A 57,671-nucleotide genomic window follows, 5' to 3' on the forward strand; every position below is an offset into this window, starting at 1 on the left:
GTCATCATCCCGGTGGTGCTCGTGGTCGTGCTGGTCATCCTGATCGCACTGCTACGCGCGATCGTCGCACCGCTGATGCTGATCACCGCGACCGCCGTGTCGTTCGGCACGGCGCTGGGGGTATCGGCACTGGTGTTCAACCATGTGCTCGACTTTCCCGGCGCCGACCCCACGGTGCCACTTCTCGGTTTCATCTTCTTGGTCGCGCTCGGCGTCGATTATTCGATCTTCCTGATGACGCGTGCTCGCGAAGAGGTCGGCACACTCGGCCCACGCGACGGCGTCGCTCACGCACTTCGCGTGACCGGTCCGGTGATCACGAACGCCGGGGTCGTGTTGGCCGCGACGTTCGCCGCATTGTCGGTGCTACCGCTGTTGTTCATGGTGCAGATCGCTTTTGTAGTCGCCTTCGGCGTCCTCCTCGACACCCTCGTCGTGCGCTCATTCCTGGTTCCGGCGATGGCGATCGACGCCGGCCGACACACCTGGTGGCCGTCCCGGCTCAGCGCGGATCGAGGAACCGATCGGGCCGCAGGAAAAGAATTCCACCCAACGCACACGTAAACCCTTCCGCATGTGTCCGCGGTCACCTAATGTGACGGGTGGTTGATCCACCTGTCAGGTTGTCTCGCCTCACGCAGCACCATTCCGCGTGGGGCGAGTCGGATCCGCACCGCCTAGGAGGAGCGAGAAAATGAAGGTCAAGGCAGCAATCATGAAGACCCCGGACGCCCGGGAGTGGTCGGTCGAGACCATTGATGTCGGCGACCCGGTAGCCAGCGAGGTCCAGGTCAAATTGACCGTCTCAGGCTTGTGCCACTCGGATGAGCATGTGCTCAACGGCGCCACCCCGATGGCGTTCCATCCGGTTCTTGGCGGGCACGAAGGTGCCGGCGTCGTGACCAAGGTCGGGCCCGGAGTCACCGACTACAAAGAGGGCGACCACGTCGTCCTCGCGTTCATCCCGGCCTGCGGTAAGTGCCGCCCCTGCTCGAAGGGCTTGCAGAATCTCTGCGACCTCGGCGCCGGTCTGCTCACCGGTCAAGCCATCTCCGACGGCACCTTCCGCTACAACACCGAAGGTGGCGATCCCATCGTGCCGATGTGCCTGTTGGGCACCTTCTCGCCGTACGTCACCGTGCACGAGGCATCGGTCGTCAAGATTGAGGACGACATTCCGCTGGACAAGGCCGCGCTGCTCGGCTGCGGCGTGTCCACCGGTTGGGGTTCAGCCACCGAGATCGGCGGCACCAAGGTCGGCGACACGGTCGTCGTCATGGGCTGCGGCGGCGTCGGCATGAACGCCGTCCAGGGCGCGGCCTCCGCGGGCGCGCGCTACGTCGTTGCCGTCGACCCGGTCGAGTCCAAGCGCGAGAAGGCGATGGAACTCGGCGCCACCCACGCGTTCGCCTCCATGGAAGAAGCAATGGAGCCGGTCAACGAACTGACCTGGGGCACGATGGCCGATGTCACCATCGAGACCGTCGGCGACGTTCAGGGTGAGGACATCAAGGCGTGCACCGACATCACCGGCAAGGGCGGCACCATCGTCGTCACCGGCATGGGTGATTACCAGAAAGAGGACGTCAAACTCTCGCTCTTCGAGTTGACGCTGCTACAGAAGCGCGTGCAGGGCGCGATCTTCGGCGGCACCAGCCCGCGCACCCAGATTCCGCACCTGGTCAACATGTACCGCTCGGGTCAGCTCAAGCTCGACGAACTGATCACCAAGGAGTACACCCTGGACCAGATCAACGAGGGCTACCAAGACATGCGTGACGGTAAGAACGTCCGCGGCGTTGTCCGCTACACCGACGCAGACATCGTGAGCGCCTAGACCCACCACCGAAAGGCACCCGCTTTCTATACTGGAGAGTGGGTGCCTTTCGGCGTTTCTGGACAGTTGCCGCGATCCGACTGCAGTACGACGATGCGCGCCTGGCAGGCTGTCTATAGAAAAATGATCCTGAGGAGTGTCATGAAGTTGAACGCAGCCGTCCTGAACGGAGTCGGGCAGGACTGGGAAATCCGTGAGATCGAACTTGGCGACCCAGTCGCCGGCGAGGTCCAGGTCAAACTGACTGCATCTGGCCTGTGCCACTCCGACGAGCACCTGCGCACCGGCGCCAGCCCGGTACCGTTCATGCCGGTCATCGGCGGCCACGAAGGGGCCGGCGTGGTGACGAAGGTCGGACCCGGCGTCAGCGATTTCGAGGAGGGCGACCACGTCGTCCTCGCTTTCATTCCGGCGTGCGGTAAATGCCGGATGTGCGCCAAGGGTCTGCAGAATCTGTGCGATCTCGGCGCTGGGCTGGTCAAGGGGAAGGCCATCGCCGACCGCACGTTCCGTTACACCGTTGACGGCCAGCCGGCGATTCCGATGTGCTTACTGGGCACCTTCTCGCCGTACGTCACCGTGCACGAAGCGTCCGTCGTGAAGATCGAAAAAGACATTCCGCTGGATAAGGCCGCACTGCTCGGCTGCGGCGTGTCCACCGGTTGGGGTTCGGCCACCGAGATCGGCGGGACGAAGGCCGGCGATACGGTCGTCGTGATGGGCTGCGGCGGCGTCGGCATGAACGCCGTCCAGGGCGCGGCGGCCGCTGGGGCGCGCTACGTCGTTGCCGTCGATCCGGTCGAGTCCAAGCGCGAACAGGCCATGCAGTTCGGCGCCACCCACGCATACGCCTCGATCGAAGACGCCATGGGCCCGGTCGCTGACATCAGCTGGGGCACGATGGCCGATGTCAGCATCATCACCGTCGGCGACATCCAGGGCGAAGACGTCCAGGCTGCCGCCGGTATCACGGGGAAGGGCGGCACCATCGTCGTCACCGGCATGGGCGACTTCGCCAAGCAAGACGTGAAGTTGAACCTGTTTGAACTCACCCTGCTGCAGAAGAACCTTCAGGGTGCGATCTTCGGCGGGATCGGTCCGCGTCAGCAGATTCCGCAGTTGCTGGGCATGTACCGCTCGGGTCAGCTCAAGCTCGACGAGCTGATCACCAAGGAGTACAAGCTCTCGGAGATCAACCAGGGCTACCAGGACATGCGCGATGGCAAGAACATCCGCGGCATCATCCGCTACACCGAGGAAGACTGGGCCGGCCGGTAACACGGGCTTCGACACTCCGATTCCAGCAGCACCCGACGCGCGGGTGCGCCCCATCGCCAGGGGCGCACCCGCGCGTTGTCGTCGGATAACCCAGCTCTCGATCCGTTGTACCGATCGAGAAGTCCGAATGTCGGACGGCGGTGGCGTTGTCAGTCTCATAGTGATGTGCTGATCACAGCATTGACCGCGCGAAAGGATGCATATGAAGACCAAGGGTGCTGTATTGCTGAGCCCAGAGGACAAGGAGTGGACGGTCACCGACATTGACGTCGGCGAGCCGGTCGCTGGTGAGGTCATGGTCAAGCTCGCTGCTTCTGGCCTATGCCACTCCGACGAACATCTGCTGACCGGGGCGAGCCCGATCCCGACGTATCCAATGATCGGCGGCCACGAAGGCGCCGGCGAAGTGGTCAAGGTGGGTGAAGGCGTCACCGGTATCGAGGTCGGTGACCACGTCGTACTCGCGTTCATCCCCGCGTGCGGAAAGTGCCGCCCATGCTCCAAAGGACTGCACAACCTGTGCGACGAGGGCGCGCGCTTGCTGACCGGTCAGGCAATCGCCGACGACACGTACCGAGTCACCAAGGACGGTCAGCCCGTACCGCAGATGTGCCTGCTGGGCACGTTCTCGCCGTACGTCACGGTGCACGAGCACTCGGTGGTGAAGATTGAGAAGGACGTCCCGCTGCACAAGGTCGCGCTGATTGGCTGTGGCGTCTCCACTGGCTGGGGCTCGGCTACTGCGATCGGTGAGGTTTCGGTTGGCGACACGGTCGTGGTCATGGGCTGCGGCGGCGTCGGCATGAACGCCGTCCAAGGCGCAGCCGCCGCCGGCGCGCGCTACGTCGTCGCCGTAGACCCGGTCGAACTCAAGCGCGAGAATGCGATGGAACTCGGCGCCACCCACGCGTTCGCCTCCATGGAAGAAGCAATGGAGCCGGTGAACCAACTGACGTGGGGCACGATGGCCGACGTCACCATCGAAACCGTGGGTGACGTGCAGGGCGAAGACCTCAAAGCCTGCACCGACATCACCGGCAAGGGCGGCACCGTTGTCGTCACCGGCATGGGTGACGCTGCCAAGGAGGACGTCAAACTCTCGCTCTTCGAGTTGACGCTGCTACAGAAGCGCGTGCAGGGTGCGATCTTCGGCGGGACGAGCCCGCGTACGACGATCCCGCACCTGGTGAACATGTACCGCTCGGGTCAGCTCAAGCTCGACGAACTGATCACCAAGGAATACAAGCTCTCGGAGATCAACCAGGGCTACCAGGACATGCGCGACGGTAAGAACATCCGCGGCATCATCCGCTACACCGAGGAGGACTGGGCCGTATAGGTCTAGTCTCATCCGGCCGACGCATAGGCGTCGGCATGGGGCACAGACACCCGAGGGGCGGCGGAACATAGCGTTCCGCCGCCCCTCTCTGTGCGGGTATCGGCCGTACCTGTCGTGGGCGCCTACGCGGCGAAGACAGCGCCTCGATTCTCCGGCGTCGTAGCGATGACCACCCTCGGCTCTGGCCGAGCGGGCATGAGCACTCGACGCGCGAGCCGTGAGTACGGCGCCCATGCGGTCGGACGGCGAACCGACGCCCCGGTGGCACGGGCGAGCGCGTCGAACACATCCTCTATATAAGAGTCATAGAGCGGACGCCCGACGCTCATCCACCACAATCTGGCTTTCACGCCCGATCGGAGCTGCACCCGGTGCCGAACCTCGCAAGCGAGTCGGTCTTGGCGGATTTCATACGCATGAGCGCCGACTAACGGTCCCTCGACCGGGTGCTCGCCCTCGGCTAGGTCGAGCGGACCAAACATCGGATGCCCCGGACGCTCCGCCGCATCCAACGTCGCCAGCGCCTTCCGTACGTCGCATGCTCGAACTGGGTATCGGCGGCGTCGAGTTTCGGTAATCACTTCGGTCCTCCCATCGCCTCTGCCGATAAGTCTGGCGGCTCGGCGCGCTGAGCGGATCAGCCCAGCGGATGAATCCATGTCCCCCTCAGGGACGATGCGACCGGCGGCCGCGTTCCACTCGGTCGACCGGGCAGTGCGCGAGAACGAACCGACCTATGTAAGGTTAGGCAAGGCTAATTTACTTTGGGCGAGCGAGGAGGACGGATGGCGAGAACGGTCGTGGTCACCGGGGCCGCGTCGGGCATCGGTCGTGCGCTCGCCCTCAGTCTCGCAGCGGACGGGGCCAACCTCGCATTACTCGACATCGCCGCCGAACCGCTCGCGGACCTCGCCGCCGAATGCGCCCTGCACGCGACGGGCGACCACATCACGCATCGCGCAGTCGATGTCGCCGACTCTGTCGCGGTCGAGCGCGCCTTTGCCGAGATCACCGCTGAGGTCGGCCCGCTGGATGCCCTGGCATGTACCGCCGGAATCCTGCGTCCTGCCGGGCTGAGCGACACCACCGCCGAGAATTGGGACGCGCACTTCGCAGTCAACACGAATGGCGTCCTACATTGCCTACAGTCCGCTACCCCACGCCTGCGTGATCACGGATCGGTCGTCGTCGTCAGCTCTAATGCCGCTCGGGTACCGCGCACCGGGATGCTCGGGTACGCCGCGTCGAAGGCCGCGACCTCTGCGTTGGTGCGGTGCGCTGGGCTAGAGCTCAGTGGCCGCGGAATCCGGTGCAATATCGTAGAACCCGGCACGACCCTGACCCCGATGCTTGACTCGCTGTACAACGGCGCGGAAGGCGTGGCCCACGCGATTAGCGGAGATCCCGCGACGTACCGACTCGGGATCCCGCTTGGCCGGGCCGCTGAGCCCGAGGACGTCGCCGCGGTCATCGGTTTCCTACTTTCGGATGCCGCGCGCCACGTCACCCTGCAACAGTTGTACGTCGATGGAGGTGCGTCGCTGTGACCACGGCGATTCCCACACAGATGTCCACCGGAGCCGCGACCGCTACCTTCCTCGGCGATTGCGGTCGGGTTTCTGCCGACATCACCCATACCTGGGTGACGGAGAGCAGTGATCAGGACTGGGCCGACGTGGTTACCAGCGCATTGGGACCTGAAGAACGCGCGATCGCGTCCCTCGCATTCCGCTCGCAGGGCGCCGCGGTAGCGCACCGCCTGGCTGCGCACGCTTCCGCGCCCATCGGACGTCACCCGAAGAAAGGTGAACGTCAGCACACCGTCGTCGACGTGATCGACGAGGGACGGTACGCGGAGATGGTGGCCGAAGCCGTGCGTCAGATCCGCTCCGGTGACCTGGAGAAGGTGGTGCTCGGGCGCACGGTCGATGTGATTAGCGAACCGCCGCTGCGCGCCGAGGCCCTCGTCGGGCAGCTGCAAGACACCCGACCCGGCAAATACATCTTCAGTGTTCCCCTCGCCGAGGGCCCCAACGCGCCCACGATTCTGGGCGCGAGCCCCGAACTACTGGTGCGCCGCCGCGGCCTCGACATCGCCAGCGTGCCGCTCGCCGGGTCAATCCCCCGCTCGGCCGATCCGCGCGTCGATCGTGAGCGCGCAGAAGCACTCGCGGCATCATCGAAGGACCAGGCGGAACATGCGTTCGTCGTCGATGGAATCCGGGAGGTGCTCGAGCCACTCTGCGAGCGGTACTACGCCGCATCGAGCCCCGAACTCCTCTCCACTGACACCATGTGGCACTTGGCCACGCCGATCCGAGCTCGGCTGCGTGATGACGATTCGCCCTTCAGCGCACTCCACCTGGCCCAGATGCTGCAGCCGACCGCGGCCGTCGGTGGATACCCGGCAGCGTTGGCCGAACGGGTCATCGACGAACTTGAAGGCGACGTCCGCGGTCACCTCGCGGGTGCCGTCGGTTGGGTTGATGGCGGCGGCAACGGGGAGTTTGCGTTAACCATTCGCAGCGGCGTACTGCATGGAAATCGGTTCCGCCTGTTCGCCGGGGCCGGGATAGTCGACGGGTCGGATCCGGCGTCGGAGACGACCGAAGTCGCCTCCAAGTTACGCACGATGATGAAGGCGGTCGGTCTGTGACCGCGCAGCCGACACGATCAGCTCCGCTGCCCATCAGGGGGTGGCCGGAGGCGGACGCCGTCCGCTACCGCGAACTCGGCTTGTGGACTGGTGAAACCTTCGCGGAGTTCCTCATCGAGCGCACCGCCAGGTTTGCCGAGAATCCCGCGCTCGTCGGTCGCGACTCCCGCGGCGCCGAAGCCCGCTGGTCCTACCGCGAACTCGGCGAACAAGCCGACGCGATGGCCCGCCGATTGCGAGCGCTCGGGGTGCAGCCCGGCGATCGCGTCGTACTGACACTGCCGAATATCGTCGAGTACGTCGCCGCTGTACTCGGCACTTTCCGCCTCGGTGCCTTACCCGTCTTCGGTATGCCGAACCATCGAGAGGCCGAACTCACCGAGTTCTGCACGCTCGCCGACGCCGCGGCCATCGTGATCTGCGGTGACGTCGACGGATATGACCACGTCACTCTCGTGGAACGCGTTGCTCAGCGCCTGCGCTCCGCAGGTGTCGCTGAACCAGCCGTTCTGGACGTGCTTGACGGATATGACGTTCAAGCAGCGTCTACACCGCTACCGATGCCGAACTTGACGGCCAGCGATATCGCTTTTCTGCAACTCTCCGGCGGAACGACCGGAGTCTCGAAGCTGATTCCGCGCACTGCCGATGATTACCTCTATTCGGTGCGTGGCTCGGCAGACATCTGCGGCCTGGATGAGAACACCGTGATGCTCGTGGTGCTGCCGGCCGCGCACAACTTTCCGATGAGTTCGCCCGGAATCCTCGGCGCGCTGCACGTCGGCGCGAAGATCGTGCTCGCCCGCACCCCGGATCCACGCACCTCCTTCGGGTTGATCTCCGCCGAGCGGGTCAGCACCGTCGCGTTGGTGCCCCCGCTCGCTCAGGCGTGGGTTTCCTCAGCCCGCCGCAGGTCGCCTGATCTCGCGAGTCTGCAGACGATCCAGGTCGGCGGGGCGCGGCTGAATGACGTTGTGGCGCGCGATATCCGGCCCGTGCTCGGCGCGAGGCTGCAGCAGGTTTTCGGGATGGCCGAGGGTCTCGTGTGTTACACGCGCGACGGTGATTCGGACGAACTCGTGGCCACCACGCAAGGCGTCCCCATCAGTGAGTACGACGAAATCCGGGTCGTGGACGAGCACGACAACGACGTCAATCCCGGCGATGAGGGCAGCTTGCTGGTGCGCGGCCCTTATACGATTCGCAGTTATTACGGGGATATACCCGCGAACACGGATTCGTTTACCGCTGATGGGTATTACCGAACCGGCGATCTAGTCCGTCGCTTACCCAGTGGGCATCTCATCGTGACCGGGCGCGACAAGGACCAAATCAATCGGGCCGGTGAGAAGGTCGCCAGCGCCGAACTTGAAGGCATGCTGCTGCAGCATCCCGACGTCCTCGATGCAGTCGCGATTGGGCTACCCGATCCGCAACTCGGCGAGAAGATCTGTGTCGTGATTCGCACCGAACCTGGCGTCCCTCGCCCGGACAACCTGCGGCAACACTTACGCGATGTGGGATTGGCACGCCATAAGATGCCGGATCAATTCGAGCACGTCGAGTCCTTCCCCGAGACGCACGTCGGAAAGAACAGCCGTCGAGCACTGCGGGCCCAACTGTCCGCAGAGTTGCAGACCGAGACCACCTGATCTACGGCGGTTGAAGCCCGGCAATCTGCCGGTTACCGACATCGACACCACCGCATCCTCGAGACCCAAGGAGCCCGCCATGCCGTTGCCGACGCTGATTGACTACACCGCCCCTGTCCCGCCGATCACCGACCTGCCGGTCAACCGAGCCGGCTGGGCGCTAGAGGCCGAGCGAGCGGCGATCTTGGTACACGATATGCAGGAGTACTTCCTGCGGCCGTTTGCCGCCACCTGCCCAGCGCTGCGCAGCGCACGCGAGGCCATCGCGCGCATCCTGTCAGCGGCTCGCATCGCGGAAGTGCCGGTGTTCTACACCGCACAGCAGGGCGATCAGGATCAGACCAAACGGGGGCTGCAGAAAGATCTGTGGGGCCCGGGGATGTCTGCTGACCCAGCGCACACCGACCTCGTCGCCGACCTCGCCCCGCTCGACCAAGACATCGTGCTGACCAAGCATCGTTACAGCGCGTTTTATCACAGCGATCTTGCCCAGCACCTGAAAGCGCAGGGCCGTCACCAACTGATCATTGTTGGGGTCTACGCGCATATCGGGGTGACCGCGACCGCTCTCGACGCCTTCCAGCAGGAAATTCATCCCTTCCTCGTGGCGGATGGCGTCGCGGATTTTTCCGCTTCCGATCACTCCCGGGCACTGGAGCAGGTGGCGGCGTGCAGCGGAGTCGTCGTACTCAGTGACGAGGTCGTCGCGGCCTTCGGTAGTAGTTCGCGCGCTCAGGGCAGTGCCGACTGGGACGTCGTCCTCAGCGACGCCCTGGCGCGCGCAGTGCCAACTGACGTAGCCAACGCGGCACAGAACGCACCCGACGCGGACATGTTCGAACTAGGCCTCAACTCGTTGCAAGCGTTCGAGTTACTCGACGATATCGCCGACGCCGGGGCAGCCATCGACTTCGGCGACTTTGTTCGCACGCCTACCTTGGCGTTTCTCCGAGCGCGCGGCGAGGTCGCAGCGCCGAGCGCCTAGGGGCGAGGGTGACTTGGTTCGATCTGACCTCTGCGCAACGGGGCCTCTTCTTCGCGCACGCATTAGCGCCGGAGAATCCGGCGTACTCCACCGCCGAGTACGTCGAGTTCGACGGTCCCATCGACGCCACTCGATTGTGTGCCTCCATCGAGGCTGCCTACGCCGAGTTCGAACAGCTGCGGACGACCTTCCGGCTCGGAGCGCACGGGCCCCAGCAGCGGGTGCACGCACCGCCGCTGCGGCCCCTGCAGGTGGTAGCCGTCGCCGGCGAAACCGCCGCGCTTGAGTGGATGCGCACCGACCTGGCGCGGCCGATGAACCCGCTCACTGGGGACGTCACACGCACTGCTCTGCTCGCCGAATCCGAGGGCCCGTGCTGGTGGTATCACGCGGCGCACCACCTGGTACTGGACGGGTACGGCGCTCAGCAGTTGATCACCCGCGTAGCTGAGCTGTATAACGGTGCAGATACAAGAACGCCGATACCACTGCGATCCGTTGTTGCCGCCGACCCTGAACGCGCCGTCGACGCGGCCGCGGCCGCGGCGTTCTGGGATGCGCGGATCACCAAGATGCACGGTGTGACCGCCCTCGCTGGTCGTCAGGCTCCCGCAGCGCCGCGCGCGCTGCGGCGCGTGCTCGATCTCGCCGCGGACGAGCAGCGTACCCTCACCGTTGGGGCACGCCGCCTCGGCAGCACCTGGGCAGATTTACTCACGGTCGCGGTCGGTAGCTATGTGGCGCGGATCGGCGCCGCCTCCGAGGCTCGCCTCGGCACTCCGATGATGAATCGTGTCGCCGCCGGAACCGGCACCTTGATTTCGGCGCGCACGGTGTGCACCGCGATGAATGTCCTGCCGATCACGATTCCAGGCTGCGGCACACTCGCGCATGCCTTACAGAGCGCGCGCGACGAGCAACAGGAGGTCCGCGCGTTCGGGTTCACCCGGCAGGAAGACCTCGCGCGGCGTTTGCATCGGCGCGACCAGTCAGCGCAATTGTTCGGCCTGCAGTTGAACCTGATCCCTTTCACGTTGGAGATCGAGCTGCGGTATGGCGCGTCAGCGGTCCACGGCGTCGTACGCAACCTGACAGCGGGGCCCGTCGAAGATATGACCCTCGGCGTCCGCGGCGCCCCAGGACGCGGCGGGAACGTCCGCCTCGAGTTGGACGCAAACCCTGACTTGTATACGATCGAGGATCTCGAACTCCACCTGGGCAGGCTACGTTCCTGGATCCTCACACTGGCCAGTGCCAGACTTGACGATCAACTCCAAGAGTTAGATCTGCTGAATTCAAGCGAGCGGCACCTGATCGTCGAGGAATTCAACCGAACCGCTCACCCGCGGGTGGAAGCGACGTTGCGGGATCGCTTCCTGGCTCAAGCGCACCGAACGCCGGATGCGGTCGCGCTCATCTGCGACGACCAAGAACGCACCTATAGCGAACTTCTACAGTCGGCGTCCAGCGTGGCTACGCGCCTTCGGGCCGCGGGCGTGCGCGCCGGCGACGTAGTTGGAGTCGCTCGCGAACGCGGGATTGCCCTTTTCGAGGGCATCTACGGCGTGGTGCTGTCCGGGGCGGTTTATCTTCCAGTCGACGTAGATCTTCCGCAACAGCGGATAGCTGACATACTTGCGGATTCGTCAGCGACCGCATTGCTGGGCGACGATGATTGCCCCACCCTTATCGCACACGATGCGGGTGGGGCGCCTACATCCAGCCGGTCGGCAAACGAAGGCGACGATGGCGCCGCAGTGGACGCGGCTGCGTATGTGCTGTTCACGTCGGGCTCCACAGGCCGCCCGAAGGGCGTCGTAATCAGCCATCGCGCGATCGACAACCGGCTTGCGTGGATGCAGCACCATTTGCCCCTGCGGACGGGGGATCGGGTGCTGCACAAGACGCCGATATCGTTCGACGTATCGATCTGGGAACTCTTCTGGCCCCTGCAAGTGGGCGCCGCGATCGTGATCGCGGCACCCGGATCGCATCGCGACCCACGCGCGATCGCCGACCTGATCGCGACCCAGAACGTCACAACTGCACACTTCGTACCGTCGATGCTGCGCGCATTCCTCGCCGATGCGACAAGCCGTAACCGAGTCTCCGATGCCCAGCTGAGACATCTGGTCACCAGCGGTGAAGCGCTCACCGCCGAGCTGGCCCGCGATGCCGCGAGGGCGTTCGGCGTACCGCCGACCAATCTCTACGGTCCGACCGAGGCCGCCATCGATGTCACCGCCTGGGATTGCGCACCCGAGGACGATACCGTCCCGATTGGGCGTCCTATTTGGAACACGACGTGCTACGTCCTGGACGCCCAGCGCGTTCCGGTCCCGATTGGGGTAGCGGGCGAGTTATGGCTCGGCGGCATTCAACTCGCTGACGGGTACGCCGGGCGCGATGACCTCACCGCCGAACGCTTCATCGACAACCCGTTTCACGGCGGACGGCTCTACCGCACCGGCGATGTCGCCGCCTGGCGCAGCGACGGCGCGCTCAGCTACCTCGGCCGAGCCGATGACCAGGTGAAACTCCGCGGCCAACGCCTCGAACTCGGCGAGATCGAGGCGATCGCCAGCGCCGTCGATGACGTAGCGGGCGCAGCGGCAGGACTGGTGAACGACGAACTCGTGGTCTGGTTCGTGCCGAGCCTGATACCGCAGCCGCCGGGCACGACGCCTCGGTGCCGCGCAACCGACGAGGCACAGTCGGCGCTCGCGGCCGCGTTCGCCGCAGCGCTGCCAGCTTCACTGCAGCCGCATCACCTGGTCGCGGTCGAGTCGATCCCGCTCAGCAGCAGCGGTAAGACCGACCGTCGCAGGCTGGCCGAGACTGCTGCGGTGCGCCGCGTACGACGTCAGCAGCGCAGCGGCCCACGCGACCTCATTGAGCAACGGGTGTGCGCGGTGTTCGCCGACGTTCTCGGAACGGCCTCGATCGAGGTTGAAGCGGACTTCTTCTCGCTCGGCGGTGATTCGCTACGGGTGCTGCGGGTGTTGTCCGGCATTGAGCAGGAGTTCGGCACAGTGCTGGACCTCGCGGACATCTTCGCCCATCCAAGCGCCGCAGAACTGGCGAAGTTGATCGCCGGAGATTCCGCGACGGCATCGACGACGGCCGAACTACTGACCCTGCGCTCCGGCTCACCCGATCAGACACCGCTGTTCCTGCTGCCACCAGCCGGCGGTCTCGGGTGGTGTTACGTCAGTCTGTTGCGGTCGTTGCCGCCGGTGTTACCCGTCCACACGATCCAGGCCCCTGGGCTGCTCGACGGAGCTCCCGAACCCGCAGGCGACTTGCGCGAACTCGCGCGCCGTCAACTCAACGTCATCCGTCGCCTCGTCGACGACGGACCGTTCCATATCGGTGGCTGGTCGCTGGGCGGAATGGCCGCGCAGGAGGTTGCCGCGCTGGCCGCCGCGGACGGTCAGCAGGTCGGCGCCGTGGTCTTGCTCGACGCGTACCCGTCGGATCAGTGGCGACACCTCAGCGAACCGACCGAAAGCGAGGCTCTGGTTGGGATTCTGCGACTCGGCGGTGTCGAACCCCCGGAAGGTGAACTCGATCGTGCTCAGACTCTTAGATTGCTGAGAGACAGCGGTAGCGCGATCGGCGCGCTGCCCGAGGTGGCTATCAAGGGCTGCATCGCCTCGGTCGTACAGGCCAGCGCAATCGTGCGCGGCTCCGAACACGATACGTACGATGCGCCGGTAACCCTCGTGCGAGCAGCAGCACCGCGCCCGGAGACTTTCATCGACCCGGACGGGTGGCGCAAGTACGTCGGTAGTCTCGAGCTCGTTGACTTGCCGGTCACGCACGGCGAACTGCTGCGTCCCCCCACCGCCGACCGCGTTGCCCAGCTCGTCGCCGACCGGATCGCAGCCGCCAACTCCCGGAGCACTAGATGACCGACCCCGTGGTCCGCTTCGAACCCGTTGACCGGCACGCCGACGCCGGGCTGCTAACGGCGTACGAACTCGGGCGCCGCGACCGCCTGGTCCGCGCAACCGACCGCGCCGCCTACGTCGCCGCGCACGTCCTGGTACGCCGCTGTGTGGCCGAACTGACCGGTCTCCGGCTCGCAGACATCCGTATTTCACAGGTATGCCCGACCTGCGGCGTCGAGCCCGGGCACGGCGTACCGCTGGTCAGCGGCCACCCAGACCTCCAGATCAGTCTCAGCCACAGCCGGCACCACGTGGCCGCCGCCGCGGCTATGGCGCCAATCGGCATCGACGTGGAGACGATCGACGAGCACGGCAGACAGGACGTGGTTGAGGCGGCACTGAGTGCGGCCGAACAAGCCTGGGTACGAGCGCAACCCGACCCGCATCGCGCGTTCCTGCGGCTATGGGTGCGCAAGGAGGCGTGGATCAAATGCGGGAACGCGTCATTGGACGACCTGGCTGCAATCGACGTACTCTCCGAGGACGCGGCGGCACCCGATCACACGGCATTCCAGGAATGGTCCATACCCGACGCCGTCGGTGCCTGGACGGCCGTCGAGAGGCAACCTCGGGTCGACCTCTGGTCAGTAGACGCGACGAGGCCGAGAATCAGCGCCGACCACCGCGACGCAACGCATCGTCCAGCTCGTCGAACTCGAACTGGGCCGGGCGTACCAAACCTTCGCGGTACGCCGCACGACTGAGCATGTGCGCCGACACCGGTGCCGTCAACGCTTGCGCTATCGCGACCAACACCAGCGTGCCGAACGCCGCCCAACTGCGCAGTGTCAACGCGAGCCCGACCAAGATCAGCAGCAACCCTAGCGTTTGGGGCTTCGTGGCAGCATGCATCCGCATATACAACGCATTGAATCGCATCAAGCCGATTCCCGCGATCAACGTCAACGCGGCGCCGGCCAGGATCGAAATCGCGCCGAGTACGTCGAACAACCCGCTCCAGGACATCTCAGCGCTCCCGTCCGCGCCGGTCGACCAAGAATCGTGCGACCGATACCGCACCGACGAAACCGACCAGGGCGAGCGCTAACAAGATCGGCAGCGCGGAGGATGTGTCCGAGTGCGTGATCGCCAGCGCGACGCCACCGATCAAGGTCACCACCATGACATCGGAGGCGAGAATCCGGTCTACGTTGGACGGCCCGCGCAGCAGCCGCACGATTGCCAGCAGTACCGCGACAAGCAGCATCGCGGCGGCGACGATATGTACGACGGTCATCCGGCATCCCCTTCCACTCGCTCGATCTCCTCGGAAGTCCCGATCGCGAGCACCAGACGTCGTTCCAGATCGAGGATCGCTGCCCGCCGCTGCTCAAGCGTTGTTTCGTCGACGGCATCGACGTCGTGCACATACAGCGTTCCGGCCGAGCGGCGCACCTCGATGACGACCGATCCCGGCACCAGCACTGTCATCACCGCGACCAGAGTCAAGTACAGGTCCGATCGGGTACGCAACTTGACCTCAATGATGGAGCCACGTGGCGGCGGAGTCGGCCGTAGCGCCATCGCCGCGACGTGCAGCGACGCCACGACTATCGACCACATGAAACTGACCACGAGCACGAATACCCGCAGCGGCCTCGGTCTGCCGTAGTACTCGATCGACGGCAACGGGAACACCACAGTGACCAGGACGCCGATCAGCAACCCATTGATCACATTGCCCCAACTGAGCTTGTCCCACATCAGGATCCACACCAGCGCGACCGCGATGACCGTGCGCGGCTGGAACCCCGGTCGCCTACTGAGTCCGACTCGGCTCATGCGCGGGGGTAGTCGCGGCGGGCGCACCATCACTCCACCCCCGGTGGCAGCACGGCATCGATGTACGGCGTCCGCATAATCATGTCGTGAGCGGCGTCATCGGTGTAGCCGAACAAGGGACCGGCGCCGATGGTGATCGCCAGGCTCACCGCAGTCATCGCCGCCGTCGCCATCAGCATCGACACCGGCAACGCTTTACTGCGCGAGGTATCGGTGGCCAGTTCAACATCAAACTCGAGTTCGTGCCCTTCACGCTGGGCGGCCGCTTCCGGGTCGATATCCGGCCGCGCGGCCATCGCGGACGCCGTCGTCTCACTGGGCGAGCGCCAGAACGCAGCACCCCAGACTTTCGCCATCACGTACAGCGTGAGCAGACTGGTCGCGAGCGCGCCCGCGATCAGCACGTAGGCCAGCGGCGTGCCGAGATCGACACCCGCCTGCAGCAGGCCTGTCTTGGCGATGAATCCCGATAACGGCGGGATCCCACCGAGGTTCATCGCGCCGACGAAGAACAAGACCGCCAACACCGGTGAGATTGCCGCCAGCCCACCCAGCGCGCCGAGTGACGTCGAGCCGCTGACCCGATCGATCAGTCCGGTCACCAAGAACAGTGCGGTCTGAATGGTGATGTGGTGGACGACATAGAACACGGCGCCCGACAGTCCCGCCTGATCGGCCAGTGCGATGCCGAACAGCATGTAGCCAATATGGCTGACCAGGGTGAAGGACAAGATTCGCTTGATGCCGGTCTGACTGACCGCGCCCAGGATGCCGATCAGCATCGTCAACAAGGCGACCCACATCAGCACGTCCTGCAGCGGTGAATCCGGGAACAACAGCGTCTGCGTACGGATCATCGCGTACACGCCGACTTTCGTCAGCAGCCCGGCAAACACCGCGGTGACCGGCGCGGGGGCGGTGGGGTAACTGTCCGGCAGCCACGCGGACATGGGGAACACGGCAGCCTTGATCCCGAACACGGTCAACAGCAGTAACTGCAGGACCAGGGCGACCCCGCTGTCGATCTCCGGTAATCGTTTCGCGAGCTGAGCGAGGTTGACCGTCCCGACGGCCGCGTATACCGCGGCGATCGCCACCAGAAACAGGAACGACGAGACCAGACTGACCACGACGTACGTCGTCCCGGCCCGGATCCGCGGACCCAGACCACCCAGGGTCAGCAGCACGTACGAGGCAAACAGCAGGATTTCGAACCCGACGAACAGGTTGAACAGGTCGCCGGCCAGGAAGGCGTACGCGACGCCGGCGCTGAGCACCAGGAACGTCGGGAAGTACACCGTCAGCGGCGTTTCCTCATCGCCGTCCGCGACACCCTGACCGATTGAGAAGATCAGTACCACAAACGTAACGATCGAGGACACCATCAGCATCAACGCCGCTAACCGGTCGGCAACCAGCGAGATACCGAGCGGTTCCTCCCACCCGCCGATCCACAGGGTCAGCGGGCCGGATGTGTCCGCGATGTACATCAGGACGCCTGCGACAACGACGGTCAGCGCCAGCACCGTGAGGCTGATGATGCGTTGCAGTTGCACCGAGCGGCGGAACACCAAGGTGAGCGCGGCTCCGAACAGGGGCAGCAGAACCGGCATCGGCACGAGCCAGGTCATGGTCATCGGCTCGCTCCATCCGTACCAGGCTCGGCGCCGGGGCCGGCATCGTCGCGATCACCGGGCGAATCGTCGCCCTCGGCATCCTTCGGGTACTCACCGCCGACATCGGCCTCTACCGCCGCGTTCAGCGCGGCGGCCTCGGTCCGCGCGCGCTCCTCCGCCTCACGCGCCTCGGCCTCTTCGGGATCTTCCTCCGCCTCGGTCGTCGAGGTCACGTCGGCGTCGTACGACTCGGACGGCTGATCGCGTTCGGCCAGTCGCAAAATCAACGCATCCTCAAGGTCGTCGGGGACGTCGTCGCTGCCGGTCAGTCGCCAGTATCGGTACGCCAGCGCCATCATGAACGCGACCGTCGCTAGCGAAATCACGATCGCGGTCAGTACGAGCGCCTCCGGTAGCGGATCGCTCATTTCTTCCGGCGGACGCTCACCCAGCAGCGGCGCACCGCGGGCTTTGCCCATCACCACCAGGTACAGCCCGGCGACACCGTTGCTCATCAACACGATGCCCAGCAGCACACGGGTCAGCGAGCGCTCCAGTAGTAGGTAAACGCCTGCGGCGACCAGAACGGACCCGACCAGGATCAAGGTGATGTTCGGCTGCAAGTGCGCATCAGCGGCGATAGGTGTCACGAGACCACCTCATGCTGTCGGTCCACGCCGCTGCCGAGGCTGCGCGCGATATCCAAGATCAGCCCGACAACGATCAGATAGACGCCCACATCGAAGAACAACGCCGTCACCAGGTGTACATCGCCCCAGATCGGCAGGTGGAAGTCGATCACGGTCGACTCCAGGACGGCACCCCCGAAGGCAAGTGGCGCGAACGCGGCGCCCGTGACCACCAGCAATCCGAGACCAACCAACAGACCGGCGTCGATCGGCGCGGCCGCGTCGAGTTCGTAGCGCCCACCGGCCAGATACCGCACGAGCAGCGCAAGCCCACACACCAGTCCGCCGGCGAACCCGCCGCCAGGTTGGTTATGTCCCACGAACAGTAGATACAACGAGAAAGCGACGATCGTATGGAACAGCAACCGGGTGATGACCTCGAACATCACTGAGCGACGCTCGGTCTGCCCCGATGTCGCCGATCGGAGCCATCCGGAACTGGTGGATCGGCCCCGCGACTCACTGGAGGGACGAGTGATGAGCGTGTTTCGGGTGCGCACGAACACCAGGCTGGCGACACCGGTGGCGGCCACGACAAGCACCGATACCTCACCGAGGGTGTCCCAGGCTCGAATGTCGACCAGGGTCACGTTCACGACGTTCTTGCCGTGACCGAACTCGTAGGCCGCCTCGGGGAACAGGTTCGAAATTGGGTTATGGATCCGCGCTCCTGTGGCAACGAGCGTCACGATTGCCACCGTTAGCCCCACGCCGATCGCCAGCAGCAGGCGCCAGAACCTGCTCGCCCGCAGCGGGCGGCGACGGAACTCCCGCGGCAGCCGACGCAACACCAGCACGAACACCGCGATCGATACGGTCTCCACCAGCATCTGGGTCAGCGCGACGTCCGGTGCACCGTGCAGCAGGAACAACAGCGACAGTCCGTAACCGGTGATGCCGACGAGGATGACGGTCTTGAGCCGGGTCGAGGACCGCATCGCCAGAATCGCAGCGGCGATCATCACCGCACCGACGCCGGCCTGCGCCGGGGTATCCCACAAGACCGGGTCAAGCGCGGGCATGTTCAGTAGACCCGCCACGCCGGCACCGGCCACAGCCACGCACAAAATGGTGGCCAGGTACGTCGGCAGTGAGCCGCGCTGCGAGATGGCGGTGGTCTCAACCGCGAACCGCTCGAGCGTGCGGATGCCGAAGTTGTAGCTACGTTCGCCGTCCACCAGCGCCGGGACCTTCGCCTGAGCCCGGCCGACTGCCCTCCGTTGCCAGAACAGCACGCCGCCGACCGTCAGCGAAATCAGCGACATGATCAGGGCGGGAGTGATGCCGTGCCACAGCGCAAGCCCGCTTGAAGGTTCACCGATCGGGATCGACGCGGCGTACGGCGTGATGACATCACCGAGCGGTCCGCCCAGGAACCCGACGGCGAGGCTGGCGGTAGCGAGAGTTACCGGGGCCACCAGGAAGGCCGGCGACATCCGCTCGATCTCGTTGGGCTCGACGTCGGCTTTGGGCGCGAACGCCCCCCACAAGAACCGCAGCGTGTAGGCGACGGTCAGCGCGGAACCGGTGACCAACGTGATGATCAGCAGCCATCGCCCGGTGTCGCCGAGCACCTCTCCGCCGTCGTAAACCGCTTCAAACGCAGACTCTTTTGCTACGAAGCCGGCGAGCGGGATGATGCCGGCCATCGACATGCCGGCGAGCGCGGCGGCGCCGAACAGCACAGGCATTCGGCGATGTAGACCGGTGAGCTCACGCAAATCACGGGTACCGCAACGTCGGTCGATGACGCCCACGGTCAGGAATAGGGTCGACTTGAACAGCGCATGACTGACCACCAGCGCGACAGCCGCGAACCCGGCCGCCTGCGTGCCGATTCCGGCCATTGCGGTCAAGAAGCCCAACTGGCTGACGGTGCCGTAGGCAAGCAGCAGTTTGATGTCGTACTGGCGCAGCGCCCGCCAGCCACCGACGAGCATGGTGAACCCGCCGAGGACGACGGTAACCGGCCGCCAGCCCGGTGATTCACCGAAAATCGGCGCGAGCACGGCGACCAGGTAAATCCCGGCCTTGACCATCGCGGCGGCGTGCAGATAAGCGCTCACCGGTGTGGGTGCGGCCATCGCGCCCGGTAGCCAGAAGTGGAACGGGATCTGCGCCGACTTCGAGAGGGCGCCCACCAGCAGCAGCAACGCCGCGACCGTCATTTCGGTGCTCATCGGCGGCGGTGTGGCCAGCAGATCGCTGATCCGATAGCTCGCGCGTTCGCCGATCATGATGATCCCGGCGAGCATGGCTAGGCCACCGAAGGTGGTGACCAACAGAGCCTGCATCGCGGCGCGGCGGTTTGCCGAACGAATCGGGTTGTGCCCGACGAGCAAGTAGGAGAAGACCGTGGTCAACTCCCAGAAGATGTACATCATGATCAGGTCGTCACTGAGGACGAGCCCGAGCATCGCGCCGGCGAACAGCGTGAATACCGCCCCGAACCGCCAGACCGTGGCATCTACTGGGCGGAAGTACCAGCCGCAGTAGAACAGGATCAGCGCGCCGACCCCGGTGACCAGCATCGCGAGAACCCACTGCAGGCTGCCGATTCGCAATGCGAGTTGGATGTCCAGCGCGGGGATCCACTCAACGGTCTGGGTGATTACCCGGCCGTCGGCGACCGTTGCCGCTTTCGTCACCAGCCACCCAAAGGCGTACGCCGGAACGAGGGCGAGTACCAGGAATGCGCGACGGCCAAGCCACGCGGCCAATAGGGGCGCAATCAGACCCGCCACGAGATGCAGCAGCAGCAGGAATGACAAACTGGGACCTCTCGCGCAGGTGGGGTCGGTTACATCACCTTACCTGGTTTCCGATCCGCCTCACACGGTTGTCACACGAGGACATCGCCGTACTCCAGGTATACCGGGGATCGCGAGTTTGAGATTTTTTCGGCGACTACTCCTTAGGGTGCCGCGTGACGACGACCGGGCACGCGGAATGCGAGACGACGTGCTGGCTGACTGATCCGAGCACAAGTCCGGCGAACCCACCGTGCCCGCGCGAGCCGACCACGATCAGATCAGCGCTGTTGGTGGCTTCGGTCAGCACGTACGACGGATGTCCCTGCTCGATGACGCGCTCGACGTTCCCGACGTTCTCGCCGAGAGCTTCGGTCAGTGCCTCGGTCTGCGCCTGTTCAGCGTTGGCGCGCCAATCCACAGCGTCCTCGCCACCGAACGCGACGCCGTACGACGCCGGGATCGACCAGGAGGTGACTGCGATGAGCGCGCTACCGGTCAACTCGGCCTGTTGCGCGGCCCATTTGATCGCGTCGATTGATGCCGGCGACCCATCGACACCCACCAGAATCCGTCCCGTGCGCTCGCTCATGTTCATTCCTCCCAGAGGTTTCGCGTTGGCTTCAGCGTACTCACGCGGACTGCTTCGTTGGGTTGACCACTGCTGCAGGGTCTCGCCTCGCCGCACCGGTTCAGGCAAAGTAATCAGCGTGAGACGTATGGATTGGTTGAACCGGGCCGTCGTAGCGATCCGGCCCAAGGGTCCCGCCGATAACAGCACAGGCGCATTCGATTCGTTCGAGCGCACCTATTCGCGCCGTGTTGTCGATCTGGCAATGCGCGTCGCCGAAACGATGCTGACTGTCGGGGCGTCGGTGGACAGCGGCACGGTCACGGCACTACAGATCGTGAAGGCGTACGGCGTGACTCCGGTGCACGTAGACATCACGTACACCTCCATCACGGTCTCGTATCACCGCGATATCGACGAGGACCCGCTCACCCTCAGCCGTGTCCTGCGAGCGCGCACCACCGACTACACCCGGCTACAGCGGCTAGAGGAACTCACCGAACAGATCGATGCCGGGCTCGACGTCGATGAAGCACGCCGACGGTACAACGAGATCACCAGCGCTCCGCACCCCTACCGTCGCGCCATCGTCACGGTCGCCAACGGCATCCTCGGCGCGGGCGCCAGCCTGCTGCTGGGCGGATCGTGGTTCATCGCGGTGCTGGCCTTGTGCACCGGCGCGATGGTCGTGATCGTGCAGCACGAGTTGAGCAGGCGCCTGCTGCCGGCCTTCTTCATCCAGACAGTCGGCGCATTCGTCGCCACCATGGTCGCGATGGCTGCCATCACGTTGAGCCGCAATGTGGACTGGATAGGCGAAGTGCGTCCCTCGATCATCGTCTCCGCGGCCATCGTCATGCTGTTCGCGGGTATGGCTGTGGTCGGCGCCGCACAGGATGCTATCGACGGTTTTTACCTGACGGCCGGCGCGCGGATCTTCGAGGTCGTTCTGCTCACCCTCGGCATCGTCTTCGGCATCGCCGTCGGACTCACCGTCGCCTCCGCGATCGGCTACGGGTTCGAGCTGCCCACCGGACCGCCTCCGATTCCGCACGCTGGCCAGCAGCTGCTCGGCGCGGCGCTCATCGCGGTCGGCTACACGCTCTCGGCGTACGGCGGAGGGCGCACCCTGCTGTTGGGGACCGGTATCGCGCTGATCGCCTACTTGGCGTTCCTGACCATGCGGTGGTTCGGGCTGGAGATTGCGCCGTCCTGCGCCGTCGGTGCCCTGACCGCTAGCTTCCTCTCGATCTTGGTCGCGCGTAACCTGCACGTTCCATCGCTGGCCTTAACCACCGCCGGGATCGTGCCGTTCGTGCCGGGTTCGGCGGTGTTCCGCGGTTTGCAGCAGCTGTACGGCGCGGACGGCGATGTGACTCGCATGATTAACGGCGCCACCACCCTCAGCGGTGCGATCGGCGTCGGGTTGGCGATCGCTGCCGGCGTCTCGCTGGGTGCCTACTTCGGCCGCCCTACCCGCAACACGATCGCGACCGCAGTGCGACGACTGCGCGGCCCCGCCTGAGCGGCGGGGTCCGCGGGCGGCTGTTTCGCCGCGCGAGGAGCGGCTGCGTAGCATCACTGAGGTGAGCGCACCCGCATCGAGTAACCCCCTCCAGGCCCCACCGAGCGCCACCGACGTGGCGTACGCCGCAGCTCGGCTCCGCACCGTCGTACGCCAGACGCCGTTGGAGACGAGCGATCGGCTGAGCGCGGCGATGGGTGTGCCGGTGCTACTCAAGCGCGAAGACATTCAATTGTGTCGCTCGTACAAGGTGCGCGGTGCCTACAATTTCATCTCGTCATTGAGCACCGCGGACCGCGAGCGCGGCATCGTCTGCGCCAGCGCCGGAAACCACGCCCAAGGCGTCGCGCTCGCGTGCAGCCGGCTCGGTATCCATGGCCAGGTGTTCTTGCCGACCAACACGCCGCGACAAAAACGCCAGCGGATCGAACAGATCGGCGGCGAGTGGATCACCCCGGTGATCGTCGGTCGGTCGTACGACGAGGCGAACTCAGCGGCACGGGCAGAAAGCGAACGGGGCGGAGCACTGTTCGTGCACCCGTTCGACGCCGCGTTGACGATCGCCGGCCAGGGCACCGTAGGCGTCGAGATCCTTGAGGCACTACCGGAAGTCGACACCGTCGTGGTGCCCGTCGGCGGCGCGGGGTTACTGGCCGGGGTGGCGCTGTGGCTACGCGCCAACCGGCCCGGCGTTCGGATCGTGGGCGTCGAGCCGGACGGTGCAGCCTCCTTCCAAGCAGCCTTGGATGCCGGCCAGCCGGTCGAATTACCAGAGGTCGATACGTTCGTGGATGGTGCTGCAGTAGCGCGCGTCGGCGATATGTCGTTCGGCATCGCCTCGGAACTGGTCGACGAAATCGTGTCGGTTCCCGAGGGGGCGGTATGCACCGAGATGTTGGAGCTGTACCAGACCGAGGGCATCATCGCTGAGCCCGCAGGCGCGTTGGCGACGACCGCGTTGCGCGGATATCTGCAGCGCCGGCCGGAGGGCCCCGTGGTGTGCATCGTCTCGGGCGGAAACAACGACGTCTCCCGGTACGCCGACATCCTGGAACGCTCACTGATCCACGAGGGCCTACGCCACTACTTCCTGGTCACCTTCCCCCAAGAACCCGGCGCGTTGCGCGGGTTCCTGACCGACGTACTCGCCGAGGGCGAAGACATCGTGCTGTTCGAGTACGTGAAGAAGAACAACCGGGAGACCGGCCCGGCGCTGGTCGGCATCGAACTCGATCAGGCCGGTCGGCTGCCATCACTGCTGGAGCGGATCGCGGCCAGTCCGTTGAGCATCGAGCGCATCGAACCCGGCACTCCCCTGTCGGGATTCTTGCTGTAGACGCCGTCCTGACGCTTCCGGCGGTTTTCGGACTAGCCTGACTCCATGGCTACCGAGGTACGTAAGAACGAAGCGATGAGCCGCTACGAAGCCGTGCTGGACGACGGTGTCGTCGCCGGATTTGCCGAGTACGTCGAGGAGGCCCACCGGGTCACCTTCACGCATACCGAAGTGGGCGAGCAGTACGCCGGACAAGGTATCGCCGCACAGTTGGCCCGCACCGCACTGGACGCGGCCCGAGCGGCCGGCAAGTCGGTCGTACCGCGGTGCCCGTACTTCAGGGGATACATCGACAAGCACGACGAGTACTCCGACCTCGTCGCCTGAGGTGCCCGCGTCGGGGACGGGCGCGCAGCGACTGCGGCCGATCGATTGGGTCGATGGCCCTGAGGGCTACCTGCGGCTACTGGATCAAACGCGGCTTCCCGGCGAGGAGCACTATCTGCGGATCGACAACGTCGATGCGCTCATCGACGCGATCCGGCGCCTGGCGACGCGCGGCGCTCCGGCGCTCGGCGTCGCGGGTGCGTTCGGGGTGGTCCTCGCCGCACAGCGGCTTCCTGCCGGCGACGTACCCGCCGCGATCGCGAAGATACGCTCGGCTCGCCCCACCGCGGTCAACCTGGCCGTAGGCACCGATCTCGCCGCGCGGGCGCTGGCCGACGGCGGTCTCGATGCGGCGCTCAGTGCGGCGAAAAAGTTACGCGATGACGACATCCTCGCGTGCGCGGCAATGGCTCGGCGGGGAGCCGACGAGATCTACCGCGCCGTCGCGTCCGACATCCGCGCCGATCACCGACCAACTGGCACTGGCCCGCGGCCGGTCAAGTTGATGACGATCTGCAACACCGGCGCGTTGGCAGCCGTCGAGCGCGGCACCGCGTTGGGCGTGCTCTCGGAGGTGTTGCGCGACGGGCGGCTCGCTCACGCGTATGCCTGTGAGACTCGTCCGCTGCTGCAAGGCGCCCGCCTGACCGCGTGGGAGTTACAGCGGATGGGGGCGCCGTACGACCTGATCGTCGATTCTGCCGCCGCGTCGACGATGCGGCGCGGCTATGTTGACGCCGTACTCGCCGGCGCCGATCGGATCGCCGCAAACGGCGACACGGCGAACAAGATCGGCACCTTCGCGCTCGCGTTGGCCGCGCGGTACGCCGGGATCCCGTTCTACATCGTCGCGCCCGAAACGACCGTCGACCTGCACACGGCCAGCGGCGACGATATCGACATCGAAGACCGCGGGTCCTACGAGATCGTCTCGCTGGCGGGTGTCGCGATAGCGCCCGAGGGGACGACGGCGTTGAATCCCGCGTTCGACGTCACGCCGGCGGATCTCATCACCGCGATCATCACCGAGCGCCGCACGATCCGCACGGGCATCGGCCAGCGACCCGACGCGTGAGAATGTTCCGGGCACGACCACACGGCCAGCAATGCCGTCGCGTCACACTCGATCCAGTTGGTTCGTCATGTGAAGTGAAAGCCATTCAAGGTGAACGGGAGCAGCATGATGACCGAAATCGATGCGTTCGAAAGTGAACGCCCCCGGCTAGTCGCCCTGGCCACGCGCGTGCTCGGCGACGCAACCGAAGCGCAGGACGTCGTACAGCAGGCATGGATCCGGATGCACGGTACGGATGCAGAGATCGCAAACCTCGGCGGTTGGCTGACCACGGTCACGACACGCCTATGCCTGGACCGGCTACGTTCTCGTACCCCGATCCCGACCGATGACGTGCCCGAGGAACTTGAGGTCGAAGCGCCCTCGCTAGATCCCGCTGAGCAGGTCGCGCTGGCCGACACCGTCGGCGTCGCTTTGCAGGTCGTGCTGGATCGGCTCACCCCGTCCGAACGGGTTGCGTTCGTCCTGCACGACAGCTTCGGATTCGACTTCAGCACGATCGCTGCCGTGCTGAACACCTCCGGGCCGGCCGCACGCAAACTCGCCTCCCGGGCCCGCGCCAAGATCGCGCAGCCGGCCGCCGAGGACGCGCTCGCCGACTGGGAAGTCGTGGACGCGTTCATGGCTGCCGCCCGCGAGGGAGAGTTCCAGCGACTGCTGAGCCTGTTGGCGCCCGACGCTACGGTGCGCGCCGACGACGCCGCAGTACTCGCCGGGACGCCGCAGCACATCACCGGTCGCGACGAGATCGCGGCGTTCTTCAACGGATCCGCGCATGCAGCCCTCCCGGTATACGTCGGTCAGCGGCCCGGTTCGGCGTGGTTCCACCGCGGCGAAGCGAAGGTCGCCTTCGACTTCGTCGTCTCGGGCGGCGTCGTCTCCTCGATCACGTTCCGCGCTGCGCCCCAGACGCTCGCCGAGGTCGCCCGCCGCGACGGCGCCGTACGCCGCTAATCGAGCAAGTGCCACGCCGTTCACCCGAGCGGGCTTAGCCTCTTCGTCAAGCAGTCGATGCCTAGCGCCGTACGCCACCCCCACCCACACACGGTTGGTCACACTTTGACAGTGGCCACCGTCAGATAAGTAAGACACCAACCTGGAGGAATCATGAAGACCATGACCTGCCGTCAGCTCGGCGGCCCCTGCGATCTAGCGCACCACGGCGAGAGCGCCGACGATGTCATCAACGCGCAGGACAAGCACCTGAAAGAGGCCGAGAAGGCCGGCGATGCCGCCCACCAACCTGCGCGCGATGACATGAAGAGCCGGTGGCGCCATCCGAAGAAGTCGCTCGGCTGGTACCGCGAGATGAAGCAGACCTTCGCCGACCTCCCCGCTGACTAGCGATCGGCTGACAGCGTTCGCCGTGCCTAGTTTGGGATCTGGTCGGCGATCGGCCGGATGAAGTCTCCGGCGAGTGTGACTGCGGGTCCCGAGGACTCGGCACCCACGATCAGTACGGCGAACGCCATGTCCTTGTAATAGCCGACGAACCATCCGTGCGCGTTGTCGGAATCACCGAACTCTGCAGTGCCGGTCTTTCCCGCGATGCCCGTGATATCGGCGACTTCGGTCGCGGTGCCGGAATCGACCGCCTCGGTCATCATCGCTTGTAGCGCTGAGATCGTGTCGGCGGACGGCGCCGCCGGCTCCTGGTCAGCGGTTGTGTCCTCTCCCGGCATCAGGATCGGCAGCGGGGTCGACCCGTTCTGCACGGTCGCGGCCGCGAGCGCCATACCGAATGGCGTGGCGACGACCTTGCCCTGGCCGATCGAGTTCTCAACCTGCTCGGCATCGCTATCGGAGGTCGGCACTGACCCGGTGATCGTCGTCATCCCTGGCGCGACGTAGTCGACGCCTAGTCCGAACTGTAGGGCGGTCTCGTGGAGCGAATCCGCCGGTAGGTCGGCCGTCAGCGCAGCGATGGTGGTGTTGCAGGACTGCGCGAATGCGGTGTGCAGCGGTACCTCACCCAGGTCGAACTCGTCGTCGTTGGGGATGGTCCTGCCGTTGATGGTGGCCTCGCCGGGACACGGCAAGACGGTGTCCGGCGTGGCCGCGTCCGCGTCCAGCGCAGCTGCGGTGCTGATGATTTTGAACGAGGACCCCGGTGGGTACTGCCCAGTGAGTGCTATAGGGCCCTCGGCGTCCGCCGCTTGGTTCTGCGCCACGGCCAGGATGCCACCGGTGGACGGCTGGATGGCGACGACGGCTACTTGCTCATCGAGGGCGTCGACAGCCTGCTGGGCGGAGGCTTGGATGCCGCTATCGAACGTCGTGCTGATCGTGTCGATCGGCGCCGCCTTACGCTCGAGCAAGGTTTTCACGACGTCATGCTGCTGGTCCTGAATCTGCAACTGCCACCCGGTGGAAGCCTTCGCCGCCTCGTCCCACACCTCGTTCAGACCGGCCAGCACCGGCGACTTAAGGCTCTTCGAGGTCGTCAGCAGTCGCTTCTGCTGGTTGTGCACGACGCCGGGGGAATCCGGGATGTCGACCTTCTCGGCATCTTCGGAACGCAACGCGACGACGGTGAAGACATCGTCCGCAGCGTCGATTTCCTTCGTCAACGATTCGGCGGTGATCGAGCCGACGACGTCCTTCAGCGCGCTCGCCAGCGATGTGGCGACCTCATCGGCGTCGGTCACCTCCGCTGGGTCGATATTGATGACCGTGACGAGTTGCTCGCTGAGCACTGGCTGGCCATTGCGGTCGAGCACGGTCGGCGTGTTGCCGTCGTTCTGCACGATCTCCACGTGCTGGTTGGCGGCGAGGTCCGGATGGATCAGCCCCGTCGACCATTGCACCTTCCAGTCGTTCTCGTCGTCGGTGACCAGCAGTGTGTCGATCGTGAAGGTCAGCGGTTCACCGAGCACCTCCCAGGAGACGTCGTACGTTCCGTGGGCCTCTGCGGAGGACGCCGTGACGTCGCCGGCGTTATACGTGATCGTCGGGTCCTGCAGCACTTTGACGACCGAGTTAATTGCGGCCGTGGCGTCGTCGGGCGATGTCGTGAGCGAGCCGGCCTTCTCGAAGTCGCCGTCGTTGATCGCGGAAGCGAACTGCTCGGCGACCTCCTGCGCGCCATCTCTCTTCTCCGGACCGTCGGTGCACGCCGAAAGCACCAGCAGGATCGCCGCGAGAAGTGCGGTGAGCAACCGGCGGCGGCGTCCACTCGATTCGACGGGTCTGCGCAGGGATCGACTCATGTCCTTGATGCTATTGGTCGTATTGCGCGCGAACGCGCGACGGTGGAACGTGGTGTGCAACCGTTACCGCGAGAACGGCAACATCCATCGAGGGGGCCCTGTGCGCGCCGTACGAATCACACCGAACCTGCCGGTTGCTGACATCGGCGAAGCTAACGGCTTTTACCAGGAGTTTCTTGGGTTGCAGACCGAGGAGTTCAACTTGGGCTGGGTCGCGCGCTACACCTCGCCCGAGTCCGGCGCGAATGTTCAGTTGGTCACCGCCGATGCGACGGCTGCCGCCGACTCGGTGATGTCTGTGCACGCCGATGACGTCGATGCGGCGTACGCCGAGGCGCAGCGTCGCGGGTACGTGATCGTGCATCCGTTGACGACGGAGACCTGGGGAGTACGCCGATTCCTGGTCCGCGCTCCGGACGGCAACGTCATCAATATCGTGCAGCACCGCGACTGACGCATTCTCCCGCGCCAGCGCGGCCCGCGCCCACCTACCGCATCGCGTCAGTCGATCCCGCCTGCGTTGGCGAACCGGCTGTACTTGCCCTGGAAAATCGTCAGTGCGTCACCGGTCGGCCCGTTGCGGTGCTTGGCGACGATCAGGTCTGCCTCACCGATCCGGTCCGTGTCGTTGTCGTACACCTCAGGTCGGTTGATCAGGATCGCGACGTCACAGTCCTGCTCGATAGCGCCGGACTCGCGCAAGTCAGAGAGCATCGGTTTCTTGTCGGTACGCGTCTCCGGTCCACGGTTCAACTGAGAGATCGCGATGACCGGTACCTCTAATTCTTTGGCCAGGAGTTTCAGCGCGCGGGAGAACTCCGAGACTTCCTGTTGCCGGGATTCAACGCGCTTCCCGGAGGTCATCAACTGGAGGTAGTCGACGACGACGAGGCTCAGATCGTGCCGTTGTTTGAGCCGGCGGGCCTTCGCGCGGATCTCCATCATCGACAGGTTCGGCGAGTCATCGATGAACAACGGCTTATCGGCGATCTCCGCGCTGGTGCGGACTAGTTTGCTCCACTCGGCGTCCGTCAGGTCCCCGGACCGGACGCGGCCGAGCGCGATCGACGCCTCCGCGGAGAACATGCGCATCGCGATCTCGGACTTGCTCATTTCGAGCGAGAAGATCACCGATGCCTTGCCGTGGCGCAACGAGCAGGAGCGCGCGAAGTCCAGGGCGAGCGTCGACTTGCCCATACCTGGGCGGGCCGCCACCACGATCATTTGCCCGGGGAACAACCCATTGATGATCTCGTCCAGTTGCTGGAAACCAGTGGGAACCCCGGCCTGTTCACCGTGCGCGCCGATCATCTCGATCTCGCTGATCACCGGTTCAACGAGATCGCCGAGCACGACGTAGTCCTCGCTCGTACGTCGTTCCGTGACGTCGTAGATAGCCGCCTGGGCGCGGTCCACGACATCGTCGACATCTCCGATGTCATCGCCGGTGCCACTCGCGGCCCCGTACCCCATCTGCACGATGCGGGTGCCGGCGTCCACCAGCCGCCTCAGGACCGCCTTTTCTGCGACGATGTTCGCGTAGTAGGCGGCGTTCGCCGCGGTGGGCACGAGGTTGATCAGCGTATGCAGGTACGCCGCGCCACCGATCCGCATGAGGTGCCCGCGTTTGGTCAATTCGTCGCCGACGGTGAGGATGTCGGCGGGCTCACCGCGGCCGTAGAGATCGAGGATCGCTTCGTGCACCAACTGGTGCGCCGGTCGGTAGTAGTCGTCGGTCCGCAGGGTCTCGACGACGTCCGCGATCGCGTCTTTCGAGAGCATCATGCCGCCGAGCACGGACTGTTCGGCGGCCACGTCCTGCGGAGGCTGGCGATCAATCTCGCTGCGAGTCGGCTCGTCGTACTCCGGGGGACTCTCGATCACCGACTGCTCCGTTTCTGCTGATACCGCTACCGCCACGCACGCACTCTGCGCGGTCTCTCTCACAGGGTGCATCCATGCTTCATGACGCCTCCGACAGTTTCCGTCGGACGGCCTCATCGCACTGGAAGAAAGCCACTGTATGACCAGAGTTTTGGGTCAGACAACCCTCGATGTGAACAGACCTGTGGATAGCGTGTGGACGAGAGGCGCAGACGTGTGGACGACGCGCGCAGAGCCTGTGCGATCAACTGTGCATAACCGCACGAATCTCGAGAGAATCATCCTATGACCTGCAAGTTTTCGATTCACATCTTGTGGAAAGAAGAATATTTCCGAGACTTCTCGTACGCCCGGCGGGCACTACACGACAACCTCGAACGCGCGCAAGGGGTTCGACATTGCGACTTCTATCCCCAGGTTATCCACAGGGGCGCCCGCGTGTGCCTACGGCGTCCGCGTGTCGCCTTCGGACGTAACCGCGGCGTCGTCCAGGACGACGGTGCCTGAATCCGGATAGGTCATATCGTCGGCACCGGCGCATGCATCTGCCGCGTCGACACTTGCCGGCTCGGTAGGTGTCCTCGCCGTTGCGCTATCGCCATCGCCATCGCCGACTCCAGGACCCAACTCATCGCTAGGGCGCGAAACGACCTCGGCGGCCGCCAGTGCGTTGTTCGCGGCCCGAACTTGGACGACGGTCAACGCGAACGCCAGCACGCCGAACCCAGCGGCCGCCAACCCGATGAACCCGAAGCCCCAGGCGCCAATTGGCGATCGCACAAGCACGTCGGAGAATCCGTCGTAGATGTAACGCCATTCGATGTAGACGCCCAAGATCGCGACCAGCGCAAAGCCGGTGAGCAATAGATAACAGGCTCGGGTGCGTTCAGCCACCGGCACGAGATTCCGCCAGGCGATCGCGCTCAGTGCGATCAACGCGATGATCACCACAAAGAAGTACCGCCCCTGCAGTCCGGCAGGAAGGTGCGTCCGTGCGTAGCCCGACCACGTCCGCGACAGCAGCGCCACGAGAAGTACCAACACGGTCACGGTGAGCACGAGAGCTGGGACGCGCGCGTTGGAGCGCCGATACGCGTACCCCGCGATCACCGCGAAGCACACCACCGTCAGCAGGCTCGTCACGGCTTCCGGCATGGGGTGCGCGAGCCAGCCGAAGTTTCCCCAGAAACTACGGCTGAGTCCGGACCACACATACTCGGAGAACTCGAGCACGCTCGGCCCAGTCCCCTCAGACCACGGCAGTGTGTCGTACAACGTGCTGTTGGGCTGAATCACGCCTGACACGATCAGGTTTCGCAGCCACCACGCACCGCCGATGCCGCCGATTGCCATCGCCGCGACGGTGCGCCACAATCTTTGTCGGAGGCTGAGCACTCGCGGCCAGAAGAGCACAACTACCGCTACAAACGCGACAAGAGGTAGCGCCGTTCCTTTGCTCGTCAGCACGAACGCGAGCGCTAATCCGATTCCGCCCGTCGTGATCCACGACGTATCCCCGGTCATGATTCGGATGCCTAGCCAAATCACCAGGGCGCTGAATCCTATGGCCATGGAGTCGTTCGATACCGACCCCATAATGTGCGCGAGCTGCGGCACCGCCAATAGGCTCGCCGCAGCAACCAACCCGGCGCGCGGCGATCGGGTCAAGCGGCGGACGCTGTCCCACGCTGCTAACGGCAGCGGAAGCACGAAGATCAATCCGGCCAGCCTCGCAGCGAGTACCGCCTCATCGACCCGCATGTCGTCATAGTCGATCGCGGTCAGCACGGCTGCGATATACGCGTAGTACACCGGAGGGTGTTGCGTCATCTGATCTATCCCGCTGTACCCCGGATGCAGCTCGCGCAGCTCGCTGACCGTCGACCGCTCGGTCGCTGGCATGCCGGCTTGTTCGGACGCGATGAGTATCCAGTCCGCGACTTGCGCCTCACCAGGCTCCGGCCAGGCACCACCGTCGATGAGCCGGACCGCGCTATTGAAGTGATTATTCTCGTCCGGTGCATCAAACATCGGCGCTAGCGCGGCCCAGAACGCCACCAGGGACACGAACGTGGCCGTAATCGCAGCCAGGGCCAACTTTTCTCCGCGCCTCGCACGGGGCAACGACACCTCAACCTCATCGGCGCAATCTCCGGAGTTCGGCGTCGCAGTCAATGCCATAGGGAGCACGCACAGCTTTCAGATCGGCAGGAGGGTCCCGGCGATGTTATCGGAAGGGCAGCGGGCGCTCAGCGCTCCGCACCGCGGGACACACCCCTCAAGGGTTATCGCCACGTCGAGCGCTAGGCCGTCGACCGTGTTGCAGAGTTAAGTCGTATGCCGTCGCGTACCATGTCGTGGCCGGGACCAACAGTCCCGTTTGAGTTCAAGGAGTCATCTTGCGCCTGTCAGTCATCGGATGCGGTTATCTCGGCGCGGTCCATGCTGCCGCCATGGCTTCCATCGGCCACGACGTCGTGGGTATCGACGTCGACACGGACAAAGTCGCTTCGCTCGCCGCAGGACGCGCCCCGTTTTACGAGCCCGGGCTGCAGCCGATCCTCGAAGCTGGGCTCGAGTCAGGGCGCCTGTCTTTCTCCACCGATCCCGCACAGGTCAAGGGCGCCACAGTGCACTTTATCGGCGTCGGTACGCCGCAGCGCAAGGACGGCCACGCCGCTGACCTCACTTATGTGAACGCGGCGGTGGACGCTCTCATCCCGTATCTTGCCCCCGGCGACATCGTGGCCGGGAAGTCGACGGTTCCCGTGGGCACGGCAGCCGATTTGGCGAAGCGGATCGCCCCCACCGGCGCCACCTTGGTGTGGAACCCGGAATTCCTGCGCGAGGGTTATGCGGTGAAGGACACGATCGAGCCGGATCGCATCGTGATCGGCATCGAGGCGGGCTCAGATGGCGAGCGTGCCGCGGACCTGCTGCGCGAGGTCTATCACACCGCCGTCGCCACTGACACGCCGTACATCGTCACCGACCTGGCCACCGCTGAATTGGTGAAGGTCGCCGCTAACGCGTTCTTGGCGACCAAGATCTCGTTCATTAATGCGATGGCCGAGATCGCCGAGGTCGTCGGCGCGGACGTGACCGACCTGGCCGACGCCATCGGACATGACGAACGGATCGGCCGCAAGTTCCTCGGTGCCGGCGTGGGCTTCGGCGGCGGTTGTTTACCCAAGGACATCCGAGCGTTCTCCGCACGCGCTGAGGAACTCGGCCGCGGCGATTCGGTCGCCTTCCTGCGTGAGGTAGACGCCATCAACCTGCGCCGGCGCGACCGGGTCGTCGATGTACTCGCCGAGGCACTGGGCGGAGCGGTCTATCAGAAGCGGATCGCCGTGCTCGGGGCCGCCTTCAAACCGCTGAGCGATGACATCCGTGACTCCCCCGCCCTCGACGTCGCCGTGCGCCTGCACGGGTTCGGCGCTCGAGTGAGGGTCACGGACCCTCAGGCCATCGACAACGCCCGCCGCGCGCAGCCGCAACTGGAGTACGTCGCCGACCGGGCGGATGCTATACGCGACGCGGATGCCGTGGTCGTGGTCACCGAGTGGGATGAGTACCGCCGCGAGATGACGCCGGCCGAGCTCGCCGAACTCACGGACGGGCGGATTATCATCGACGGACGTAACTGCCTCGATGCTGCCGCGTGGCGCGCCGCCGGGTGGACCTACATCGGCATGGGGCGCCCGTAATACGCACGCTCGGGCAATCTCCAGGCGCGCCTCAACGGCACGCCGCCACGCGAGCGCTCTCACACTCTGGATAAGAAACCGCAGGGTGGTACTGCGGTAATATCCGCCTAAGCGGTACGCCTATCTGTGATCACGCGTCCCGCCCGGAAAAGTTTTGAGAGGTAATGCATGCGCCTGTTCATCCAGGTTCCCTGCCTGAACGAAGAGGCGACCCTTCCGCTGGTGCTGGAGAGCATCCCGAAGCAGATCGACGGGATCGACGAGATCCACATCCTGATCATCGACGACGGCTCGAGTGACCGCACCGTCGAGGTGGCTCGTCAGCACGGGGTCGAACATTTCGTGTTCCACACCCGCAATATGGGGCTAGCGCGTTCTTTCCGCGACGGCGTCGACTACGCGCTGCAGCATGGCGCCGATATCGTGGTCAATACCGACGGCGACAACCAGTACCCGCAACAGATGATCGGCGAACTCGTCCAGCCGCTGATACGAGGCGAAGCCGACATCGCGATCGGTGATCGCCAGACGAAGACGATCGAACACTTCTCGCCGTTCAAGAAGATCATGCAAGGCGTCGGGTCCAGCGTCGTCAACTTCGCCGCAGAGACGGACCTGCCCGATGCCGCCAGCGGTTTCCGCGCGTACTCGCGCGAATCGCTGATCCGCCTCAACGTGGTGACCCAGTTCAGTTACTGCATGGAGACGATCATCCAGGCCGGCAACAAGCGGCTGCGGATCGCTAGCGTGCCGATCACCACCAACCCGAAGACTCGCGAGTCGCGGCTGTTCAAGAACATCTTCCAGCACATGGGCCGCTCCGGGCAGGCCATCATGCGCAGTTACGTGATGTTCAAACCGCACACCGTGTTCCTCATCCTCGCGGCCCTGTTCTTCCTCGGCGCCGCGATACCGTTCGTGCGATTCTTGATCCTCACCTGGACCGGTAACGCCGGCGATCACATCCAATCGTTGATCTTCGGCAGCGCCATGTTGGTGGGCTGTCTGCTGAGTCTCGCGCTAATTGTCATCTCGGACATGCTCCGCACGAATCGCACGTTGATGGAGGATGCGCTCGAGCGCATTAAGATCGTGCAGTACAGCCACGAACGACTCCTTGATCCCAACAAGGACCTGGGCGCCGAAACTAGGCATCCGTCCATGCTCATTTCGGCCGCCGAGCACGACAGCCAGGTTGCTGACGCCGCCAAGACCGCACGCTGACCCGCGCTGCTGCGCTTCTCGCCACCTGGAGAGCCTCTGTGCTGAACCGCCTGAAGAACATCGCGAAAGACCTACTCGCGATCACCTGGATCCGTCGCACGTACGAGGGCGTGAATCGTGTCTTCCTCGAGAGCTTCGGATCCAACCGGATTCTGACGCACTTGTACTACTTCGTCAGCATCATCACGTTCAACCGTGAGCAGGCCGCGGTGCTGCGTGGGCGCCGCAATTACTACCGAAACAAGCACCGCGACCGCGTTACGCACGTCGAGCTGCGCCGCAACATTCATCGGCTCGAAAAGGGGCTGGTGATGCGTCCACGACGCGATGTGTTCGCCCGCGACTACATCATCGAGACCATCGAGTTCTACGAAGAGGCCACCCGCCAGTGCGCCGTCGACCCGGACACGATGGACAGCGCCGAAATGAGCTGGGCGCACGACGTACTCACCGAGTACTTTCGGGTCGCGACCGGGCCTGACGAGACGATCGCCGCAGCACGCGCGCGCTTCGAGGCGGCGGGATACGACGCGGAGCCCACGGGGCGCATTCCGCATCCGAAGGAACAGCTCAGCGACATCGAGTACGGCGAGCTCGAGAAATTGATCATGCAGCGGCGCAGCGTCCGCTGGTACGAGCAGAAGCCGGTGCCGCGCGAGCTGATCGATCAGGCGCTGCTGTTGGGCCGCCAAGCGCCCACGGCCTGCAATCGCCTGCCCTACGAGTTCCGCATTTTCGATGACCCCGAGATGGTGCGCACTGTCTCCTCGATCCCGTTCGGTACAGCGGGGTACGGGCACAACATCCCCGCTGTCGCGGTCGTCGTCGGCAAGCTCGACTCCTACTTCAGCCCGCGTGATCGGCACGCGATCTACGTCGATGGTTCGCTGGCCGCCATGCAGTTCATGCTCGCCCTGGAGACTCTCGGGCTCTCCTCCAGCGTCATCAACTGGCCTGACTTCGAGCCGCTGGAACGCAAGATGCAGAAGACGCTCGATCTGTCGCTGACGGACCGGGTCGTCATGTTGATTGCCTTCGGCTACGCGCATCCCGAGGGGTTGGTGCCGTTCTCCGCAAAGAAGGAACTCGACACCTTCCGCCGCTACAACTAGCCCACGTGACAACGTCGAACGACGCGCAGTCCCCGGCTCCACCCAGCGCCCCGGCTCCGCCCAGCGCCAAGAGGCGCCGCATGAAGATTCTGCGCTGGATCATCACGCTGGTCGTGATCGGAGTCGTAGGCTACTTCTTCGCGCGTTCGCTCATTGACAACTGGAGCGAGTTCCAGAGTCATCAGCTCGCCTTCGACTGGGGCTGGGTACTGGCCACCATCCTGTTCGCCCTCGCGGTCGCCCTGACCGGCGTCGTCTGGGCACGCGTGGTTCGGGTGGTGGAAAAAGACGTACCGATCACCACCACCGAAGCGGTTGCCGTGCAGAGCCTGTCGTGGGTACTCAAATACATCCCCGGACAGGTCGGGTCCGTAGCCAACAAGGTCCTGTGGGCGAAGAAGAAGGGGATCAGCAGAATGCTGATCATCATCAGCTTCGTCTACGAGAACGTATTCCTGCAGATTGCCTCGATCGTGCCCGCGGCGGTGATCTTGCTGATCAGCCTGGGCCCGCAGATCTTCGGCGACAACGTCACCCTGCTCCTGTTGCCGCTTCTCGTGCTCATCCCGATGGCGATGATCATGTATCGCCCGCTGTTCCACAAGATCGTGAATCTGCCGGCCAAGAAGGTGCTCAAACAGGACGTCCCCCGCGATTACTTCCTGAGCACCTGGCAGTCGCTGCGCGCGAGCCTGGAGTTCGTCGGTCCGCGCATCGTGAACGGCGTCGGCTTCGTGTTCATCGCAGAGTCGGTCTCGGACATCACGCCGAGCGACTGGCTCCCGTTCGCGGCGGCGTACGTGCTGGCTGGCGCAATCGGCATCCTCGCCATCTTCGTGCCCAGCGGTTTGGGCGTGCGCGAAGCGATCATCGTGGCGATACTCAGCCAGTACATTCCCGTGCCCGAGGCGATCCTGATCAGCCTCATCGCGCGGCTGCTATCTACGATCGGCGACCTCCTCGTCGCCGGAACCTACCTCGTCACCCGCCGTACTATCCCTAAGGAGATCCGCCCATGACCACGTCCCGGATCACGATTATCGGCTCGGCGTTGTCCGGCAACAAAGGCGCCGCGGCCATGCTCGAAAGCGCTATTCAGACTCTTAGCGAGCGCCTCGGCGATGTCGAGTTCACCCTGTTGAGCATGTATCCGGTCGAGGACGCCGAGCAGAACCATTACGACAATCTGAAGATTGTCGCGGCGAACCCGAAACAGCTCGGCGTGACTATCAACGTGCTGGCTCTAGCCCACCGCCTGCTGCCGTTCGCGCGTAAGACGATCGAGCGTAGGTCGAAGGCAGTGGGTGCACTAGTCGCTGCCGACGTACTTCTCGATCAGGGTGGCATCACTTTCACCGATGGGCGCGAGAAGTTCCTGCTCTACAACATCGCCTCGATCCTGCCGGCATTGAATACCCGTACGCCGGTGTTCAAGTGCGCGCAGGCCGTGGGCCCGTTCAAGAATCCGATCAACCGCATCGCCTCGAAGACGTTCCTGCCGAAGGCTCGCACGCTTGTGACCCGCGGGCGAATCACGCATGAGTTCGCCACGGGGCTCGGGCTGAAGAACCTCTACGCCGGCGCAGATTATGCGTTTTCGTTGGAGATGTCCGGCTCGGAAGGCGACGAGGTTGCCAAGCACGTCGATCTGTCGTTCTTCGACGGCGGGGACGTCGTGGGCGTGTGCCCGAGCGTTGTTCTGCAGAAGAAGGTGGACGGCGCCGGCGGCGATTACGCGGGCGAAATCATCGCCTTCATCGAGTACCTGCAGTCGGCCGGCAAGCGGGTGTTGCTGGTGCCGCATAGCGTGCGGACCGGTACCGATAAGACGCACAACAACGATCTGCCGCTGTGCCGCGATATCTATCAACGTCTGGGCGCATCCAAAGATGTGCTGTTCATCGATCGCGAGTTGTCCTCGCAGCAGTTGCGTTACCTGATCGGGCGATGTGACCTCTTTGTCGCCAGCCGTTTCCATGCGATGGTCTCGTCCTTGGCGATGGCGGTACCGACGCTGGTCATCGGCTGGAGTCACAAGTACCGCGAGGTACTAGAGATGTTTGATCTTGAGGAATGGGCGTTCGGGCACGACCAGTTGTCTGGCGGGTACTTGCGCGAACGGTTTGAGGCACTTGCCGCGGCGCGGTCCGAGGTCCAGGCGAAGCTGGATTCCCACCTGCCGGACGTCAAGAAGCGATCCGTCGCGCAGGCGGATCTCATTGCCGAGATCGTCCGCGACGGCCGGTAAAGGCCGCTACGCAGCAAAGAGGGGCTGTCCGCTCGAGAAGGTGTAATTCCCTCTCGAGCGGACAGCCCTCTTTGCGGAGGCACTGCCTGGCAGCGTTACTTGCTGGCGACGACCTCGAGGTTGAACGAGCCGACCACATCTTCATGTATGCGGACCGATATCGCGTGCGAACCGGTGGACTTGATGTGACCATCGGTCTCGATGCGACGCTTGTCGAGTTCCGGACCACCGGCGGCACCGACAGCGGCGACGATGTCGCCAGCGGTGACCGATCCGAACAGGCGACCGTCAGCACCGGCGCGGGCAGCGTGCTGGACCTTCAGTCCCTGCAGGGCCGCAGCGATCTGCTTGGCATGGTCTAGATCCCGAGCACCGCGGACGGCGCGAGCGCGCTTGATCTGCTCGATCTGCTTCTCGCCGCCCTTGGTGGCGATTACGCCGAAGCCACGCGGGATGAGGTAGTTACGCCCGTACCCCGCCTTGACCTCGACGACATCGCCGGGAGCACCGAGGCCGGTGACTTCCTGGGTGAGGATGAGCTTCATGTTCGACATTTGCTGACTCCCTTAGCGAGCGGTGCTCGTGTAGGGCAGTAGAGCCATCTCGCGGGCATTCTTGATTGCCTTGGCGAGCTGGCGCTGCTGCTGCGAGGTCACACCGGTGACGCGGCGAGCACGAATCTTGCCGCGGTCCGAGATGTACTTACGCAGCATCGCGGTGTCCTTGTAATCGATGTACTCGATCTCGGCCGCGAACAGTGGATTGGGCTTCTTCTTGGGCTTGCGAATGACTGGCTTAGCCATGTGTTGCTCCTGATTGATGCGTGAAGTGATGGTGCGGCGCACGCCGCACGGGTTAGAACGGCGGTTCGTCGCTGAATCCGCCGGCCCCAGCCGCTGGGGCAGAACCCCAAGGGTCCGCGGCGGGCGCGCCGCCACCGAATCCGCCGCCACCGCCGGCCCCGCCGCGCGCAGCGCGGGTGACCTTGGCAGTCGCGTATCGCAGCGAGGGACCGATCTCATCGGCCTCGAGCTCAACCACCGTGCGCTTCTCGCCCTCGCGCGTCTCGTACGAGCGCTGCTTCAGGCGACCAGTGACGACGACGCGCGCACCTTTGGTGAGCGACTCGGCGACGTTCTCGGCGGCCTGGCGCCAGATCGAGCAACGAAGGAACAACGCCTCGCCGTCCTTCCACTCGTTCGACTGACGGTCGAACGTACGCGGAGTGGACGCGACGGTGAAGTTGGCAACCGCTGCACCTGAAGGGGTGAAGCGAAGCTCGGGGTCAGCAGTCAGATTTCCGACCACGGTGATGACGGTCTCGCCTGCCATAGGATGTCCTCTCGAAGTTCCGTCTGGTGTCTGGACCAGTCTCACCTGTCGTGGGCGTAAACGCCATGCCACGGGTGGACCGGTGGACGAATCAGTCGGCGGTGGATAAGTCCGGGCGATTCTTAGCGGATGTCGGTGTCGACGGGTAAGCGCTTAGCGGATTTCTGGCCGGATGACCTTGGTCCGCAGCACCGACTCGTTCAACGACAGCTGGCGATCCAGCTCGCCAACCGTGGCTGGCGTGCAGTGCATGTCGATGACGGCGTAGATGCCTTCGGCGTGCTTATTGATCTCGAAGGTCAGCCGACGGCGACCCCAGATGTCAACGTTGTCGACGGTCCCGCCATCCTTCTTCACGATCGACAGGAACTGCTCGAGCGACGGAGCGACGGTGCGCTCCTCGAGCTGCGGGTCGAGGATGATCATCATCTCGTAATGACGCACTAGTTAACCCACCCCCTTTGGACTAAACGGCCACGGGACTTCCGCGACAGGAGGGTCTAGCGTCTGGCGACCGCGCATGAGATGACGTGGCCGCCGTGTCGCCCACCAGGTAGTAGGGCGACGGTCAAGGGTACCGCGCGAGGGCTCCTCGCCGCGACCGAACGTGACCGGCCGCACCCCGGCTCACCTCGTTACGAGTCTTACCCTGTCGCGGGCAGATCCCGGCAACTGCGATGAGTTGCGCTAGCGGCCGGTCCACTGCGGAGCTCGCTTCTCGAAGAACGCGGCGATCCCCTCTTTACTGTCCTCGGATTCACGCACCGCTACTTGGGCCGCGTCGGTCAACCTGAAGCCGTGCTCATCGGTGGCACCGACGTACCCGGCGATGACGCCGCGCGCCAGTCGAACGGCTAGCGGCCCATTCGCGCAGATCGATTCCGCCAACTCCACGGCGCGCTGACGGGCCTCCCCGGGCTCGGTCACGTGGTTCACCAGGCCATACGCGGCTGCGCGCTCGGCGGTGATCGGCTCACCACTGAGCGCCATCTCAGTCGCCACGTTCAGCGGCAACGCCCGTGGCCCGCGAAATAGCCCAGCGCAGGTCGGGATCAGACCACGCTTGACCTCGGGCAGCCCGAGGACGGCGTCACGGGAGGCGACGATCATGTCGCAGGCGAGCGCGATCTCCAACCCACCGCCGTACGCCGAGCCCTGCAGCGCCGCGATCAGTGGAGTCTCGCGCTGACGACGAATGATGCCGTACTCCCCGCCGCGTTCGGTGACGTAATCACCGTTGGCGCCGAGGTCGCTACCGGCACAGAACACCGGGCCCTCACCGGTCAGCACGCCACACCACAAGTCGGTGTCGTCGTCCAGCAGATTTAACGCGGCGTCCAATTCGTCGGCGAGCGCGCGGTCGACGGCGTTACGTCGTTCCGGACGGTTCAGGGTGATGACCAGGACATGACCGATGCGTTCGGTGTGCACGAGACTCATGGGGCCATCCTAGGCAGCACGACCGCAGCAATAACACGCACAATTCTGATGAAACGGGTAGCGCCGGGCATTGACGTTGGAGTACCACAATAAGCAGGTACCAACACCGGTGCCTGGTGGCCACTGTGGAGGAATCAGCTATGGGACTCGGCGACATGATCAACAAGGGCAAAGACGCCCTGTCGAACATCACCGGCGACGAGAAGAAGAGCGATGAACTTCTCGACAAGGGCGAGAACTTTGCCAACGACAAGTTCGCTGGCCATGAGGACAAGGTCGGCAAGGTCCGCGACACGCTCGACGACAAGATCGGCGAGTAGGACCCTGCACCGTTTCGCACGGACGTGACTTGCGGCGGAATTCGCGGACAGCGAATTCCGCCGCTAGTCTACAGGCCCTTCTGCGGGTAGAGCCGCAAGCGGTGCCGATGGCAGAGTGGGCACATGAAAGCCGACATTTTGCTCACGAACGGCCGCATCCGCACCATGGACGGCGACCGAGTCGCTTCCTCGCTGGCGATCTGGGGCGGGCGTGTGCTGGCGCTGGACGAAGACGTTCCCGCCACACGCACCGTCGATCTGAACGGCCGAACCATCACCCCGGGCTGGCATGACGCACACAATCACATGGCGGGTTTCGGGCTCTCGCTCAGCGAAATCGACCTCTCGGACGGCGCGGTCCGCTCGGTCGACGACGTCTACGCCGCCGTCACGGCAGCGGTCGGGATCAGTGCGCCCGGCGATTGGATCATCGGCGCGCGGTACGACCAGAACAAGCTGGGTTCGCATCCCGAACTGCGGCACCTCGATGCCATCGCACCGAACAATCCGGTGTGGCTCAAGCACACGTCAGGACACATGGCGGTAGTGAACTCTGCCGCGCTACGCGGCACAGACATCGATCGGCCGCCCGCTGGCGGTGTCGTCGTACGCGGCGCCGACGGTCAGCCGACCGGCCTGCTACAGGAGCAGGCGATGCAACTGGTCCAGGACCAGGTGCGCCCCTACTCGCAGGCTGCTCTCGTTGAGGCGATCGGGCGCGCTTCAGCGCAGTACGCCGCCGAGGGCCTCGTCGGGGTCACCGAAGCTGGGATCGGCGCGGGCTGGGTGGGTCACTCCCCCGTTGAGGCGGCGGCGTACCAGGCGGCGTTGGAGCGCGGACTACTCAAACAGCGGGTCACGCTCATGCCGGTGTCGGACGCGCTGCGCCATATCGATCGTGGCACCGAAGACGGATCGGCGTACGCGATGGATCTCGGTCTGCGGACGGGATTCGGCAGTGACATGCTGCGCCTGGGACCGATGAAGGTATTCAGCGACGGGTCGCTGGTCGGGCACACCGCGGCAATGTGCGCCGAGTTCGCGAATGCGCCTGGCCAGGTCGGGTTTCTACAGGAAGACGTCGAGTCGCTGCGCGAGAAGATTCGTGGGGCGCACCGCGCCGGCTGGCAGGTAGCGACACACGCGATCGGTGATCGCGCCGTATCGACAGTTCTCGACATTTACGAAGAGGTGCTCGCCGAGTTCCCGCGCGAGGATCACCGGCATCGCATCGAGCATCTGGGTGTGTGCCACCCGAACGACGTCGAACGACTCGCACGTCTGGGCATCATCCCCACGCCGCAGGGCCGATTCATGACCGAACTCGGCGATGGGATGGCTCGGGCACTCGGGCATGAGCGCGCAGAGTGGTGCTACCGCGGCCAGTCGCTATTGGACGCCGGGGTGGTACTTCCCGGCAGTTCCGATCGTCCTGTCGTGCTGGGCGCACCGCTACTGGGCATGGTCGGCATGGTCACCCGCCGGACCGCCAATGGTGAGTTCCTGGCGCCCTCGGAGGCGATTTCGACGTACAACGCGCTGCGCGCCTATACCGTCGGCTCGGCGTTCGCCAACCGCAGCGACGACGTCACCGGATCACTCGAGGTCGGCAAGTACGCCGACCTCGTCGTGCTCGGCGCCGACCCGCTCGAGACACCCGGCGAGGAACTCGGCGACATAGATATACACGCGACGATGGTCGCCGGTACCCTCACCCACGGCGAGCTTTAGCTCCTCAGACCTCGGAGTCCCCACATGGGCCTACTTACCTTCAGCATCAACGTCACCTTGGATGGCTGTGTCAGCCACGAGGTCGGCATCGCGGACGACGAGACGCACGCCTATTTCACCGCACTCATGGATGCCCACGGCGCAATGCTGTGGGGCCGCACCACCTACGAAATGATGGAAGGTTACTGGCCGGCAGTTGCCCGCGCAGAGGTCGACGCGCCACCGGCTATCCGCGACTGGGCGCGCAAACTGGAGTCGAAAGCAAAGTACGTCGTATCTGCAACGCGTAGCGACTTTCCGTGGACCAATAGCCATCACCTCATCGGCGACCTGAGCGCCGCGGTGCAGGCACTGAAGGAGAGCACGCCGGACGGCGTACTCGTCGGAAGCGTCACGTTGGCGAACGCCCTCGATCGCCTGAACCTGATCGACGAGTACCAGTTCCTGCTGCACCCATTGATCGCCGGGCGCGGACCTACCCTTCATGAGCGCGGCTTGCCGGATACCCGACGCCTAGATTTGGTTTCCGCCGAACCGTTGCGTAACGGCACCGTGGCGCTGCATTACCGACGGGCAAGCTGACGTCCGTTCGCACCGCGGCGGGTGCTCAGTTCCATTTCGCGCCCGCGACGGCGCAGCGCGAGTGTCAGGCTGGATAGTTTTCGGCGATGCGTTGCATCCAGTCGACTATCTCGCGGCTTAGGACCTCAAGATGGCTACGGCTGCTGACGACCGGATAGGGATACAGCGGATCGTCAGCGTGCTGGTTCTTCGACATGAACACCGTCCGTGCAAGCTCTGATAACGGCACGCGTCGCTCACACGCACTATCTCCCGCGGACACCGACAGAGCCGGCGACATCGTGTTGATTCCGCGTCCGAGACGGCATTCGAGCTCAACGGAAACCTCTCCCGCGACCACCGACACCGTGAAGGCGTTCGTGCGGCCCACGCGCGCAACCTTGGCGCCGGCATTGCGGAACGCCTTGATGAACTCTGTCACTGCCAGCGGCGCGAACCCTCCGCGAGCCGTCGCCAGGGAATCTTCCTCGTAGGTATTTCTCGCGAGGGCACGCCAGTCCAGGCGGTGGTCACACCAGCGGTAGTAGTCGGTGTCGAACTCGGTGCCGTCGAGCGTTGCGCGGATGCGTAATGTCGGGATAAAGAACTCGGGCTCCTCGGTCACGCCGCCACGGTAACAAGTAAACCGGGTCAGCGTCGGCCATGGCTCAGGTGGCCGGGTCGTCGCGGACCGATCGATTGGTTCCTGCCCCGAGGCCGGCGACGTGCATCAGAAACAAGCTCGTCCACGAATGCACATGGCGATCGAGCTGATGCTGGTACGTGATTTCGCACCACGTTAGCCGCGCGGTCGCCCGCGTAGAGTCACGCCATGCTTGAGATTCGCCCCAACTGTGAATGCTGCGACCGAGACCTTGCAGTAGATAGCCCTGACGTATACATCTGCACCTTCGAGTGCACGTGGTGTTCAGATTGCGTCGACCTGTTCGAGAATCGCGCTTGCCCCAACTGCGGCGGCAACCTCGTTCCACGACCTATCCGACCGCGGCACCTACTTCAGAAGAACCCCGCTTCAGGCAAGCGCGTAGCGAATCCAGATTGCCTGGCGCGCCACGCGCCCGCCTGAATAGGTTGAGACGCCCTACTGAGATGCCGCCGATGACAGCGATCCGCATTTTCGGCTACCGCCAGCCGAGGGCCGGCGCGACGTGCGTCAGCAGCGACTCAATCACATGAGCGTTGTAGTCGACTCCAAGTTGATTCGGCACGGTCAACAGCAACGTGTCCGCGGCCTCGATGGCTTCGTCCTCGCGCAGTTGCTCGATCAGCGCATCAGGTTCTCCGGCGTACGATTTGCCGAACCTCGCGATACCGCCGTCGATGTTGCCGACTTGGTCGCGACTGGCCGTCTCGCGGCCGAAGTACGCCCGGTCTAGGTCGCTAACGATCGGGAAGATGCTGCGGCTGACCGACACGCGCCCGGTCCGCTCGTGCCCAGCCTCGGCCCACGCGTCGCGGTAGCGCTGGATTTGCTCGGCCTGCAGTTGGTGGAACGGGACGCCGGTGTCCTCAGTGAGCAGGGTCGAACTCATCAAGTTCATGCCCTTGCGTGCCGTCCACTCGGCCGTGTCGCGGGAACCCGCGCCCCACCAGATCCGGTCACGCAGACCCTCGGAATACGGTTCGATTCGCAGCAGACCGGGCGGGTTCGGGAACATCGGATTGGGACTCGGCTCGGCGAATCCCTCGCCGGTCAGCACCTGCAGCAGTACGTCGGTGTGGGCGCGGGCCATATCGGCATCGCTTTGCCCGTCGGCCGGCTCGTAGCCGAAGTAACGCCAACCGTCGACGACCTGCTCCGGTGAGCCACGGCTGATCCCAAGTTGCAGTCGACCGCCGGAAATAAGGTCGGCGGCGCCGGCATCCTCAGCCATGTACAGCGGGTTCTCATATCGCATATCGATCACGCCGGTGCCGATTTCGATCTTCTTGGTCCGCGCGCCGATGGCCGACAGTAACGGGAACGGCGAGCCGAGTTGGCGAGCGAAATGGTGCACCCGGAAATAGGCGCCGTCCGCACCAAGCTCCTCGGCTGCAACGGCGAGGTCTATCGACTGCAGCAGCGTGTCTGCTGCAGTCTGCGTCTGCGAATGCGGTGAAGGCGTCCAGTGACCGAACGAGAGAAACCCGATCTTTTTCATACAACCTTCAACTAATTTTCCGCTCGGGTTGTTCCGCTCCGCGATGCGACGCCGATCACCCGCCCGATCGACGCGATCGGTAGTGGCATGCCCGCATGGGGACAACCAGATCGGCGCTGGCCGCGCGGGCCCGGATCAGTTTCGGCAACCCACAGGATTAGACCTGGTCCAGAGCGCGGCGCGTCGCGCCGACGAGCCAGTCCAACTCATCGTCCGTCATCACGAACGGCGGCGAGAACTGCATACCGCGGCCGTCCGCACCAATCTTGCGGCTGACGACACCCTCGTTGAGCATCGCCTGATAGAACCGCTCGGACGCGTCCGCGTCGTGCGTCAGCACCGATCCGATCAGCCCGGCCCCGGCGCGCACTTCGGCGACGGCCGGATGGTCAGACAGCGAACGTAGTCCGTCGGCCATCAGCGGCTCAAGGTGGCGCACTCGCTCCAGCAGCCCGTCGGACTCGATCACCTCGATGTTCGCCACACCCGCCGCGGCGCACGTGGCGTGCCCGGAATACGTGAGGCCGTGCTTGAACAGTTCAGTCGACCCGTCCTCCCAGAACGGTCGGCACACCTTCGGCGAGATAACGACGCCACCGACCGGAAGGTATCCGCTGGTGACCCCCTTCGCGAAGGTGATCATGTCGGGCTGCAGGTCCCACCGCTCAGAGGCGAACCATTCACCGGTACGCCCAAAACCGGTGATCACCTCGTCTGCGACGAACAGAATGCCGTGGCGACGACACAGTTCCCGGACGCGATGCAGGTAATCCTCGCCGGGGAAAATCGCGCCACCAGCACCGATCACCGGCTCGCAGAAGAACGCCGCTACGAGTTCCGGGCCGGCGTTCATGATCACTTTCTCGACGTCGTCCACATCGGTGGCTGACGCGCGCAGGATGTCGGGATCGAGGTCGCCGTACCCAGCCCGCATAGCCGGCATCCAGCCGAGCGCCGTACCGAAGCCGTGCAAACCGTGGTAGGCGTGCTCGCGGCTGATAAGGATTCGCCGGTTCGGCTCACCGGTCGCGGTGAAGTATCGCCGGGCGAGCTTGGCGGCGGTATCGATCGCATCGCTGCCGCCGGAGCCGAGGAACACCTTCGCGTCTGGTCCCAGGGGCGCGATCTCGACGATCTTGTCGGTGAGTTTCTTGGTGATCGGTGTCGCGAAGTTACCGAATGAGTGGAACCCTTCAAGCTGCGCCATCTGACGGCGTACCGCCTCGGTGATCCGTTGATCCCCGTGGCCGATGTTCGCGTACCAGAGGCTCGCGCCCGCATCGAACATCTTGCGGCCGTCGTCCGTCCAGAGATGACTACCCTCACCACGGACGAAAATGATCTCGTCGTTCTTCGCCGTGGCCATCGGGCCTTGCGGATGCCAAAAAGAGGTCTCACTCATCACCCCATCCTGCCCACGACGCGCCGTGTTGTCGATGGAAAACCTGCGGCGTACGGCGATATCGCCGTACGCCGCAGGCCAGTGACTCATGACTACTCGGATTGGCTACTCGGATCCGGCCCAGCGCAGCGTGACCGATCCACCGAGCGGGACCTGCAATTCGGCAGTGCCGTCTTCGTTGACTTGCAACGCATAACCCGCGACGTTGGCCTGGTGCCCGATTTCGGGGTGCTCGCGCGCCTCAGCCTCGGCACCGGCCGCTTCGTACGACGGCGACTCCGGCGACGACGCGGACTCGTCGACCCCAAGGTCACCCGCCTCCCGCAGATCGTCACTCACCTCAGGCTGCTCGGCGACACCGGCGTCCGCACCGCTGGGCTTTTCGTCCGCTGGGGGCATCGCCCATCCATCTGGTACGTCCTGCCCGCTGGAGGCGGTTTCAGCCTCTGGCTCCGGGTCGAGCACGCCGAGACCGGCATCCGACTGGTCGGCACCGGCGTCCGGTTGGTCAGCACCGCTCGCCGCTGCGGCACCTGCGGCCCCTGCAGCGCCGGCGGCGCCCGCGGCGGGCAGGTCAGGGATTCGGGTAGCCATCATCGTTTGCGAGTTATCCGGCACTGAGGGAGTCCCCGCGGCCGCGTCCGCCGGCGGCGGAGCGGGACTCGAGATGACACCCGACTGCGGACCGAGCGCGGACGGCGCGGCCTGGAACGAGGCCTCGTCCAGCGGCAGTCCGGTCTTCACCGTTGCCGCGGGCGCGCCCCACTGCGCGGTCGCTGCGTCGTACCGCTGCGATACGCCACACTCGGCGTAGAAGGTCTGTCCGTCCTTGCGGTAGGCCGCAACACCAAAGATGCTGTTCCACGCTGGCGTGGGCCCGTCGTACGTGACCATCCAGTCGTCGCTGGTGAAGTAAAACTTGTCCGGCGTGACCTCTTGCTTGGCGAGTTCGTCGAGCACCATCTGTTGCAGATGATCGTCGGCGTACCTGCCCTGCGGTGGAAGAATCGACGGATTCACGATGGCGCTCTCCTAGTTGGTCGTCGTTGGCTACGCTCCTCGCCCTCTAGGCTACGCACCGTAGAGTCAGGTACGTGAGTACTTCGAATATCAGGATCGGCGCACACGTGCGCGACGACGAGCCGTTGGCCGCCGCGGCCGAGCGCGATGCGGACGTCGTCCAGTTCTTCCTGGCCGATCCGCAGAAGTGGCACAAGCCGAAGCCGCGGACGGACGCCGACGCGTTGCGCGAGGCCGACACTCAGGTGTTTATCCACGCGCCCTACATCGTCAATGTCGCCTCGACGAATAACCGGATCCGGATCCCCAGTCGCAAGATCATGCGCGAACATGCCACCGCGGCGAAGGAAATCGGCGCGATGGGGCTGATCGTGCACGGCGGACATGTGACCAAGGACGACGATCCCGCGGTGGGTGTGGACAACTGGCGCAAGGCGTTCCTCGAAGCGCACGAGAAGTACGGCGGGCTCGACACCCCGATCCTGATCGAGAACACCGCAGGCGGCAATTTTTCGATGGCGCGCAGGTTGGATGCCCTGGCGCGGTTATGGGATGCGGTCGGCGAATTCGAGCCGGGATTCTGCCTGGACACCTGCCACGCGCACGCCGGCGGGATCGACCTACTGACTGCGGTCGAGAAGATCAAAGCGATCACCGGACGGATCGATCTGGTGCATTGCAACGACTCGCGCGATGCGTTCGACTCGGGCCGTGACCGGCACGCCACCATTGGGCAAGGCGAGATCGACCCGAAGTTGCTCGCCGAAGTCGTGCTCGCCGCGGGTGCGCCGGTTGTCGTAGAGACGCCGGATGACGGCCAGGCCGAGGACATCGCCTTCCTCCGCAGCAGCCTCCCCTAACCCCATCTCCAGGCGCTCACTTGGGCGATGGCTGGGCGGCCGCGCTCGCATCGTCGTGGGGAACCGGATCCGAGGTGGCGCGAGATGACCGGCGGGCACTCCTCAAGCGGAGGGTGAAGCGGTCGTCGGCGCCATCGAAGACGCCGCCGGACGGGTCATCCTGCCCGACGCGCCGCACACGGTCCTGGGATGGGTACCAGATGTCGCGAATCACCAGCACCGCCATCGCGATCACAAACCCGCTGCGGATCAGCACGAACAGCGCGATCCACTGGTAATCGACCCCGGAGGAGAGCACAGCTTCCTCACCCTCGGGTCGGGCTTGGTTTGCGTAGTAGATGTCACGCTGGTGGAACCACAGCATGGTGCATATCCACACCATCGCTTCAGCGAGTTGCCAGCCGATGATCAGCCGCCACCGCGGCAACGCGAGCGCGATCAGCGGTAGCAGCCAGATCGAGTACTGCGCACTCCACACTTTGTTCGTCAGCAGGAACGCTGCGACGATCAGGAACACCAGTTGCGCCACGCGCGGCCGCTGGGGCGCGGCGAGAGCTACCACCGCGATTCCCACACAGCATAGCGCCATCGCGATAAAAACCCACGTGTTGAGCGTGTCCGCCTCGATGAGGTTCTCGAACTCGAACTGCGTTGCCGATGACACCGCCCGCTCGCCGATCTCCCACAAGGTCGACTGGTCGGCGGTGCGTTCTGCGTTCAGGTCGAGGAACACTCGCCAACCGGCGTACGCGCCGATCATCACCGGCACGTTCACCGCAGCCCACCCGGCCACAGCACCGCCGACCGCCCCGCCGAACGAGCGCCATTTGCCGCTGCGCAGCGCCAGCACCAACAAAGCGCCGAGCATGAGCACCGGATACAACTTTGCTGCAGTCCCGAGCCCCAGGAGGATGCCGCACAGCACGGGTCGCTCGCGCGACCACGCGAACATGGCCGCGGCCAGAAACGCCATCGCGAACAAGTCCCAGTTGGTGAACGCGTGCACCACCACAATGGGCGCGGCGGCCACGAGAGCGGCGTCCCACACCCGCCGGCCGGCTGTGCGCGCGGTGAAGTACACGACGGCGAAGTAGCACAGCGCGAGCAGGAGGCAGGTGACGGCGAAGTAGCCCGCCCAGCTCATCGCGTCGGGGGTCACGACCTCGATGACCGACTGCACGGGCGCGGAAACCGCATGCGCGAACCACATGAAGAACCCACTGAGCACCGGGTACTCAACGCGGCCGAAGGAGTAGCCGACGTCCTGCGGCGCGAGGCTGGGATCCATGCTGAAATACGGCACTGCCCCGTCGGTGATTCCTTCCAAACCAACCAACGGAATGGTGTCCGAGTAACACATGTGCGTGTACTGGGACCCGTCCCACTCACCGAGCGCGCACGGGCGTTCCTTGATCCACGCGAGTGTCAGGGTGAGGACGGCGAGGGCAAACAGAACACGTGTCGGGGTCCAGAACCGCTGACGACCAACCCGTGCGTGCCGTCCCCAGGGTCCACCAATCGCGCGCGCCGCGGCCCGCCCCACACTGCTCGTCCAACTTGGGATGACGCGGTCGGCGGGATCGTCGTACGGATACGGCCGGCGTGCGGGCACGATCCCTCCCTCGGATAGCGCGCGACGCGCGTCGGTCAGATGTTCGGTACCAGCTGCGGCTGCTCGCCGCCGGGCTGTTCGGGCTCGCTGGAACCGGACGGTTCTGGATTATCCGTTGGCTGCGACGTAGTGGTCGGCTCCGGGTCGGGCTCCGGTTCAGGTTCGGGTTCGGGCTCCGGTTCTGGTTCGGGTTTTGGCGCCGACGTCGTGGATGGCTCACTGGTCGTTGTCTGTGGGGCGCTGCTGCTCGAAGACGAACTCGAGCTCGAACTCGTGCTCGACTCACTCTGGGTCGTGCTCTCCTCGGTCTGTGAGGTCGTCACGTCAGCGTTGCTGTTTCCGCCCTGGATGAGAGCGGTCGTCGGCATTGGCATAATTTCGGTCCCGGCGAGCGCCGCATTCATAAACTGCTGCCAGATCTTGCCGGGGATCCCAGCGCCATAGATCATCGCCCCGTTCGCGTCCCGGATCGGCTCGGATGATTCGGTTCCGATCCAGACCGCGGTGGACAACTGCGGGGTGTACCCGACCATCCAGGCGTCCTTGTTGTCGACGTCGTCCAACTGCACGGTGCCGGTCTTGGAGGCGGTCGGGCGCCCTTCGTCCAATGCGTCACCGGAGTACGACGCGACGTCCGACATGCCGAAGGACACATCGTTAGCGACCTCGTGCGAAACGACCCGTTCGCTGTTGCCTTCGTGTTCGTACAGCACGTTCCCGTCCGCGTCGGTGACCTTCTCCACGAAGTACGGTTCGTTCTTGACCCCGTCGTTGGCGAAGGTTCCGAAGGAAGAAGCCATATCGAGCGTGCTGACCTCGTACAGGCCGATGGCGATCGCCGGGGCCACGTTGCCATCCGACTCTTGCAGTGTCGGTTCGCCGTTATCGAGTCGGGTTTCGCCCACACCGGCCCTGTGCGCCATCTCGGCGACCTTGTCCGGGCCCATCTCCTCGGCCAGCCCGTAAAACGTGGTGTTCAACGAACGGGTGATCGATTCCTTGATGCTGCATGCCCCGCAACTTTCGCCGCCGGCGTTGTTGATCGGGTGCGGGTTACCGGGGAAGTACTGCGGCGATGACCCGTTCCGTGTCGTGTAAAGGGAGTAGCCGTTCTCCAACGCCGCTGCCAACACGAACGCCTTGAACGAGGATCCGGGCTGGCGATAGGCGCCGGCGAAGTCGAACCCAGTTCCTTGCGAGTTTCCGTAGTACGCGCGGACCGCTCCGGTGGTGGGGTCGGTGGCCACCAACGACGGAATCAGATTGTCCGGCTGACCGGACAATTGGTCCTGCACCGACTTAATAGCCTGCTGTTGGGTTTCTTTCGGAATCGTCGTGGTCACCCGTAGGCCGCCGGAGTTCACGGCGTCATCGTCGTACCCGAGGGAGGCGAGTTCGTCCTTGACCCGCGACACGACCACACCCTCCGGGCCGTTGACCTGGTTCAACGGTCCGGGGCCGATCGGGAGCACCTGCGGGTATTCGACGGCGTCGCGGTCTTGCTGACTGAGCCATTTCGCGTCGACCATACCGTCGAGGACGTAATTCCAACGGTCCTTCGCCGCCTCAGGGTGTTCCTGCGGGTCGAAGCCTGACGGGCTGTTGATACTGGAGGCGAGCACGGCTCCCTCGGCGAGGGTCAGTTTGTCGACCGGCTTACCGAAGTAGACCTCGGCGGCGGCTTCGATCCCGTACGCGCCCCGGCCGTAGTAGATGGTGTTCAGGTAGAAGCCGAGGATTTCGTCTTTGCTGTACTGCTGCTCGAGTTTGATCGAGATCAACAGTTCCTTGAACTTGCGCGAAAGCGTCTTGTCGTCGGTCAGGTACGCCTTCTTCACGTACTGCTGCGTGATGGTGGAGCCGCCCTGGCTTTCGCCTTCGGTGAGGTTGAGCCACGCCGCCCGCGAGATTCCGCTGATGGAGAATCCTGGGTCCTCGTAGAAGGACCGGTTCTCGGCGGCCAACACGGCGCGCTGAACGTGTTCGGGAACCTTGTCCAGCGGCACGATCGTGCGGTTCTCCGACCCGACCCGCGCCATCTCTTCGCCGCCGGCGTAGTAAATGGTGGAGTACTGCGCGACCTTCACGTCCTCTGGGCGTGGCACGGTCGTCGTCTGGTACGCGTAGCCGATGATGCCCGAGCCGACGAGCGCAAGTGCGGTGACGACGATCGCCACCACACGCATGACCCGCAGCACACGACCGGGTTTACGTTTCGCGCCCGCGGCACCGGACGACTCGGCGGAAGCGAGCGACCTGCGGCTGAGGATGGGGCGGATCGTCCTCGGCGCGGCCTCTGCCGCATCGTGATCGCCACTCGTGATTTCGGTGGGATCGTCCTGGGATCCGTCTTGCACTGTCACTCCGTCGCTGAGTCAACCGCCGGGTACGGGTCACCCGACATCTCATCTAGTGTGCCGGATCGACGATAAGGGTGCGTGAAATCGGCGAACCAGCGCTGGTGAGTCTCACCGCAGACCCACGCCGCCCTCACACCGGACGTGCTGCGGTGCCTCAGACGTCGTTGAGGTCAATCGCGACCTCGGGTGTGGCCGGGGCGCGGCGGGATCGGCGTCGTTTCGGCGTCACCGGGACGCCGGTGCTGAAGGACTCGATGAGGTGGTTCCAGCCGCATCCGCGGCAGACCTCCACGACGTACACGCTGAACTCGCTGGTTATTGGCGCCATTTCGGCGACCTGCCGAGCGGTGCGGGCTTGTCCGGAGCCAACCTTCCAGCGGTCACCAAAAACGTAATGCACGAGATCGACGTTCTGCCGCGCGCAGACCGGGCAGGCGCGCTCGGTGGCGTCACCGTGATACGCCGCGGCCTGCTTCAAGTACGCCTGTGCATCACAGACTTCCTCGCGCGTACGACGACCCTCGGCGAGCTCACGTAGTACGGCCCGCCGTTGGAAGGAGTAGTCGATGAATCGTCGCTGGTCCACGTCATCCAGGGTAGGACCGTTCAGCGATCACGCCACCTGATCCGCCGCGCCTCGCGCTGGTTGGACCGCCGCGGCCCTTCGCCGGCCGATGCTCACCCGCAGCAGCACCATCACCACGGTCACGATGCACACCGCTGCGGCAACGCCACCAAGCGTTTCGCCGGCCAACGGTACGGCGATACCGGCCAGCGTGTACTGCACAACGCCCTGCAGCGCGGACGCCGAGCCGGCCCGCTCGGCATGGTTCTCCAGGGAGATCGCCAATCCGTTCGGGGAGCCCACTCCGTGTGCGGCCGGAAGCAGCGCGAAACCGATCATCGGTAGCCAGATGGGCGCGTCGTCGATCAGCGCGGCGGTGGCCAACACGACGCTCGCTGCGCACATTCCCACGACCGCGACGCCTAACCGCGTCTGCGCGCTGAACCAGCGCGATAGCAGTCGGTTGCTCTGGCTGAAGATCATGAAGTTCGCGGCGTTCACGCCGAACACGATCGAATACTCGAGCGGCGAAAGCCCGTAGACCTCCTGAAACACGAACGCGGACGCACCGATGTAGAAGAACACCGCCGTGCTGGTCAGCGACACCGTGCCCGCGCCGTATTGCCAATCGCGATCACGCAGTACGGCAGCGAAGTCGGCGCGAATTTTGGCAATGCTGATCGGGCGCCGCCGTTCCGGCGGTAGTGACTCCTTCAGCGTGAGCGAACCGAGCGCGAGCAACGCCGCGATCACGCTGAGTGCGCCGAACACGCCGCGCCATCCGGTCAGTTCCATCAGCACGCCGCCGATCATCGGCCCCAGGATCGGCGCCAGCCCGAGCACGATCATCACGGTGGTCAGGGCACGCACCATCGCCTCACCGGAGGTGCGGTCGCGGATGACCGACCGCGCGATCACGATTCCGGCGCCTCCACCGGCACCTTGCAGGAAGCGCGCGATGATCAACATCCAGATGTCCTGCGAGGCCATGCACAGCAGCGAGAAGACCAGGAACACGGCCATGCCGATCAACAGTGGCCGACGGCGCCCGTAGGCGTCGCTGGCAATCCCGGCAATCAGTTGGCCAACGCCCAAACCGATCATGCAGGCCGTGAGCGTGAGCTGGACCTGATGGGCCTCAACGCCGAGTTCGGTAGCGATCTCGGGGAACGCGGATAGATATAGGTCGAGGGCGATGGGGCCCACTGCGGTCATCGCACCGAGCAGGAGGAGGACGGCGGCAGGCATGCGGCAAGTATCGCACCACAATGTTCGCATGGCTAACTAATCTCGCCCGCGTCCGCAACTGCGCGCCATTTGAGGCCAGTGGCACGCTGCGCTAGCACTGCCGAAGTGGACCCCAAGCCGCGTGCCGGGCCGTTACCCGGCCGTCACCGCGGCAGTCGCGGCGGCCGTTTCGCCGGTTCGCGCGCCAGCGCCTTGCGCACCAGGTCGATCGCGGCGTCCAACTGTGGATCCGATGACTCCGCGCGCTGCTGCGGGGAGACTTCGACCTCGACATCGGGCTCGACGCCGTAATTCTCGACACTCCACCCGAACCGCTCGAACCAGAACGCGTATCGCGGTTGCGTCACCCCGGTGCCATCAACGAGGTGGTAGCGACCGTCGATACCCACCACGCCACCCCAGGTGCGGGTACCCACGACCGGCCCGAGCCCCAGTTCACGGATCGCGGCGGTGACGATGTCGCCGTCCGATCCGGCGTGCATATCGGCGATCGCGACCATCGGTCCGCGTCGGGCATCCGAGGGGTACGTCGATGGCCGGTAGCCACGACTGACGTCCCATCCGACGACGGTGCGGGCGAGTTTCTCAATGATCAGTTGCGAGGTGTGCCCACCTCGGTTTCCGCGGACGTCGACGATGACCGCATCGCGACCGATCTCGGTGCGCAGATCACGATGCAACTGTGCCCAGCCCCCGGAGACCATGTCCGGTACGTGCAGATACCCGACCGAGCCGCCGGTCCGCTCGTGCACATAGGCACGGCGGTCATTCACCCAGGCCTGGTACCGCAGCGAGAACTCCTCGGCGAGTGGGGTGACGACCACCCGGCGCGGCGCATTTGTGCCCGTCGCGACCACGAGCTCGGTAGGCTTTCCCGCGGTACCCACCAACAACCGCGCCGGCGAATCCGTACTGCTGACCGGGCGACCGGCCACGGCGAGGATCTCGTCACCAGCGCGCACGCCGACGCCGGGGCCGAGCAGTGGGGATCGCGCTGCCCGCGCGGAGGACTCGCCCGGCACGATCGCGTCAATGAGCCAGCGCCCATCGGCGTAAGTCAGGTCAGCGCCGAGCATGCCTTGGCGGTGTGCGGCTCGGGCACGGTCGGGTACGGGTTCGACGTACGCGTGTGAGGAGCCGAGGTCGCCTTGCAGTTCCCACAGCAGATCGATCAGTTCGTCGTACGACGATAACCGCGGCAGCAGGGCGGCGTACCGCTCGTAGGAGGCCTTCCAGTCGATACCGCCCATGTCCGGGCGCCAGAAGTTGTCTCGCATGAGGCGCCAGGCCTCGGCGAACATCTGGCGCCACTGCGCGGTGGGCTGCAGGATGACCGTCGATCCGCTCAGGTCGACGTCCACACGCTCTCCAGCGTCATCCTCCACCTTGCGGGTGGCAGGCAGCACGCTCAACGTGCCGTCGTTGTAGACGAGAAGTTGCGACCCGTCACCGGTGACCTCGACGGCGTCCACGGCATCGACGAGTACGTCACTCTTGCCGGTCGCGAAATCGATGTGACTCACCCAGGGACGTGCGGGTTCGCTGATGAGGTCTTCGCCGAGTTCACCGCGAGGCGGGTGCGTCACCCAGATGCAGCCGCCCTGCACCGCGTGCAGTCCGGACAGTCGGCCCGCGTCGACCGGGAACGGCACGATGCGTTGTTCCAGACCGTCGATATCGACGGTCGTCTCGGGCGCATTTTTGCCAGCTTTGCCCGGACCCTCGGCCGGTTGTGGCGCTGAGTCATCGGCCGACTGCGCTGCGCCGTCGCCACCGTCAAGCGGTACTCCGCCGACGGTGGCGTCGAACGGCGACGGCGTTTCGGCGGCCAGTGGCACGAGGAACGGGCGACAGCCGCCCGGGAACGACAGGTCGAACACGTACGAGTCGTATACCGGGTCAAAGGAGCGATAGGACAAGAACGCGAGGTACTTGCCATCGGTAGTGAAGGTGGGGCTGAAGTCGTTGAACCGAGCCGCCGTGACGTCGAAGGGCTCGGCGCCTGTGGTGGCGACGTTGGCCATCCGGATCCGCGCCATCGCATCGGCTGACTCTGGCCGCGACCACGCGAGCCAGGCGCTATCCGGCGAAAACGCCAGGTCGCCTAAGTCACCGTGGAAGCTGCGATCTAGTTCCTTGGGTCGTACGGCGCGACTGATCTTCTTCGGGACCGTCAGGGTCAGTAGGCGTCCGTCGTGACTGGCTATGGCCAGCCGGGTTCCGTCGGGCGCGGCAATGAGGTCCACAACGCGACCCAGATTGCCGGCGCGTACCAGGGTGCGAGGTTCGGCACCAATGTC

At 64.8% G+C, this 57,671-nt stretch carries 52 protein-coding genes (2 of these 52 running past the window's edge); 27 read left to right on the forward strand and 25 right to left on the reverse strand.

Annotated features, from left to right (window positions below; all coding sequences use genetic code 11):
- The 4 genes from E1H16_RS03520 to E1H16_RS03535 form a co-directional block, all read left to right on the forward strand.
- Nucleotides 1-564, forward strand: partial view of an MMPL family transporter gene (locus E1H16_RS03520; RefSeq protein ID WP_134322273.1) — the end only. It extends 1,680 nt beyond the left edge of the window; only the last 564 of its 2,244 coding nucleotides appear in the window; its start codon lies off the left edge, out of view; its stop codon occupies nt 562-564.
- A gap of 130 nt (nt 565-694) precedes the next feature.
- A complete protein-coding gene (locus tag E1H16_RS03525) occupies nt 695-1,837 on the forward strand; it encodes an NDMA-dependent alcohol dehydrogenase (RefSeq protein WP_134322274.1) in 1,143 nt (380 codons plus the stop codon).
- A gap of 141 nt (nt 1,838-1,978) precedes the next feature.
- Complete coding sequence (locus E1H16_RS03530; protein ID WP_134322275.1) at nt 1,979-3,115, forward strand: NDMA-dependent alcohol dehydrogenase; 1,137 nt, start codon at nt 1,979-1,981, stop codon at nt 3,113-3,115.
- Nucleotides 3,116-3,317: 202 nt separating this feature from the next.
- The gene (locus E1H16_RS03535) at nt 3,318-4,454 is read left to right on the forward strand and encodes an NDMA-dependent alcohol dehydrogenase (protein ID WP_134322276.1); all 1,137 of its coding nucleotides are present in this window, start codon (nt 3,318-3,320) and stop codon (nt 4,452-4,454) included.
- Nucleotides 4,455-4,576: 122 nt separating this feature from the next.
- On the opposite strand, the gene E1H16_RS03540 is transcribed toward E1H16_RS03535, so the two are convergent.
- On the reverse strand, nt 4,577-5,035 hold the full coding sequence (locus E1H16_RS03540; RefSeq protein WP_134322277.1) for a hypothetical protein: 459 nt from the start codon (nt 5,033-5,035) through the stop codon (nt 4,577-4,579).
- Between the two features lie 204 nt (nt 5,036-5,239).
- Here E1H16_RS03540 and E1H16_RS03545 point away from each other — a divergent pair, with 204 nt between their 5' ends.
- The 6 genes from E1H16_RS03545 (at nt 5,240) to E1H16_RS03570 (ending at nt 14,404) form a co-directional block, all read left to right on the forward strand.
- Nucleotides 5,240-6,001 (forward strand): SDR family oxidoreductase, encoded by a 762-nt coding sequence (locus E1H16_RS03545; RefSeq protein ID WP_134322278.1) that lies wholly within the window; start codon nt 5,240-5,242, stop codon nt 5,999-6,001.
- Nucleotides 5,998-7,110, forward strand: coding sequence for an isochorismate synthase (locus E1H16_RS03550; protein WP_134322279.1), 1,113 nt, complete (start codon nt 5,998-6,000; stop codon nt 7,108-7,110). Before E1H16_RS03545 ends, E1H16_RS03550 begins: the two co-directional genes overlap by 4 nt.
- Complete coding sequence (locus E1H16_RS03555) at nt 7,107-8,762, forward strand: (2,3-dihydroxybenzoyl)adenylate synthase (RefSeq protein WP_243837615.1); 1,656 nt, start codon at nt 7,107-7,109, stop codon at nt 8,760-8,762. The genes E1H16_RS03550 and E1H16_RS03555 overlap by 4 nt, the downstream gene beginning before the upstream one ends.
- A gap of 79 nt (nt 8,763-8,841) precedes the next feature.
- On the forward strand, nt 8,842-9,747 hold the full coding sequence (locus E1H16_RS03560; RefSeq protein WP_134322280.1) for an isochorismatase family protein: 906 nt from the start codon (nt 8,842-8,844) through the stop codon (nt 9,745-9,747).
- Nucleotides 9,748-9,755: 8 nt separating this feature from the next.
- Nucleotides 9,756-13,661 (forward strand): non-ribosomal peptide synthetase, encoded by a 3,906-nt coding sequence (locus E1H16_RS03565; RefSeq protein ID WP_134322281.1) that lies wholly within the window; start codon nt 9,756-9,758, stop codon nt 13,659-13,661.
- On the forward strand, nt 13,658-14,404 hold the full coding sequence (locus E1H16_RS03570; protein ID WP_134322282.1) for a 4'-phosphopantetheinyl transferase family protein: 747 nt from the start codon (nt 13,658-13,660) through the stop codon (nt 14,402-14,404). The genes E1H16_RS03565 and E1H16_RS03570 overlap by 4 nt, the downstream gene beginning before the upstream one ends.
- Here E1H16_RS03570 and mnhG read toward each other — a convergent pair.
- From mnhG to E1H16_RS03605, 7 genes are all read right to left on the reverse strand, one after another.
- On the reverse strand, nt 14,310-14,666 hold the full coding sequence (gene mnhG, locus E1H16_RS03575; RefSeq protein WP_134322283.1) for a monovalent cation/H(+) antiporter subunit G: 357 nt from the start codon (nt 14,664-14,666) through the stop codon (nt 14,310-14,312). The two genes, E1H16_RS03570 and mnhG, sit on opposite strands and share 95 nt — an antisense overlap.
- 1 nt (nt 14,667) lies before the next feature.
- A complete protein-coding gene (locus E1H16_RS03580; protein ID WP_134322284.1) occupies nt 14,668-14,937 on the reverse strand; it encodes an MrpF/PhaF family protein in 270 nt (89 codons plus the stop codon).
- Nucleotides 14,934-15,482, reverse strand: coding sequence for a Na+/H+ antiporter subunit E (locus tag E1H16_RS03585; RefSeq protein WP_166741603.1), 549 nt, complete (start codon nt 15,480-15,482; stop codon nt 14,934-14,936). Before E1H16_RS03585 ends, E1H16_RS03580 begins: the two co-directional genes overlap by 4 nt.
- Nucleotides 15,483-15,511: 29 nt before the next feature.
- Nucleotides 15,512-17,119, reverse strand: a complete 1,608-nt coding sequence (locus tag E1H16_RS03590) for a Na+/H+ antiporter subunit D (RefSeq protein ID WP_243837617.1) — start codon at nt 17,117-17,119, stop codon at nt 15,512-15,514.
- Nucleotides 17,116-17,748, reverse strand: a complete 633-nt coding sequence (locus tag E1H16_RS03595) for a Na(+)/H(+) antiporter subunit C (protein WP_243837619.1) — start codon at nt 17,746-17,748, stop codon at nt 17,116-17,118. Before E1H16_RS03595 ends, E1H16_RS03590 begins: the two co-directional genes overlap by 4 nt.
- Complete coding sequence (locus E1H16_RS03600; RefSeq protein WP_134322286.1) at nt 17,745-20,558, reverse strand: Na+/H+ antiporter subunit A; 2,814 nt, start codon at nt 20,556-20,558, stop codon at nt 17,745-17,747. Before E1H16_RS03600 ends, E1H16_RS03595 begins: the two co-directional genes overlap by 4 nt.
- Before the next feature lie 136 nt (nt 20,559-20,694).
- Complete coding sequence (locus tag E1H16_RS03605) at nt 20,695-21,129, reverse strand: universal stress protein (RefSeq protein ID WP_208378817.1); 435 nt, start codon at nt 21,127-21,129, stop codon at nt 20,695-20,697.
- 127 nt (nt 21,130-21,256) lie between these two features.
- Between E1H16_RS03605 and E1H16_RS03610 the strand changes: the two genes are divergently transcribed.
- From E1H16_RS03610 to E1H16_RS03635, 6 genes are all read left to right on the forward strand, one after another.
- Nucleotides 21,257-22,633, forward strand: a complete 1,377-nt coding sequence (locus E1H16_RS03610; protein ID WP_166741604.1) for a threonine/serine exporter family protein — start codon at nt 21,257-21,259, stop codon at nt 22,631-22,633.
- Between the two features lie 61 nt (nt 22,634-22,694).
- The gene (ilvA, locus tag E1H16_RS03615; RefSeq protein WP_134322289.1) at nt 22,695-23,969 is read left to right on the forward strand and encodes a threonine ammonia-lyase IlvA; all 1,275 of its coding nucleotides are present in this window, start codon (nt 22,695-22,697) and stop codon (nt 23,967-23,969) included.
- Between the two features lie 45 nt (nt 23,970-24,014).
- Nucleotides 24,015-24,296, forward strand: coding sequence for a GNAT family N-acetyltransferase (locus E1H16_RS03620; protein ID WP_134322290.1), 282 nt, complete (start codon nt 24,015-24,017; stop codon nt 24,294-24,296).
- Between the two features lies 1 nt (nt 24,297).
- Entirely contained in the window at nt 24,298-25,371 is a 1,074-nt protein-coding gene (mtnA, locus tag E1H16_RS03625) for an S-methyl-5-thioribose-1-phosphate isomerase (RefSeq protein ID WP_243837621.1), read from the forward strand.
- 105 nt (nt 25,372-25,476) lie between these two features.
- Complete coding sequence (locus E1H16_RS03630) at nt 25,477-26,325, forward strand: sigma-70 family RNA polymerase sigma factor (RefSeq protein WP_208378818.1); 849 nt, start codon at nt 25,477-25,479, stop codon at nt 26,323-26,325.
- 153 nt (nt 26,326-26,478) lie between these two features.
- Nucleotides 26,479-26,715, forward strand: a complete 237-nt coding sequence (locus tag E1H16_RS03635; protein ID WP_134322291.1) for a hypothetical protein — start codon at nt 26,479-26,481, stop codon at nt 26,713-26,715.
- Between the two features lie 26 nt (nt 26,716-26,741).
- Here E1H16_RS03635 and E1H16_RS03640 read toward each other — a convergent pair whose 3' ends face one another.
- Nucleotides 26,742-28,580 (reverse strand): penicillin-binding transpeptidase domain-containing protein, encoded by a 1,839-nt coding sequence (locus E1H16_RS03640; protein ID WP_134322292.1) that lies wholly within the window; start codon nt 28,578-28,580, stop codon nt 26,742-26,744.
- Here E1H16_RS03640 and E1H16_RS03645 point away from each other — a divergent pair.
- Nucleotides 28,579-29,034, forward strand: coding sequence for a VOC family protein (locus tag E1H16_RS03645; RefSeq protein ID WP_243837622.1), 456 nt, complete (start codon nt 28,579-28,581; stop codon nt 29,032-29,034). The two genes, E1H16_RS03640 and E1H16_RS03645, sit on opposite strands and share 2 nt — an antisense overlap.
- Before the next feature lie 47 nt (nt 29,035-29,081).
- Here the strand turns inward: E1H16_RS03645 and dnaB are convergent, their stop codons facing one another.
- Nucleotides 29,082-30,464 carry a replicative DNA helicase gene (gene dnaB / locus E1H16_RS03650; protein ID WP_243837624.1) on the reverse strand — a complete coding sequence of 461 codons (1,383 nt, stop codon included), beginning with the start codon at nt 30,462-30,464 and terminating at the stop codon, nt 29,082-29,084.
- A gap of 444 nt (nt 30,465-30,908) precedes the next feature.
- Complete coding sequence (locus tag E1H16_RS03655; protein WP_134322294.1) at nt 30,909-32,645, reverse strand: DUF2142 domain-containing protein; 1,737 nt, start codon at nt 32,643-32,645, stop codon at nt 30,909-30,911.
- Nucleotides 32,646-32,863: 218 nt separating this feature from the next.
- On the opposite strand from E1H16_RS03655, the gene E1H16_RS03660 reads away from it, so the two are divergent.
- The 5 genes from E1H16_RS03660 (at nt 32,864) to E1H16_RS03680 (ending at nt 38,758) form a co-directional block, all read left to right on the forward strand.
- Entirely contained in the window at nt 32,864-34,174 is a 1,311-nt protein-coding gene (locus tag E1H16_RS03660; protein WP_134322295.1) for a UDP-glucose dehydrogenase family protein, read from the forward strand.
- A gap of 168 nt (nt 34,175-34,342) precedes the next feature.
- The gene (locus E1H16_RS03665) at nt 34,343-35,398 is read left to right on the forward strand and encodes a glycosyltransferase family 2 protein (protein WP_134322296.1); all 1,056 of its coding nucleotides are present in this window, start codon (nt 34,343-34,345) and stop codon (nt 35,396-35,398) included.
- A 38-nt stretch (nt 35,399-35,436) separates the two neighbouring features.
- Nucleotides 35,437-36,510, forward strand: a complete 1,074-nt coding sequence (locus E1H16_RS03670) for a nitroreductase family protein (protein WP_134322297.1) — start codon at nt 35,437-35,439, stop codon at nt 36,508-36,510.
- 80 nt (nt 36,511-36,590) lie between these two features.
- Nucleotides 36,591-37,529, forward strand: a complete 939-nt coding sequence (locus E1H16_RS03675; protein WP_134322298.1) for a lysylphosphatidylglycerol synthase domain-containing protein — start codon at nt 36,591-36,593, stop codon at nt 37,527-37,529.
- Nucleotides 37,526-38,758 carry a polysaccharide pyruvyl transferase family protein gene (locus E1H16_RS03680; RefSeq protein ID WP_134322299.1) on the forward strand — a complete coding sequence of 411 codons (1,233 nt, stop codon included), beginning with the start codon at nt 37,526-37,528 and terminating at the stop codon, nt 38,756-38,758. The genes E1H16_RS03675 and E1H16_RS03680 overlap by 4 nt, the downstream gene beginning before the upstream one ends.
- A gap of 95 nt (nt 38,759-38,853) precedes the next feature.
- On the opposite strand, the gene rplI is transcribed toward E1H16_RS03680, so the two are convergent.
- The 5 genes from rplI to E1H16_RS03705 all read right to left on the reverse strand — a co-directional run bounded on the left by rplI (nt 38,854) and on the right by E1H16_RS03705 (nt 41,530).
- A complete protein-coding gene (rplI, locus tag E1H16_RS03685; RefSeq protein WP_243837628.1) occupies nt 38,854-39,312 on the reverse strand; it encodes a 50S ribosomal protein L9 in 459 nt (152 codons plus the stop codon).
- Between the two features lie 12 nt (nt 39,313-39,324).
- Nucleotides 39,325-39,561 carry a 30S ribosomal protein S18 gene (rpsR, locus tag E1H16_RS03690; protein ID WP_134322300.1) on the reverse strand — a complete coding sequence of 79 codons (237 nt, stop codon included), beginning with the start codon at nt 39,559-39,561 and terminating at the stop codon, nt 39,325-39,327.
- A gap of 52 nt (nt 39,562-39,613) precedes the next feature.
- Nucleotides 39,614-40,090 (reverse strand): single-stranded DNA-binding protein, encoded by a 477-nt coding sequence (locus E1H16_RS03695; RefSeq protein ID WP_134322301.1) that lies wholly within the window; start codon nt 40,088-40,090, stop codon nt 39,614-39,616.
- A 153-nt stretch (nt 40,091-40,243) separates the two neighbouring features.
- Complete coding sequence (rpsF, locus tag E1H16_RS03700) at nt 40,244-40,534, reverse strand: 30S ribosomal protein S6 (protein ID WP_134322302.1); 291 nt, start codon at nt 40,532-40,534, stop codon at nt 40,244-40,246.
- A 243-nt stretch (nt 40,535-40,777) separates the two neighbouring features.
- Entirely contained in the window at nt 40,778-41,530 is a 753-nt protein-coding gene (locus tag E1H16_RS03705; protein ID WP_134322303.1) for an enoyl-CoA hydratase-related protein, read from the reverse strand.
- 140 nt (nt 41,531-41,670) lie between these two features.
- Between E1H16_RS03705 and E1H16_RS03710 the strand changes: the two genes are divergently transcribed.
- The 3 genes from E1H16_RS03710 to E1H16_RS03720 all read left to right on the forward strand — a co-directional run bounded on the left by E1H16_RS03710 (nt 41,671) and on the right by E1H16_RS03720 (nt 44,163).
- Complete coding sequence (locus tag E1H16_RS03710; RefSeq protein ID WP_134322304.1) at nt 41,671-41,850, forward strand: Rv0909 family putative TA system antitoxin; 180 nt, start codon at nt 41,671-41,673, stop codon at nt 41,848-41,850.
- 123 nt (nt 41,851-41,973) lie between these two features.
- A complete protein-coding gene (locus E1H16_RS03715) occupies nt 41,974-43,581 on the forward strand; it encodes an amidohydrolase (protein WP_134322305.1) in 1,608 nt (535 codons plus the stop codon).
- 24 nt (nt 43,582-43,605) lie between these two features.
- Nucleotides 43,606-44,163 carry a dihydrofolate reductase family protein gene (locus E1H16_RS03720; protein WP_134322306.1) on the forward strand — a complete coding sequence of 186 codons (558 nt, stop codon included), beginning with the start codon at nt 43,606-43,608 and terminating at the stop codon, nt 44,161-44,163.
- Between the two features lie 64 nt (nt 44,164-44,227).
- Here the strand turns inward: E1H16_RS03720 and E1H16_RS03725 are convergent, their stop codons facing one another.
- Nucleotides 44,228-44,767 (reverse strand): hypothetical protein, encoded by a 540-nt coding sequence (locus E1H16_RS03725; RefSeq protein WP_134322307.1) that lies wholly within the window; start codon nt 44,765-44,767, stop codon nt 44,228-44,230.
- A 207-nt stretch (nt 44,768-44,974) separates the two neighbouring features.
- Here E1H16_RS03725 and E1H16_RS19010 point away from each other — a divergent pair, with 207 nt between their 5' ends.
- Nucleotides 44,975-45,229, forward strand: coding sequence for a DUF1272 domain-containing protein (locus E1H16_RS19010; RefSeq protein ID WP_134322308.1), 255 nt, complete (start codon nt 44,975-44,977; stop codon nt 45,227-45,229).
- A 55-nt stretch (nt 45,230-45,284) separates the two neighbouring features.
- On the opposite strand, the gene E1H16_RS03735 is transcribed toward E1H16_RS19010, so the two are convergent.
- From E1H16_RS03735 to E1H16_RS03745, 3 genes are all read right to left on the reverse strand, one after another.
- On the reverse strand, nt 45,285-46,304 hold the full coding sequence (locus E1H16_RS03735) for an LLM class flavin-dependent oxidoreductase (RefSeq protein WP_134322309.1): 1,020 nt from the start codon (nt 46,302-46,304) through the stop codon (nt 45,285-45,287).
- A 157-nt stretch (nt 46,305-46,461) separates the two neighbouring features.
- Entirely contained in the window at nt 46,462-47,796 is a 1,335-nt protein-coding gene (locus E1H16_RS03740; RefSeq protein WP_134322310.1) for an aminotransferase family protein, read from the reverse strand.
- Between the two features lie 15 nt (nt 47,797-47,811).
- Complete coding sequence (locus tag E1H16_RS03745; RefSeq protein WP_134322311.1) at nt 47,812-48,726, reverse strand: hypothetical protein; 915 nt, start codon at nt 48,724-48,726, stop codon at nt 47,812-47,814.
- A 74-nt stretch (nt 48,727-48,800) separates the two neighbouring features.
- On the opposite strand from E1H16_RS03745, the gene E1H16_RS03750 reads away from it, so the two are divergent.
- Complete coding sequence (locus E1H16_RS03750; protein WP_243837630.1) at nt 48,801-49,586, forward strand: deoxyribonuclease IV; 786 nt, start codon at nt 48,801-48,803, stop codon at nt 49,584-49,586.
- 16 nt (nt 49,587-49,602) lie between these two features.
- Here E1H16_RS03750 and E1H16_RS03755 read toward each other — a convergent pair whose 3' ends face one another.
- The 5 genes from E1H16_RS03755 to E1H16_RS03775 form a co-directional block, all read right to left on the reverse strand.
- Nucleotides 49,603-51,198 carry a glycosyltransferase family 87 protein gene (locus E1H16_RS03755; RefSeq protein WP_134322312.1) on the reverse strand — a complete coding sequence of 532 codons (1,596 nt, stop codon included), beginning with the start codon at nt 51,196-51,198 and terminating at the stop codon, nt 49,603-49,605.
- Nucleotides 51,199-51,233: 35 nt separating this feature from the next.
- Complete coding sequence (locus E1H16_RS03760; protein WP_134322313.1) at nt 51,234-53,555, reverse strand: transglycosylase domain-containing protein; 2,322 nt, start codon at nt 53,553-53,555, stop codon at nt 51,234-51,236.
- Between the two features lie 157 nt (nt 53,556-53,712).
- Entirely contained in the window at nt 53,713-54,144 is a 432-nt protein-coding gene (locus E1H16_RS03765) for a DUF5318 family protein (protein ID WP_243837632.1), read from the reverse strand.
- A gap of 27 nt (nt 54,145-54,171) precedes the next feature.
- Nucleotides 54,172-55,371, reverse strand: coding sequence for a multidrug effflux MFS transporter (locus E1H16_RS03770; RefSeq protein WP_166741605.1), 1,200 nt, complete (start codon nt 55,369-55,371; stop codon nt 54,172-54,174).
- A 143-nt stretch (nt 55,372-55,514) separates the two neighbouring features.
- Nucleotides 55,515-57,671: the 3' portion of a S41 family peptidase gene (locus E1H16_RS03775; protein ID WP_134322315.1), read on the reverse strand. The gene runs 1,152 nt beyond the window's last position; the window shows 2,157 of its 3,309 coding nt (coding positions 1,153-3,309); the start codon falls outside the window, past its right edge; the stop codon is at nt 55,515-55,517.

Origin of the sequence: Cumulibacter soli, assembly GCF_004382795.1 — a bacterium.
Lineage (GTDB): Bacteria > Actinomycetota > Actinomycetes > Mycobacteriales > Antricoccaceae > Cumulibacter > Cumulibacter soli.

What these genes read in the sequence shown, in the direction of transcription:
- E1H16_RS03735 (WP_134322309.1), bottom strand. Translation starts at nt 46,304, where the DNA reads ATGAAAAAGATCGGGTTTCTCTCGTTCGGTCACTGGACGCCTTCACCG.
- E1H16_RS03720 (WP_134322306.1), top strand. Translation starts at nt 43,606, where the DNA reads ATGGGCCTACTTACCTTCAGCATCAACGTCACCTTGGATGGCTGTGTC.
- E1H16_RS03710 (WP_134322304.1), top strand. Translation starts at nt 41,671, where the DNA reads ATGGGACTCGGCGACATGATCAACAAGGGCAAAGACGCCCTGTCGAAC.
- E1H16_RS19010 (WP_134322308.1), top strand. Translation starts at nt 44,975, where the DNA reads ATGCTTGAGATTCGCCCCAACTGTGAATGCTGCGACCGAGACCTTGCA.
- E1H16_RS03645 (WP_243837622.1), top strand. Translation starts at nt 28,579, where the DNA reads ATGTCCTTGATGCTATTGGTCGTATTGCGCGCGAACGCGCGACGGTGG.
- rpsR (WP_134322300.1), bottom strand. Translation starts at nt 39,561, where the DNA reads ATGGCTAAGCCAGTCATTCGCAAGCCCAAGAAGAAGCCCAATCCACTG.
- E1H16_RS03655 (WP_134322294.1), bottom strand. Translation starts at nt 32,645, where the DNA reads ATGGCATTGACTGCGACGCCGAACTCCGGAGATTGCGCCGATGAGGTT.
- E1H16_RS03530 (WP_134322275.1), top strand. Translation starts at nt 1,979, where the DNA reads ATGAAGTTGAACGCAGCCGTCCTGAACGGAGTCGGGCAGGACTGGGAA.
- E1H16_RS03665 (WP_134322296.1), top strand. Translation starts at nt 34,343, where the DNA reads ATGCGCCTGTTCATCCAGGTTCCCTGCCTGAACGAAGAGGCGACCCTT.
- E1H16_RS03770 (WP_166741605.1), bottom strand. Translation starts at nt 55,371, where the DNA reads ATGCCTGCCGCCGTCCTCCTCCTGCTCGGTGCGATGACCGCAGTGGGC.
- E1H16_RS03695 (WP_134322301.1), bottom strand. Translation starts at nt 40,090, where the DNA reads ATGGCAGGCGAGACCGTCATCACCGTGGTCGGAAATCTGACTGCTGAC.
- E1H16_RS03570 (WP_134322282.1), top strand. Translation starts at nt 13,658, where the DNA reads ATGACCGACCCCGTGGTCCGCTTCGAACCCGTTGACCGGCACGCCGAC.
- rplI (WP_243837628.1), bottom strand. Translation starts at nt 39,312, where the DNA reads ATGTCGAACATGAAGCTCATCCTCACCCAGGAAGTCACCGGCCTCGGT.
- mnhG (WP_134322283.1), bottom strand. Translation starts at nt 14,666, where the DNA reads ATGTCCTGGAGCGGGTTGTTCGACGTACTCGGCGCGATTTCGATCCTG.
- E1H16_RS03630 (WP_208378818.1), top strand. Translation starts at nt 25,477, where the DNA reads ATGATGACCGAAATCGATGCGTTCGAAAGTGAACGCCCCCGGCTAGTC.
- E1H16_RS03605 (WP_208378817.1), bottom strand. Translation starts at nt 21,129, where the DNA reads ATGAGCGAGCGCACGGGACGGATTCTGGTGGGTGTCGATGGGTCGCCG.
- E1H16_RS03535 (WP_134322276.1), top strand. Translation starts at nt 3,318, where the DNA reads ATGAAGACCAAGGGTGCTGTATTGCTGAGCCCAGAGGACAAGGAGTGG.
- E1H16_RS03740 (WP_134322310.1), bottom strand. Translation starts at nt 47,796, where the DNA reads ATGAGTCACTGGCCTGCGGCGTACGGCGATATCGCCGTACGCCGCAGG.
- E1H16_RS03545 (WP_134322278.1), top strand. Translation starts at nt 5,240, where the DNA reads ATGGCGAGAACGGTCGTGGTCACCGGGGCCGCGTCGGGCATCGGTCGT.
- E1H16_RS03525 (WP_134322274.1), top strand. Translation starts at nt 695, where the DNA reads ATGAAGGTCAAGGCAGCAATCATGAAGACCCCGGACGCCCGGGAGTGG.
- E1H16_RS03610 (WP_166741604.1), top strand. Translation starts at nt 21,257, where the DNA reads ATGGATTGGTTGAACCGGGCCGTCGTAGCGATCCGGCCCAAGGGTCCC.
- E1H16_RS03560 (WP_134322280.1), top strand. Translation starts at nt 8,842, where the DNA reads ATGCCGTTGCCGACGCTGATTGACTACACCGCCCCTGTCCCGCCGATC.
- E1H16_RS03640 (WP_134322292.1), bottom strand. Translation starts at nt 28,580, where the DNA reads ATGAGTCGATCCCTGCGCAGACCCGTCGAATCGAGTGGACGCCGCCGC.
- E1H16_RS03580 (WP_134322284.1), bottom strand. Translation starts at nt 14,937, where the DNA reads ATGACCGTCGTACATATCGTCGCCGCCGCGATGCTGCTTGTCGCGGTA.
- E1H16_RS03680 (WP_134322299.1), top strand. Translation starts at nt 37,526, where the DNA reads ATGACCACGTCCCGGATCACGATTATCGGCTCGGCGTTGTCCGGCAAC.
- E1H16_RS03585 (WP_166741603.1), bottom strand. Translation starts at nt 15,482, where the DNA reads ATGAGCCGAGTCGGACTCAGTAGGCGACCGGGGTTCCAGCCGCGCACG.
- E1H16_RS03715 (WP_134322305.1), top strand. Translation starts at nt 41,974, where the DNA reads ATGAAAGCCGACATTTTGCTCACGAACGGCCGCATCCGCACCATGGAC.
- E1H16_RS03675 (WP_134322298.1), top strand. Translation starts at nt 36,591, where the DNA reads ATGAAGATTCTGCGCTGGATCATCACGCTGGTCGTGATCGGAGTCGTA.
- E1H16_RS03635 (WP_134322291.1), top strand. Translation starts at nt 26,479, where the DNA reads ATGAAGACCATGACCTGCCGTCAGCTCGGCGGCCCCTGCGATCTAGCG.
- E1H16_RS03590 (WP_243837617.1), bottom strand. Translation starts at nt 17,119, where the DNA reads ATGACCATGACCTGGCTCGTGCCGATGCCGGTTCTGCTGCCCCTGTTC.
- E1H16_RS03705 (WP_134322303.1), bottom strand. Translation starts at nt 41,530, where the DNA reads ATGAGTCTCGTGCACACCGAACGCATCGGTCATGTCCTGGTCATCACC.
- E1H16_RS03620 (WP_134322290.1), top strand. Translation starts at nt 24,015, where the DNA reads ATGGCTACCGAGGTACGTAAGAACGAAGCGATGAGCCGCTACGAAGCC.